The sequence below is a fragment of the Fulvivirga kasyanovii genome, from assembly GCF_009711405.1.
Classification (GTDB): Bacteria; Bacteroidota; Bacteroidia; order Cytophagales; family Cyclobacteriaceae; genus Fulvivirga; species Fulvivirga kasyanovii.
The window spans coordinates 1-47218 of sequence record NZ_SMLW01000669.1 but is presented as its reverse complement, the minus strand read 5'-3'; the positions used below and the strand labels follow the sequence as shown (position 1 = coordinate 47218).

Below are 47218 nucleotides of genomic sequence, written 5' to 3'. Positions count from 1 at the left end.
ATAACTAAATGAGAATAATACTTAAAATAGCACTTGTTATAGGATTGGCCATACTTTGCGGAAGCGCCGGCTTTGCACAAAAGAAGGTCAAAATGAAACAGGCGGATAAACTTTTTGGTGGCATCAATAAAGAAGGTGAGCGCTTCGACCGGTTCGTTGGGGATGTGATCTTCGAACAAAATGAGACTACCATATATAGTGATTCCGTGCACTTTTATAGTAAACGAAACTACATGGAAGCGTTTGGTCATGTGAAAATTACGGAGGGAGACTCTGTAGTGATCACGGCAAAAAAGCTGATCTACGAAGGGGATAAAAAAGAGGCCAAGCTGCGGGAAAATGTAGTTTTTGTAAAAAAAGGCCGGGTTACTTTATATACCGATTTCCTGGACTATTACAGAAACCAGCAGGAGGCACGGTACTATAACGGTGGAAAACTGGTAGACAGCACCAACGTACTCACCAGTAAAAAAGGGTACTACCAGGTCAATAACAACATGGCCTCTTTCAAATCGGATGTAGTAGGAAAAAACCCGGAATACACTTTAAGATCAGATACACTTCAATACAATACCAAGACCAACATTGTATATTTCCGGGCACCCACGGAGCTCACCGATGTAGAAGGCAACATATTTAACTATGAAGAAGGCCAGTATGATACCAAAATCAAAAAATCTGACCTGAATATCGGCCAAATTGAAACCCGGTCTTACATTCTCGAAGGGGACAACCTGTTCCTCGATGATCTTAAGAAATACTACAGGGCAATAGGCCATGTGGAGATGATCTCTAAAGAGCAGGACGTGATCATAACGGGTGACCGGAGCTTTTATCAAAAAGACAAAGGCATAGCCAAGGTTTTTGGGCGGGCACTTATGAAAAAGATCATGGAGCAGGACACTATGTATCTGACAGCAGACACACTGGTGGCTATTGAAAGTGATGACCCTGCCAAAAAGAGATTGCTGGCCTACAACAATGTAAAGATCTTTAAATCAGATCTTCAGGGTCGTGCTGATTCCCTGGCTTACGTTACTGCCGACTCCATTATCTACTTTTATGATGATCCGGTGCTTTGGTCAGCCGGAAACCAAATGACTGCTGACTCTATCAATGTCCAGATTGCCAATAATACCATCGACAAGCTCAATATGTCGGTAAATTCGTTCGTTATCTCCAAAGACAGCATCAGCAATTTTAACCAGATCAAGGGGCGGACCATGGTGGCCCATTTTAACAAGGGCAACATCCATAAGGTAGATGTCAATGGTAATGGGGAAAGCCTTTTTTATGCGCTCGACGAAACCGAGTCGTACCTTGTAGGACTCAATAAAATTATCTGCAGCTCCATGCTCATCAAGTTTAAAGAAAACAAGGCTGATAACATTTCATTCTACATTAAACCTGATGCATCCTTCATACCACCCCACGAAATAAAGGAGCCACAAAAAAAGCTTAAGGACTTTAACTGGCGTGAAGAGGAGAAGCCCGTAAAAAAAGAAATGTTGGAAAGCACCATACTCGCGCAGCAAAAAACGAAACAACAAACGATTGAAAAAGCTCCTATGCAAATATCCGGGAAACCCGGAGTTTTAAAGGTGTCCGAGAAAGAAAACGAATAAAGGCCGGAGGGGATAAAAAGGTTACCAAAAACGTAAAGTTTCGTATCTATTATAAATATTTTTACGTATCTTAAGTAATTACACGGCCACAACGAATTGCTATAAAAATTATTATGTGTTAATATGAAAATATTCCTACCAATGATATTAAGTTTTGTGCTCATGTGCTCTGCGCATGCACAGAATTTTGAGATCGTTGGTCAATCAGGCACATTAAAAGGCAGTATCGGAGATGTAATTAAAGCTCCCGTCAAAATAAAGAACAACACCGGCCGACCTATTCAAATTGTTGTAAAAAGGGTTGAGCAGGTTATCGGTACCAGCCAAACCAGCTACTTCTGCTGGGGTGGCGAATGTTATGATGCCGAAGTAAGCCAGATGCCTATCTCCCAAAAACTGGAACCCGGAGAAACTTCTACAAAATTTAAAACCGTATTGGAAACCGGTCTTGTGGCGGGCTTTAGTACGGTAAAATATTTAATTTATGACCGTGACAATCCCTCTGATGCCGTAGAGTACGAGGTGACCTACACTGTAGAAGACCTGAACAGTAAAAAAGCAATTTTCAGTACCGATGAAGTTCATATCAATGATGTTTACCCCAACCCGGTGGTAGATTTCGCCATCATTGATTATAACCTCCTGCATGAAGACACCCATGCCAAAATAGTTATCCATAATGTACTCGGAAGCATTATCGGGGAGTATGAACTGGCATACCTGGAAACCAAGCTAAAAATCAACACAGAAGACCTTAACCCGGGAGTATATTTTTACACCTTGTACATTGATAACGACGGGGTTATGACCCGAAAGCTTGTTATCAGAAAATAAACCTGCCGTATTAAAACTACCTTTAAAAATCTTACGTTATATACCCTGATTTCCCGGCAATATCATTTTATTGCTTATTAACAATTACTAACCTATATTTGCACCCTTATGTTGAAACGGGTATTTTTTAAGCATTTTTTGGCTGCTTTTCTTATCTTTTCTCTGGCGTCTTGCAGCAAGTTCAGAAAAATAGAAAAAAGTGAAGACTGGCGTGTAAAGTACGACGCAGCCTTAAACTATTATGAAAACAAGGACTATTACAGGGCTGGGGCACTTTTCGAGCAGATATTGCCCATCGTAAGAGGACTGCCCGAAGGTGAAAAAGTCCAGTTCTATTTTGCCTATACCCAGTATCACGAGAAGTTCTATTTGCTGGCTGCACATCATTTCAAAGTATTCTATCAGACTTATGCCCGAAGTGAATTTGCACAAGAGGCCCAGTTCATGCATGCTTACTCGCTCTATGCCAATTCACCGGCATACAACCTGGACCAGACCAGCAGCATAGAAGCGGTGATAGCCATGCAAAGCTTCCTGAACAAATACCCAAACAGCAAGTTCAGGGAAGACGCTTCGAAGGTAATTGATGAAATACAGGAAAAACTGGAACGAAAAGGTTACGAAAACGCTAAACAATATTATAAGTTAGAACGTCATAAAGCTGCAGTTGTAGCTTTTGAAACTTTTAAAAATGATTTCCCTGACTCAGAGTTCAATGAGGAGATAGCATTTTTGAAATTTATGGCGCAGTACGACCTTGCAACCAAGAGTATACTTTCCAAACAACTGGAAAGGTACCGTCAGGCCAACGAATACTATCTGGAATTTATAGACGCGTACCCGGATAGTGAATACCTTCGTGAGGCAGAAAAAAAATATAATGCCAGCCAGGAAAAAGTAACAGAGTTGGCTAAAAGATAAAATAACTTTAATAAATATAACTATGGCTATTCAAGCATCTATTGTTACAAGAGATATGGACAAGCTTTCGGCTCCAACCGGAAACGTGTATGAAAGTGTAGCAATCATTTCAAAAAGAGCAAGACAAATAGCAGTAAACGTTAAGGAAGAGTTAAACTCTAAATTAGCCGAGTTTGCGTCTACTGTAGACAACCTTGAAGAGATTTTTGAAAACAGAGAGCAGATAGAGATCTCTAAATTTTATGAGAGAATGCCAAAAGCGACCAATGTAGCTATTGAAGAGTTCGCTGAGGGTAAAGTTCTGTTCAGACGTAGAGAAGACGAAGAAGGCGGCTTGCAACTTTAATCTGCTTCGGCATGCTCCAGGGAAAGAAAATTATATTAGGAGTATGTGGTAGCATTGCTGCTTATAAATCCGCTCTTCTGGTAAGATTACTGGTAAAAGAAGGTGCAGAGGTAAAGGTCATCATGACTGCCTCTGCATCTGACTTTATAACCCCGCTTACATTATCCACTCTCTCAAGGAATCCGGTATATTCCAGATTTGTTAAAGATGATACCAGTCAATGGAACAACCATGTCGATCTGGGCCTTTGGGCTGACCTGATGGTAATAGCGCCCGCAAGCGCAAATACCTTAGCCAAAATGGCTAATGGCCTCTGCGACAATTTACTACTGGCCACCTATCTTTCAGCACGATGCCCGGTTTATATAGCCCCGGCTATGGACCTGGACATGTACATGCATCCGTCTACACAGCGGAACCTGTCACTGCTTAAAGATTATGGTAACAGCATAATAGACGCTACTCACGGCGAATTGGCCAGTGGCCTTGTTGGCCAGGGGCGTATGGCAGAACCGGAGGAAATACTTCAAGAGGTAAAAAGCTTCTTCGATAAAAAAAAAGCACTGACCGGTAAAAAAGTCCTCATTACAGCAGGCCCTACTTATGAAGCCATTGATCCTGTCAGGTTTATTGGCAACCACTCCAGTGGCAAAATGGGTTATGCTCTCGCTCATCATATGGCGCTAAATGGCGCTCAGGTGACCTTGGTCAGTGGCCCTTCCCAGCAGTCTGTTGACCATGAAAATATAGAATTGGTTAAAGTCACATCAGCCCTGGAAATGTACGATGCATGCATGCAATACTTCCCTGACGCCGACATTGCCATACTCTCTGCTGCAGTTGCCGACTACAAGCCTGCCCATACCGCCGATCAAAAGATCAAGAAAAAGACGAACTCCCTTACTTTGGAGTTGGTTAAGACGCAAGACATAGCTGCTTCGCTGGGAAAATTGAAAAAAAATGGGCAGTTTACCGTAGGTTTTGCTTTGGAAACGGAAAATGAGCTGGACAATGCCCAAAACAAGATAAAGTCAAAAAACTTTGACCTTATAGTGTTAAACTCACTCAATGATAAAGGTGCCGGGTTTGGGCATGATACCAACAAAATATCTATTATTGACAAACAAAATAATGTCCGCAATTTCGAGTTAAAAAGTAAGACAGATGTAGCTAAAGACATTATTAACACAATCATAGAGGTAATTCATGCGTAAGTTAACCTTTGCCGTACTATTCCTATTACCACTTCTTTCCGTGAAGGCCCAGGAGCTCAACTGCCGGGTAACCATCAATGCTGACCAGGTGCAATCTTCCGACAGGAGGGTATTTGAAGATATGGAAAATGCCTTCTCACAGTTCCTGAACAATCAACAATGGACTGATGACCAGTTTGAAAGTTTTGAAAGGATCAAATGCAACCTGATCATAACCCTGCAAGACCCGAAAAGCATTGGCAACTACGAAGCCACCGTGCAGGTACAGTCTGCAAGACCAGTGTATAACTCCAACTACGAGTCGATCATGATTAATTTCGCTGACCGTGATTGGCAGTTTGAATATGTGGAATCGCAGCCGTTGAATTTCAACATCAACACTTTTAATTCGAACCTGACTTCTATGCTGGCATTTTATGCTTACCTGATCCTGGGTATGGACTATGATTCATTCAGCGAAATGGGCGGGTCTCCTTATTTTCAGAAGGCCCTTACCATAGTAAACAATGCCCAGCAGGCCAACCGTCCGGGATGGAACGCTCTTGGAAGCACACGAAACCGCTACTGGCTGATCGAGAACCTGACTAACCAGCAGATGCACGATATACGCAAAGGGCTTTACAAATACCACAGGCTGGCTTTGGATACGTATGAACAGGATAGGGACAAGAGCCGTCAGCAAATACTGGAGGTATTGAAAAGCATTAAAAAGATCAGGGATATATACCCCAGCTCAATACTAATTATTAGTTTTCTGGATGCCAAATCGGACGAACTGATCAACATATTTTCCGAGGGCAACATCCAGGTAAGAAGGGAAGCTTTTGACATTCTTTCCACCATCGACCCTTCGAAAAGAAGTGATTACGAAAAAATAATTAAATAATCGTGGCTAAACGTCAGTTAAGGATTTCCACTCATAACATACCTCAAAAGTGGCCAGAAATTTCAGGTAAAAAAGCTAATATTGTGCTTGGAAACGGGAGTGTCCTCATGGCAACACTTCTCAACCTGCAGGGCGACAGTCTGGAAGTTAAAAACATGAGACTGACCAAACAGGTTGTAGCACTGAACGGAATTTCGGAAATCATCATAGATTATTAAATCAGGATGCTAAAACATCTTCTAATCAAGAATTATGCACTAATCCAACATCTGGAAATCACCCCATCAGCCAACCTGAACATCATTACAGGTGAAACGGGTGCGGGTAAATCTATTATGCTTGGAGCAGTCGGTCTGCTTTTGGGCAACCGGGCAGACACCAAAGCGCTGTTTGATGAAGAAAGCAAGTGTATCATAGAAGGTCAGTTTGATATTAAAAACTACAACTTACAGAAGGTCTTTGATGAAGAAGAGCTTGATTATGCAGAGGTATCTATTTTCAGGCGAGAGATAAGCCCTACCGGCAAGTCGCGTGCTTTTATAAATGATACACCTGTAACTTTAGATGTACTCAAAAGGCTTGGCACACGACTGATGGATGTGCATTCGCAACACGAGACGCTGAACCTTGGCAAACAAAACTACCAACTTGCTTTTGTAGATGCCTTCGCAGGTACTACCTCCCTAAGGCATGCTTACAAAAAGGATTATGATGCTTATAAAAAAGCCCAGAAACACCTGGAGAAGCTCAAAGCCGAAAATGCGGAGATAAGCAAGGAAGCTGATTACAATGCTTTCCTTCTGAATGAGCTGGTAAAGGCCGACCTGAAAGCAGATGAGCAGGCCGAACTTGAGGCTTCACTCGAAGTAATGGAGCATGCTGAGGAAATAAAAACAAAACTCAACGGCTCACTGGATGTACTCTCCAATAGTGAATTCTCAGCCATTGACAGTTTGCAACAGGCAAAGGTTTTCCTCGGCCAGTTGAGCAAGTACTCCAAAGGCTATTCATCACTTTTTGAACGCCTGGAAAGTTCTTTTATAGAGTTGCAGGACATCATCAGGGAGCTGGAAAAAGAGGAAGAACAGGTTGAGTTCAACCCTGAGCAAACCCAACTCATGCAGGAGCGGCTCAGCATGATCTATCAGCTCCAGCAGAAGCACCATGTAGGCTCTGTGGAAGAGCTGATCAGCATACGGGAAGATCTTACCCTCAAAACCGATCGCTTCAACAGTATGGATGAAGAGATACAAAAGGCTGAGGCAGATGTGGCGAAACTAAAAGATGTTGCTGAGAAAAAAGCCCTGGAGCTAAGCCAAAAGCGCAGTGCCGTATTCACTAAACTTGAAAAAGACCTTGGAGAACTTTTGGCCCAGGTAGGTATACCAGATGCCTCCGTAAAAATCACCAGCACTAAAAGCGAACTGACTGATAAAGGTATAGACCTGATCAACATCCTTTTCAGTGCCAATAAGGGTATAGCACCTCAGGAGCTTTCCAAGGTAGCTTCCGGTGGTGAGTTTTCGAGGTTTATGTTTTGTGTAAAATACATACTGGCTCAAAAAATATCCCTGCCTACCATCATTTTCGATGAAATAGATACCGGGGTTTCCGGAGAGATTGCTTTGAAGCTGGGCTCAATGATGAAGCGTATGGCTCAGAACCATCAGCTCATTACCATCAGCCACCTGCCGCAGGTTGCAGCCAAAGGAGACAAGCACTACTTTGTTTATAAAGACAGCTCATCTATAAAAGCTGAAAGTAAGATCAAGGCCCTGGAGGAGAAGGAGCGCATTGAGGAAATCGCCAAAATGATTGGTGGCGACAAACCTTCAAGCATTGCTTTTGAAAGTGCAAAGGAACTTATCAGCTCTAATTAATTTTTGTATATTTATTCCTTATGCAGGAAAAAGTCCCCGATATTATCGAAGGGTTCACCCATACGGAGTATCTCACGGTATTTAGTGCTATCATCTTTGGCTATGTAGGTGCAGAGTATTTTCAGGGTTGGGGTTCGATTATCAAGAACCGTAACCATATCCGCATTTACTGGCAGCATCTTCTCTGGACAATTTTTGCTTTTGTTATGTTCATTCAGAACTGGTGGGGTATCTGGCCCAGAACTTCTGCGATCAACGAAAGTATATTCTTCTTCATTTACTCGCTGATCCCCATTTTCCTTTTCTACCTTATCAGTGTTATTCTTTTCCCCGATTTTAAAAAGAATGAAGACGTTGACCTGAAAGATTACTTCTATAAAAATACCCGATGGCTGTTCTCACTGTTTGCGGTGTATTTTGTGCTTACTATCATCAGTTCCTTCGTGTACAATGATATAGGGAATGTATTCATCCAGAACGTTATCCGTTCCGGAGGTGTACTGCTGGCAGCTACTGCGGCATATTTCAATAAAAAAGTTTGGCTACATGCCATATTCCTGGTTCTTGGTTATTTTATGCTGATCCAGTTTTTCCTGGCTTTGCCAACTTAAAAAAAACAGAAGGCCGCCCTCAGGTTATACAACCCTCAGGCGACCAACTCCAGCTAATATCCAATTAATTTGAGAACCTGAACCTGCCCCGGTCAGCATAGAAGTATTGCCAGCTTCCTCCTGCCCCTGAGGTCCAATTGGTCAGCCACAGATAATTGCTTCCCGAGCTGTTACCTCGAACCCTGTAAACTTTTACAGCCTGACGACCGCGATACCAGTCCAGAGACCTGTTGGGCTCACACCTTTCAGGCCCTAAGCCGTTTTGCCTTAAAAAGAAAGCATAGCCATAACCAAACACACTGGCCTTGCCACTGGCATCAATACAAACTGCTGTTTCCTCGTCCACACCTATGCCTTTGGCGTTTACACCCCAGTCTTCATTCATACGGGCAAGAAAAGTGAGATGGCGCCCCCTTCTGTCGGGGTCGTTGTAGTGGGTATCGGTTATGGTGTTCTCCAGATAAGGAATATCCAGGAAATTGCCGGTCTGCAGGCTCATGTACTGGTTGTACGGATCGTCAAGGGCTTCATCCGAATACACGGTACCGTTGGCTGCATCGAAATATGCTTCCCCTTGTATGGCACATCCGGCACTAGTACCTCCAACAGGCACCTTTTTACTGTTTCGCAGGTAATTTATGGCGCCTTCCACTTTGGTATCCTTCCAATAGCTGACGTAATCATATTGATCACCTCCGGCAATAAACAAGGCTTCGGCATTTCGTATGGTAGCCTCCACACCCGCATCATTGGCCAGCACCCTGGAATCGATAAGCAAAGTTTCTACAGAATTCACGGAGCCAAGGCCATAGATGTAGCTGTTGTATGCATCCGTACCTGAAGCCCGGATCACCACAAAGTCACCGCCTCCGGAGCGATTGATCATCCACTGAATGGCCTCGTCTACATCAGGCCCTCCTCCCATCAGCACCGTACCTCCTGAGGTAGAGGTATTTACATCGGCACTACTGCCCACAATACCTATCGACGCACTTGACCGGGCACGTTTCGAGGATTTTTCAGGATTTTCCGTTATTGATGATTGGTTTTTATTTTCATTTTCCGGTGATATGCTATCAGTTTCACATGCACACAGCAAAAATATAGTGCAGGCAAAAGCATACCCGCTTTTCATAAAATTATTCATGGTAAATGGATTTTTAGGTTAAACAAAACAAATACGAAAACTCAGAAAATATGAGTTTCATAGATGGGTCGAAAATTTAATTGTTTAACTAACAGTCGAAGATAGGCTGCAGGTTGCGAAGGCTTACAGGCTTCGATCTAAAACCGCAATCCCGCAGGTGGGTTCGATATGTTTTAGGAGAATCCACATCCTATTCTAAAAATAAATTCCGAAAAATCAAAGTTTGCCAAATATTATTTCGAATAAAGTGAAAGTGTCCATCACTTTGGTCATAAGCATTTTTATAGTTAATTATGCTTTCCTAAACCTGTTAATAAATGAAAAGGCTTAATTGGTTATTAATTCTTCTCGGCCCCATTATTTTCATTATAGTCTTACGCTTTCAAGATTCTCAATACCTTACTCCTGAAATCTGGCGTGTTTTGGCGCTGACCGCCTGGATGGTCACCTGGTGGGTAACGGAAGCAATACCTATCCCCGTAACAGCCTTGCTTCCCATGATCATGCTACCGCTGCTCCAGATCTTCAAAATTGCTGAGGCTACCGCTCCATATGCCAGCCCGATCATATTCCTTTTTATGGGTGGCTTTATGATCGCCATAGCACTGGAGAAGCACAATCTGCATCTACGTATAGCACTCAACCTGATCAAAATAACCGGCACCAGTGGCAATGGCATCATCTTGGGGTTCATGCTCTCCACTGCCCTGCTCAGCATGTGGATAAGCAATACTGCCACGGCGGTAATGATGCTGCCGGTAGCCACATCGGTGATCAGCCTTCTGCTTGAAAATACTGAGCCTGATAAAGCTTATAAGAATTTTGCCCTTAGCCTCATGCTTAGCATTGCGTATGCTGCCAATATCGGCGGTACAATAACCCTGATCGGCACGCCTCCGAATATCGTTATGGCAGGATACCTGAGACAAATGCTCGGCTACGAAATGCAATTCAGCCAATGGCTGCTTATGGGCATACCTACAGGTCTTTTACTGTTGTTTACCTGTTATTTTCTGCTTACCAGGGTACTGTTTCCCAACCGAATGAAAAATATTGAGGGTTCCGAGCAGGTGATTATGAATAAGCTGCATCAACTCGGTGCTGTTTCCAGGGAGGAGACGTTGGTGATGATCATATTTGCCATCACCGCGCTTTGTTGGATCTTCAAATCGCAACTGAACCAGGTAATAGGTATTGACCTGCTTTCTGACACTACCATTGCCATGGCCGGTGGGGCGCTTATGTTCATCGTACCGGTCAATTTCAGTGGGTCGACTTCCCTGCTCCAGTGGGAGGATACCACAAAACTTCCATGGGGAATACTGATCCTGTTCGGAGGAGGCATGTGCCTGGCCAAAAGCCTTGAGGAAGTAGGGATTATCCAGCTTATTGGTGATGCGGTAAGTAATTACCATGGAACAAGCCTCCTGGTACTTACCCTTGTAGTAACGGCGATTGTATTGCTGATGACGGAGCTGATGAGCAACGTAGCTCTGGTGGCTATCTTTATCCCGGTGGTGATTGGTGTAGCCAATGGCTTGGATGTCAACCCGCTGATATTGGTTATACCCGCTACACTGGCCTCAAGCTGTGCTTTTATGATGCCTATTTCCACACCTCCCAATGCCATCGTTTTTGCCAGTGGCCACATCCGGATGCGGGATATGATGAAAGCAGGGATCTTGCTAAATATTGTGGCCATCATCATACTGACAATGGCCACAAGTTGGCTGGTAGGCCTGATCTTTATCTAGTAAGGCTCTCTTCACGGGACTTTTTCTCTTCAATGATGTATGATAAGCCCAGGCCTATACCTCCAAATATAAAGAGCATGGAGAAATAGCTAAGTTCATTCATATTGGTATTGGCATCTATAAAATAACCTACAATGAACCCCAGGCCTATTCCGATCAATAACAGGGAAAACCTGAGTGGACCGCTGGTATTAGCCCTGGATTTAGGCAGATCCCCCGGAGACATTCCTTTTTCAATCATTGCCAAACGCTCTACGTTGGTATATCTTCTTAAGTAAATGATCATAATTACCACACCTATGATGGCTATGATCGGAATAAAGATTGCAATAAATTCGATTTCCATTTTTTTGACCTTTTGTTAAACATTTGCCCCTTTGACGCACTTGTCTGGATGCAGGTTACAACGATCAAAAATTTTTTTTACTATTAGCTCAACCCCACTCTATGACAGATTAAAATATCGCGGGGTCTTTTCAAGACTATTCACTGGAAAGTAATGACGGGTGCGAGACAAAGTTCGTGACCGCCTAACATCTACTAAATGAAGAGCTGGAGAGATTAGGGGTTTGATAGAGTGTGTGGCAGAAATTTCGGCATTGCCACGATCAGGGGATCCTGAATATTTTCCATAAAGTTTGCCGTATATTTTGGTGCACAAGATGGAAAATTTCAGGATGACGGTCTAAGTGCTACAGAACAGTTTAGAAATTAGAAGCTTCGGCTGAAGCAAAGATTTATCAAAAAGTTAAAAAACCACCGGCCAACTGTCCCATCGAGGGGGCTACAATGCTATTACGTTAAGGGCGGATTATATATTACTTCCCAGTAGAGTCTCTCGAAGAACTCTACGGCATTCGGAGGCACAATATTCAATTATGGCAGGAGACCATTTGCCGGGAGAGGCGATGCTCAGAAAGGTAGCAACCTCTGCTTTAAGGTTATTACCTTCAGCCGGTGTTACCGAACAAGTTAAGCTTTACCAAACTTTCAGAAGTTTAGTAAAGCTGCGATTTAGCTCTGTTAGCAGTCATTCCAAAACCACTTAACACATTTAGGGAAAAGTTTAATATATGCACAAAAGCCGGTTGGTTGGGATTACTTTAGCCGGTGTCCTTTTGGTTGGGTATTTCAAATATTTTCTCCGTTGCTTTCAGATAACGGTGGCGTGCGCCGGATATCCATTGAAAAAATTTAAAAATAGCTGTAACTTAAGTAGATTAACCTGCGTCAAAGCGGCGTGAAGAATTTGGATGATCTCATCATAATAGACAAGGTGCTGGAGGGCGAGCGTGAATTCTATAATCAGCTTATAGAAAAGCATAAAAATTATGCTTTCACCATAGCTCTGAACATCCTGAACAACAGGGAGGATGCCGAGGAGGTAGCTCATGATAGTTTTATCAAGGCTTATCAAAACCTCGCCAGCTTTAACCGGCAGTCAAAATTCTCCACCTGGCTCTACAGGATAGTCTTTAATACGGCTATTACCTGCAAGAGAAAACAAAAAATAAAGAAAGAAAGTCTGGACACGGTGAAGTACACCTACTATGAAAGCTCCACTCCGGAGATGGAGCTTCAGGATCAAAAAAGGTTTATTAAACAGGCTCTGGGAAAACTGCCGGAGATAGACCGGAACATACTTACGTTATTTTACTTAAAAGATTTTTCGCTTGACGAAATCTCAGAAATAACCAATATGAGTTTTAATACGGCGAAGGTAAGGCTACACAGGGCCAGAAAAAAATTAGCCGATGAAATGAAAACAATATTAAAGGAAGAGGCATTAAATTTATAGTTATGGAAAAGCCATTAAAAATAACAGACGAGCTGCTGCTTGATTATATAGATGGATTATTGAGCAAAGAGGAAGCTGCCAGGGTCGAAAAGGCATGTGATCAACCTCAGGTTGCTTTCCGGTTGGAGGAGCTTAAAAAGACCGACCAGCTACTGCTAATGACCGCAACACTGCAAACACCTTCGAAAAATTTCAGCAGTAAAGTAATGGCCAACCTGGACAAGCCTATAGTTAAAAGTATAAATTATTCCAGGAAAAACGGATTGATCATCCTTATTCTTGCCCTGTTAACCGTAATTGCCGGCTCATTGTATATGACCGAAAGCATGCTGACCCTGGATATGTTTGACACTGTCGAGCTGCCTCAGGTGGGCAATGTAATGGAAATGCCGGATGTTCAGCTTCCTGATAGTGTTAACCTAAAGATCATTACAGATGGGCTGTTGTTTGCAGTATTAATACTTGCCCTGCTTTTGCTGGACAAGGTAGTACTCAGACCATTTTTCAAAAGCAGAAGAACTGAAATGCAGTATTGATTGTAATTCTGTACAGTAACTAAAAAGGCTGCCCTTCCATAAGGCAGCCTTTATTTATATCATCAGGAAAGTTCCCTAATTAATACCTGTAGTAATCAGGTTTGTAAGGACCTTCAACAGTTACTCCAATATACTTGGCCTGGTCTTCGCTAAGCTCTTCAAGCTCAACACCAATTTTTTGCAGGTGCAGTCTTGCTACTTTCTCATCCAGGTGCTTAGGCAGCGTATAAACTTTGTTTTCGTAATTATCAGCATTAGTCCAAAGTTCTATCTGAGCCAAAGTCTGGTTAGTAAATGAGTTAGACATTACAAATGAAGGGTGGCCGGTGGCACATCCAAGATTTACCAGTCTTCCTTCTGCCAAAAGGATTATATCATTGCCACTAGATAGTCTGTATTTGTCAACCTGAGGCTTGATCTCATCTTTTTCAGCATTTTTGTTCAACCACGCAACATCAATCTCGTTATCGAAGTGACCGATGTTACAAACAATGGTTTTGTCCTTCATGCTCTCGAAGTGACGGCCCACAATGATGTCCTTATTACCTGTGGCTGTAACTACGATGTCAGCTTCTTTTACTGCGTCATCCATTTTCTTCACTTCAAAGCCATCCATGGCAGCCTGAAGTGCACATATAGGGTCAATTTCAGTTACGATCACTCTGGCTCCGGCTCCTCTTAATGAAGCAGCAGAACCTTTACCAACATCACCGTAACCACCTACAACAGCTACTTTTCCTGCCATCATCACATCGGTTGCTCTTCTGATAGCATCTACGAGTGATTCTTTACAACCATATTTGTTATCAAATTTAGACTTGGTAACAGAGTCGTTTACGTTAATGGCAGGCATAACCAAAGTACCATTCTTCTCTCTTTCGATCAGTCTGTGAACTCCGGTAGTTGTTTCTTCTGAAAGTCCTTTAATACCCTGAACGTACTGAGGGTATTTGTCAAATACCATATTGGTAAGGTCACCACCATCATCCAGGATCATGTTGAGGGGCTGACCATCAGGGAAGATAAGAGTCTGTTCAATACACCAGTCAAATTCTTCGGCGTTCATTCCTTTCCAGGCATAAACGGGGATACCTGCAGCAGCAATAGCAGCAGCGGCATGGTCCTGGGTAGAGAATATATTACAAGAAGACCAGGTAACTTCGGCACCAAGCTCTACCAAAGTCTCGATCAATACTGCAGTCTGAATAGTCATGTGAAGACAACCTGCAATTCTGGCACCCTTAAGGGGCTTCTCTTTTCCATACTCTTCGCGAAGTGCCATCAAACCTGGCATTTCCGCTTCCGCAAGTTCAATCTCCTTACGGCCCCACGCTGCCAAAGAAATATCTTTGACCTTGTATTTTACTTTTTCCTCGATCATTATATTAGGTGTTTTTATTTCTGTTTTACCAAACGCAAAGTTACAATAAAGGTTCGAGAAGGGCAATTTCATGGCCCTTTATGAGGGCAAATCCACTTTATTTCACAAATGTATAAACAGTAAGATTCTCATTATCTTGGCATTAAGCAGCAAAGCCTGAATCTCATTTTAATATATGATTAACATCATAACACTTAGATAATGCTGACTGTTAGATTTACGGCCTGAATTCATCCGAAATTTCTGTGGTATGGTTACCTATTACCTTATATAAACAGTCGCAGCCATGTACGATAACGAATCCATCCTCCTCATTATCATTTTTATCATTGGTTTTGCAGCCATTGCCTTCGAGCACAACCTCCAGGTAAACAAAAGCTGGATAGCCCTTTTCACCGGCTCTATCATGTGGATAGTGGTAGCCATAGGTGAAGATGAAGAGCTGCTGCGGGAGGCCATGCTGCACGAATCTGCCGAAATATTTGCATTGATTGTATTTTTAATGGGTGCCATGACCATCGTTGAAATGATGGCGCACTTCCGGTTTTTCACCTGGGTAGAATCCAAGCTGCTGATACTCAAAATATCTGACCGGCAGCTCTTCTGGCTCATGGGCCTCACCACTTTTATCGCTTCGGCCCTTCTGGACAACCTCACCAGCACGCTGATCATGATCCAGATCGGGCGGCATTTGTATATCAGGAAAAGAAACTTCGTGATATACGTAATCAATATAGTCATTGCAGCCAATGCCGGCGGTGCCATGTCACCCGTGGGAGATGTGACTACCATTATGCTGTGGCTTGCCGGTAAGTTTACCGCCTGGCAGGTCCTTTTTTACGGATTTATCCCCTCAGTAATAGCATGGGCAGTCCCCCAGGCCATACTTACTCTTAAAATAAGAAATGAAGACCGAAAAAGACGTGAAACCAAAGAGGTGCTGCCTTTGCAGTGGAGCATTATATTTATCGGCCTTTTCACTTTCGGGTTTGCAGTGATCGTCAACCTCTTCCACCTCCCTCCTTTTATTGGCATCCTGCTGGGGCTTGGGGCCTGCGCCATTGTAATTGACTACCGATTGAAAAAGGGCACCTTGAAAAAAAAGGCAGGACACATCGTAAACATCATCAAAACCATAGATATGGCCACCCTCAATTTCTTCATTGGCATACTGCTGGCAGTAGGGGCACTCAACTATCAGGGTGTACTGCGTGATGTTGCCTTATTGATATTCGGGGACAATCCTGCCGCCAATCCCATAGCCATCATCATGGGGCATACTTCACTGGGCATATTATCTGCTGTTGTGGATAACGTACCGCTGACGGCAGCGGTTATTAAGATGCTTCCGGAAGGCATCGCATTTACCTATTGGGTTTTACTGGCCATCACTGCCGGTACAGGGGGCAGTATTCTTGTGATCGGTTCGGCGGCAGGTGTGGCAGCCATGGGTCAGGTCAAGGAGCTGACCATCATCAGGTATATCAAACTGGGCACATTGCCAGCATTTATCGGTTATATTACCGCGGTAGCCTCGTGGTATTTATTGTTTGGAATACATCTTTAAACATAAAAAATACTCAAATATTGCCCTTGTAATTGAAGATATTACACATCTTTTTCAAAAAAATTTTATATTGGTCTAAGATAAATTGGAATTATACGCAAAAAATGATTCCTGATTTAAAATTTACACGAAACTTAAACCAATGAACACATCTCCATCTTTTTATCATTCGGCACTTGGCACAACGGCTAATAAAATGAATGTCGGCTATTGGCCCAAAGTGTTGGAAGCCTATGACAACGGGAATTTTAAAGAATCAATTACGGGAATACTGAAATATATAGATCCTGACCTGGCTGCCAAAACAGGGAATGCGGATCAGACGGAATTCAATATTCCTCATGGCTCTGTTGTAGTAAGTATCAAAATACAGAATGACCAGCTCCATGTTGAAGCGCCCTTTGTAAAACTTCAAGACGGCCCGTTGGTACCTTTGCTTCGTCAGGTAACGGAGTTAAATTTCCACCCGCTGATGATGACCAAGATCATCCTGCACAACGAGGACCAGCTTACTTTTCACTTTAGTTCGCCGCTTGGCATGTGTGAGCCATACAAAGTCTATGATGCACTTCGTGAGATCTGCGTGAATGCCGACAAGTATGACGACTTGTTCATAGAAAAATTTAAAGCGGTAAGAATGCGCGAGCCTCAAATACAAAGGTTCACTCCGGATCAACTGGAAAAAACCTGGCAGACCATTCAGGAGTACATTACCGAGGCGGAAGATTATGTTGCTTACTTTGAAGGCAAGCGATGGGACGCTTTTCTTTATGATGTATTCCAGATACTGCTTATGAAGATAGACTTTTATGTCTCGCCGCAGGGCTACCTGAGGACTGAACTGGAAAATGCCATTGCCGACTTAATGGGCCGTGACCCTTATCAGGACCGTATCCACAGAGCCAAGACATTCCTGCAGAAGCTCAAGAATTACAACAAGGAGGAATTCCTGAGTGACATCTATATTATAGATACATTTGTGCCTTACAAGTATAGTTTCAACCTGCAAAACACCAGAAACAACTTTAAGAACGGGTATGAAACGGCTCAGAATGAGATTAAAAAGGCCGACTACCTTGGCGCCACACTTACACTTCTCAAGGATTTTTATAGCCTTTTCTACTATAACATGGTAGATGAAACACCCAGAAACCTCATCACTTCAGCTTTGGAAAAGGCCGGTGGCACCGAGTGGAAAGATGCTGCGGAAATTTTGATGGAGGCTATGGAAACCATCATGAATGAACAGAAGTACAACGCCCTCGCCGGGTCGGATTCAGTGGCAACGGCCAGTTAATTATCAACCTATTATTTTAGATAAAAATGAGCATAGAAAATATAAAATCAAGCGTATATAAAGTTATCACCTCAAAAGGAAGCGGAACGGGGTTCATCCTGAAGGACAGAAATATATGGGTAACCAACTATCACGTAATTGCCGGGAACAGGCAGGTAACTTTGGAAGACCACAAAATGAACCGCTACCTGGCTGATGTGATCTTCATTAACCCTGATGTGGATATTGCATTTCTGGCTTCAGGGCATGAGGCTCCTGAAGCGCAGCCCATGGCTTACCAGGCCGACAGAGGGGTTAGCCACAGTGAGTCTGTTTACGTACTTGGCTTCCCTTATGGCATGCCTTATACCATTACCGAAGGAATAGTGTCCGCCCCAAGGCAACTGATGTCTGGCAAACACTATATTCAAACCGATGCTGCGGTTAACCCCGGAAACAGCGGTGGCCCGGTAGTAGCTGCCGATGGCACATTGATAGGTATAGCCACATCGAAGTTTCAGAATGCTGACAATATGGGGTTCGCTATTCCCGTAGAGACACTGCATGAAGAGTTGGATTCGGTCAGTTCACATACTGAGTCTTCAATGGCCTTGAAATGCAGCTCATGCGCAGAGCTGATCACCACTCCCACCGAGTATTGCGCAAGCTGCGGTGTGAATATCGACCTGAAATATTTCGATGAAATACCACTTACAGACCTTGCTCAATTTGTAGAAGGTGCTATCTCCGGCCTGGGTATTAATCCCGTGCTGGCAAGGTCAGGAGTAGAGGCCTGGGAGTTCCATCAGGGAAGTTCGCAGATCAGGATATTTACATATAACAAGAACTACCTGTATGCTACATCTCCATTAAACAAACTGCCTAAAGGCAACCTGGAAGCACTGCTGAAATACCTGTTGAGCAACCCTGTGGAGCCTTATCAGCTCGGTATTTACCAAAACCAGATCTTTATCTCCTACAGGGTAGCCATTTCAGACCTGTACACTCCTTTCAGGGAAGAGATTAAAAAGAACCTGACCGAACTATCGCTCAAAGCCGATGAAATGGATGATTTCTTTATCAAGAATTACAATTGCGAGATGACGAATTTCTCTAAGGTAGACTAACAGAAAGTGAAAGAGCAGGAAGTGGAGCCTGCTCTTTTTTTGTTTATTGTGTAGCTTTCAAATATTGGAAGAATTATCCGGTGTATCCTGCAATTAAGCTTATCGTTTTGTTTCCTACAAAGCTTCATATCCCTATAATAACAGGAGCATTCCCACCTCTTACAATAGTTTACGTGACATCATACAGCCAAGTAACAATTAAACACTATACCACCGGCGAGCTTCGACAAAAGGGTGTTGAAAAGGCATTCTGCAGGACCTGCAGAATGCCTGATAAGCCAACAATATATCAAGAAAATTACTAGTGCAAAGTGTGCGGTAAACAAGTAACATCATCCGGGGGATATGTGTGTGCATACCCCCCATGATGACTTCAACCTAAACCCACTTTAGGGTTGCCTTTTTCTATATTAAAGAAGTGCTTTCATCTGCAGTTAGCAGACTCTTACGGAACTGAAGGTTGATCTTCTCACGCTTCAACAGCCTGTTTTCGTTCTCCAGTTCCTCTAATAAATCTTTGAACCTTCTGTCGTAGTACGACAGTCGTGCATCTTCGGATAGGTCTTCTCTCAGCCGGGCATCTCCCAGCTTACTTATAAAATCTACATTGGCTTCAAAGTACTCCTGAGCTATAGCATCCATTTTTGATGTCAACTCTTCCATACTGTCAATAATCTTTTGGTAGTGCTCTGATTTGTCCTGCTTCTTCACGTTGTTGGTATTTTGTAAGTTTACGGTTTAAGTTAAAATGCTGATCATTTACACGTCAGAAACCGGATATAAAAACTCTTGATCTTTTGTGTTTTTTTTTAATCTTGTAAGGTCTCTAATGACCTGATTTTTAAGTTCTTTTTTTATATCTTTGACACTTCTTAAATGTGTAAAAAATCATAAACTTGATTTTTTTATCAAGTTGATATGCTAAAATAATCATATATTGACAAAAAAGTCAACTTTTGCAAGAAATTTTCGATACTTCAGGGAAAAAGCGCAACTCGGGCAGGAAGCACTCGCGGAAAAGATCGGCGTAAACGTGAGGACTATATCGGTATATGAGACCGGAAAGGGCTACCCAAAAGTTGACCTGCTTATAAAAATAAGCAGTATCCTGGAAGTTCCGGTGGAACACTTCTTTGCTGACAACCCGGAAAATGCAGGCCGCGCTGCCAAATCTTCAACTACAGGTTTATCATTATCAGAGGGAAGTGATGCCTTTGAAACCGTACAACGGTATAGAAATGCCATTAAAGCCTGCCAACACTTGATTGAAAACGGGAATACTGAGGCCTGCCAGAGCCTGATCAGCTCTTTCATATCGGCAGTTGACGAGCTGGAAACCACGTATATGAGAAACAAAGAAATAGAAGCCAAGCTACGGTACGCTACAGAATTGATCAGCTCAATAGCCAATGGCGGCAAGCCGTTTAATAAGTAGAAGACTTCAGTTTTAAAGTATATTAATCAGTATTCGCAAGATTTGTATTTACTTTCTTCGGCACAGCTTATTCGCCCGGCAATTCCACCTCCACAGTCATGTTGACCGATAGGAGTATCTACCTAAGTAAGTAACTACTCACCGTTCAGCTCATGCAAGGAACCAAATTAGATACTCCGCAGGCTCAGTATGACCTGGGGAGGAGAGTCAATGCTATTCTACTTTGATCTTACTTTATCCTACCCCTACTTTCTGAATGCTACATGGCTGCAAACGAATTGAACCTGCATTTAATAAGCTAAAGTGTTAGCAGAGTCAAAACTCCCTCTTCCGGCACGGAGAGGGCATTCTAGCCAATATTGGCCTACAGACCTTACCGAGTGAGGTGATACATAGAAAGGGTGGAAACCTCCGCTTTAAGGCTATTACCCTCAGCCTGTAATACAGAACAGTAAAGCTTTACCAAACTTTTGGAAGTTTAGCAAAGCCGCTATTTAGCTCTGTAAACTGCTATCTAGGAATAAATTTACCCGCCAAAAAGTAGATGTGTGCATGAAGTCTGGCGCCTTAATGTAATAGCCTCGGGAGGAGAGTAGTATTAGTGTTGCCCTCACTCACTTCTATGTGAGCATTTTCAGGACAAGCGTAATGAATTCTGTGATGTTTTGCTTAGAACCACTAATTAGGAATGCTTTCAAGAACGTCCCTTACCTCAAGGCACACGTCCTTCCACTCATCCCTGTTCTTTTTGGTCCTTCTGTAGTTGATGGTATAAACAAACCCAAGGATAGCGGCTATAATAAGCAGAATACCCAAAGACAAGGCTACATTGCTGATAAACTCTCTTTGTTCTACTTCGGCTTTCTTTTCCCTGATCTGATTATCCAGTTCAAGTGAAAGGCCAAGAGCAGCTTGTAAAGATTTGAAATTAGCTTTTTCCAATAACTCCTCTTCAAGCGAATCCTGCATGCCGTCAACACTCAAAGCCGTCTCGTACCGGGCTACGCTTACAGGTTTACCTGAATTTTGCAGAAATTTATAGGACACCCTCACCAGATCGATAGTCTCCTGAAGTGACTCGTTGATTACATCCTTATCAGCTATTTCAATGGCTTTTTCCAGATACTTAACCGCCTCTGCATGCATGCCCTGCACCTGATAAAGCTTTGCTGTCATGTTATGAATATCTACTTTAACCAGGTTGTCTGTAACATAAGAAGATAACTCCAACGACTTTTCTAACCATCTCTCAGCTTCTGCGTGATTACCCTGATCCATATAGGCTTCACCAATATTAGCATAGGCTATGGCCTGCTTCTCCTCTATGCCCTCACCAGTGCCCATATACTCTAAGGAAAGTTGATAATTGTGTATAGCAGCACCGTAATCTGCCTGCTTATACTTATTTACCCCAATTTGATTATGAATTCTATTAAAATAATAATCTTGTTTTTCATTTAATTCCCCAGCTCTTTCCAACGCCCTTTGGAAGTATTTATTCGCACCTTCAAAATCAGGATCTTGCTTAGAAAAACTACTAATACCCAAGTTAATATCAACCATAACCAGAAAGCGAGTATTTTTGGCCATCAAATAATTTTCTCTCGCCTTAGTTAAAAACTTAATTGCATATTCATAATTACCCGTCTCCATAAAAACAACACCAATATTGTTCAAAGCATCTGCCCTGTATATGGGGTCATCAAGACTTGCAAAAAAATCAATAGCCTCTAAATAATGAGCTACTGCATCCACATAATCACCGTCTCTATATGAGATAAGACCATTAGCATGAGAAACTCTACCTTGAAATAGATTATTGCCCGTTTGATTCGCTAAAATTGAAATTTCATCTAAATAAAGTTTAGCCTGATCAAAATTGCTTTGCCTGTCTATTTTATACAGTTCCCAATATGCCGCTAACTTTTGATCATCGTCATTGTCGGAATTAATAATTTGCTCCAGACCTGCTTTATCAGTGGGTAACTCTGCATTGTCTGGTTTTACATTTTCTTTTTCAGAACAGGCCAGTAAAACAAGACTGAGTATTAAGGTATAGGTTAATTTCATTGCATTGGTTTTACGAAATTTAAAGGTCGCAATTTATGAGCATTAAGGCGCAGTCTATTCGTCTCAATATCTTACATCCAAAAGTTTACTCACTTAATTATAGATTAGTTTCCTTGACTGTTTTCTCCACTACTCCCCGTTGTGGCCTGACTCTCACTTCCGTTTAAATCCTGAGGAACTATATCTTCTGATTCATCCGTGCATGAGGAAAACGCTAAGCCAGTGAAAGTTATGGCGCATATGATTAGTAAGTTTCTAAGTCTCATAGTGTTTGTGTTTTTTAATTAAAGCAAAAATAACCCTAAAATTGTTTAAATAATAAATGTTTATGGTCTCCAAAGCACTTCTGTAAAGTCTTATCAGCAGATTATACGGTTTAGTGAAATAAAGCCATTAAGCATAAAATCAATCAGGAAAATAAATCACAATATGAGGAAAAAATGTCGTAAGAAGAAGCGGAGTAGCGTAAAAAACAGGTGAAAATTTACATTTTAGCCAAAAACCTTACATCAAAATGACGAAAGTGTAAAATTAAAATGTTGAATTTATTAAGAAACCGTGATCATTCTGAAGGAAAAATACCGTTGCGGGTGGCATTTTCAACGACAGTCAAATAACGTAAAATTATTCCTTAAAAACCAGTAGCAAATAGCGGAAGTTGCTGCTTTATTTTTCAAAACCCTTCCCCTGGCTTTCCTTTTTCTCAGTTCGGTATAACAAAACACCCTACCTGCTCCTTTAATAACTATAGACAGTAGTAGCCGGGCAATATTAAATTATCTGCCCCTTCATTTGATAACTCAACCTTTTTCGTATTTTCAATTATGATACACCCGCATACTGAACTGAAATTTATCAGCAAAGAGATTGGCTACGGGGTTGTAGCCACTTCTTTTATCCCGGCCGGCACCATTACCTGGGTGCTGGACAGGCTGGATCGTGAATTTACCCCTTCGGAAGTTGCCGATATGGATGAATTCTACAAAAACATCCTGGATGTTTATGCTTATCGCAATGGCGATGGCAATTTTATTTTGTGTTGGGACAACGGGCGGTTTGTCAACCACAGCTTCAATTCCAACTGCTTTACCACTCCCTATGATTTTGAAATTGCCATTCGGGATATCCACCCGGGAGAGCAACTGACAGATGACTATGGTTACCTCAATCTTTCAGAACCTTTTCGCCCTTTTCCGGAGGGCACTCAAAGAAAAATCGTTTATCCTGATGACCTGCCCAGGTACGCCAAAGTCTGGGACAAAAAGCTCATCAAGCCTTTCCGGCTTATACCCAAACTGGAGCAGCCTCTCCGTCAGCTTATAAACAACGACCTCTGGAGCAAAATCAACAACATCGCCAGCGGTAAGGAGCAAATGGAGTCGCTGCTAAGCATTTACTACGCAGGTGAAGAAAAAATGAATGGAGTCCAAAATGTAGGCTAACAACCGAACCCAAAACACTTGTGGAGAAAATTTCATTTTACCGGAGTTTTCTCCACAAACCCACCAGCTTCAGCGGCTTCTTTTAACCATAATCAACTGAAAATCAAAATCTTATTTTTTCCTGCCTGTAGCCAGACGATGGCAACCTGTTTGTGTTAATCAGGGTGAGTTTAAATAAAATTTCACCTAAAAGCAGAGATATGAAAACGATAAGCAAAATAACTACCGCATTACTTATATTTCTTTTGATCAGCACAGCAGGGTTCTCCCAAAACAGGGACAATGATTATTCTACCTGGGACAACAACGGGGACAATAAAGTGGATAACAACGAGTTTTCCTCAACCCTGAATGACAATGGTTATTATGACGATTGGGATACCAATAGTGATCAAAGAATAGACGAAAATGAATGGAATAATGGTGCCGTAACCTATTACGACGGTTATGATTACGAAGAAGACGGGACTTTTAATGACTGGGATACTAATGACGACAGCTACCTCGACGAAGATGAGTACTTCGAAGGCACATTTGAACTATGGGATGACGATGACAACGGGTATGTAGATAATAATGAATATGATACCTGGTATGACGATGATAGCTGGAACGACAATGACTATTAATTGATCCCGAATCAAACGAAAATAGAAAAGAGGTTGTATTAAAGTGCATTTATACAACCTCTTTTTATTTCTATCGAGTCAGAGCCTGAGCTACACTTTTGAATCAAGCTAAAAGCACATGCAAACCAATTGGAAAGTAAAGCCTGTAACGTGAAGCCTGCCACTGCAATTAGTAACCTGCGCCTATCTCTTTTCTCCACAGTTTGCCAACTGCCTTTGCCGATTGCTATTTACAGGAGCCTGTCAAACAAAGAGACGAGTGTTAGTACCCCCAGGAAATTCGGCTTCTACTTATACCTTGGCTATAACTTTTTCATTGTTAACGGCCGCAGTTCGTACTGCCTCCACTTCTTCTGATGACCTCACCAGTGGCTTACCCAAAAGGCTGCTTCCTGCATCGGTGATCACGTAATCATCTTCAACGCGGATACCACCAAAATCTCTATAGCTCTCAAGTTCCTGGTAGTTGATAAATTCAGCGAACTTATTATCTGCTTTGTACATATCTATGAGCTCCGGAATAATATAAATACCCGGCTCAATGGTGACCACATAACCTTTCTCAACAGCTTTACCCAGTCTCAGCGATTTCAAGCCAAACTCTTTGCTCTTTACCAGGGTGTCCGTGTAGCCAATATATTGCTCACCATAATTTTCCATATCATGTACATCGAGGCCCATCATATGGCCAAGTCCGCACTGGAAGAACATGGTGTGTGCACCGGCATTCACTGCCGCGTCTGCATCACCTTTCATAATACCAACTTCTGCGAGGCCTTCGACCAGCTTTTTAGCAGCCAGCAAGTGAATATCTTTGAAAACAGCTCCAGGCTTCAACGCCTCCACGGCAGCCGAGTGCGCACTATGCACTATGTCGTAAAGTGCTTTTTGCCTGGCATCAAAGCGGCCACCTACAGGGAAAGTCCTGGTCATGTCCCCGGCATAATTTCTTGGTGATTCGGTTCCGCCATCAAACAGGAGCATCTGCCCCTCTTCAAGTTTATTGCCATAATAATGGTTGTGAAGGATGCTTCCATTGATAGTCATAATTGGCGGGAACGAAAGGCTGACATTATGCTCCGCCGCAGTTCTCATGGCTACGCCTACCAGTTCGTGTTCCTTCATGCCAGGCCTTGCAGCTTTCATTACGGCCAGGTGCATTTCACTGGTTATAGTTACGGCCTTATTGATCTCTTCAAGCTCTTCCTGAGACTTAACAGACCTTTGCTCAGCCATAGCCTTGATCAACTCAACCGAGTATGCACCTGCAGCTTCTGCAACTCCTTTTCCTGTCCAACTGCTTAGTTTTATGGAGTGTTCCGGTCTGTAAGGAGGAAGGTATAACGTAGCAGCATTTACATGGTCAGCAATGCGGGAAGTGGGAAGTACCTCGGTAACGGCTACCTTTTCTGCCAGCTCTGCGAGCGACGGCTGAGGTCCTGTCCAGACGATATCGTCTATGCTTAGTTCATTACCAAAAATAATGTCCCGGTCATTGTCTATATCGATCATTGCAGTAAGCCCGGGCAGGTTAAGCCCGAAGTAGTACAGGAATGTACTATCCTGACGGAACGGATACCAGTTATCCTTAAAGTTAATGCTGCTCTCATCATTCCCTAATATCAACACCACGCCTTTGCCCAGCTTTTTCTTCAGGGCATTACGGCGATCCTTATAAGTTTGTGAAGCAAATAGATTTATTTCCATAATTAGAACACTTTTATTTATCAGTAATCAATTTCCCAATTCTTCCACCTGATCCGGCGGCCCAGACCACGCCATTCTTCGTAACATCTAAGGTATGAAATCCCTGACCATTTATCTTCATCCAAGTACGGCCTTTGTCAGGGGAATATTCAGAGCCTGACGGGCCGGTGATCAGTACCATGTCGTTTACAAACCGTATGGCCGACCGGAAAGGCATCTGTTGCCCGGTATACATACTCCATGTCTTACCATTATCCTGCGAATATATAATATTTTTGTTACCGGCGGTGGTTTCATCGGTGTAGTCGCCACCTACTGCCAGCCCTGCTCCCTCTGCAGAAACAGCCAGCGAGAAAATACCTTGAGAGGGCTCGCCTTGAAGTATTGGGGTATCAATAACTTCCCAGGATATTCCTTTATCAGCAGAATGAAATATACGCGCAACTGAACCTCCCGTACCAATCCACACGTGGTCGCCCTGAACGGTAATGTGGCTACCACTGGCGGCAAACCCGTACTCACCCTGCACCACCTCCGGCAAGTCTGTAACCCGCTGCCAGGACTCTCCCCCATCCCGGGTAGTCATGATAAACAACTTCCCGTCTACCGGATCACCGGTTAAAATACCTTCACGATCATTCCAAAAGGCAATACCGTTGAAAAATCCTTTGGGAAATTTGTTTTCCAACACGGTCCTCCACGTGGCCCCTCCGTCTGTTGTTTTAAAAATTTTAGATCTGTCTCCTTCACCGGCAGCCATCACAATAACTGTGTCGGCACCAAAAGTCTCAATGTCGCGAAATTCGCCATCAGCAATATCCACCAGGTCGTAGTATTGCCATGTATTACCGCCATCCATGGTTTTGGCCAGCATACTATTGCTTCCGCCTACCCAGCATATATTTTCATCCACAGCGGCTATGCCTCTTAGCGAAGCTTCCTTGTCAAGCTTGTAGAGCTGCCAGGACAGTCCCGGATCGGCACTTAATAGCAGGCTCAATATGAGTTGAAAATAGCTCATGTTACTTAGGGCCTGCCGGTAAGTGGGTTGTTAAGTAATGGGTCAGCGTCTCCCGCAAATGCCTTGAAGTATTTTCCCCTTCGTATATGCCGTGAGAGCGATTGGGGTAGGACATCAGGGAAAACAATTTGTTGTACTTCACCAGCTCATTAATCAACATCTCAGTATGCTGATAATGCACGTTATCATCACCTGTACCATGCACCAGCAGCAGGTCTCCTTTCAGGTTCTTAGCAAAGTTAATAGGTGACCCTTTTTCGTATCCTTCCGGGTTCACTGATGGTATGCCTGAGTAGCGCTCCTGGTAAATATTATCGTACAACAACTGATTGGTTACGGGGGCAACAGACATACCTACTTTATAAATGTCGGGATATCTGAACATGGCATTCAGGGTCATGGCTCCACCACCGCTCCAGCCCCAGATACCGATGCGGTCAGGGTCTACGAAGCTGTAGTTGTTAATGATCTTTTTAACAGCCGCCGCCTGGTCTGCCGATGACAACACTCCTATCTGGCCATATACACACTTCCTGAAATCCCGTCCTTTTGGACCCGGGGTTCCCCGGTTATCGACACTCATAACAATGTAACCCTGCTGTGTAAGCATCAGGTGCCACAAATAAGTCGAGCCTCCCCAGCTATCCAGCACAGTCTGGTTCCAGGGTTCTCCATAAACATAAAAGAGTACCGGGTATTTTTTGGCAGGGTCAAAATCAACAGGTTTGATCATATAGGCATCCAGGGAAACCCCTTCCTCCACATCAATCGTGAAAAACTCCATAGGTTGCTTATCGAGTGCATCTATTTTAGCCTTTAGCTTTTCATTGGAAATCAGGTTTCGGATAACCTTATGATCGGGCAGGGAAATGAGGTTGGTTACGGGTGGTACGCCTGCTTTTGAAAAAGTGTGAACGGCATATTTACCATTAGGGGTGATATCATACTCATGCGTGCCTGCCTGGGCATCAGGGGAAATCTTTTGTTGCTTTGATTTGCCTGAAAGTTTAGCTCTGTACAAGTAGCGTTGGGTAGCATTGTCAGGAGATGCCATATAGTAGAGCCAACCACCCTTTTCATCGATTAGCTTGATCTCTATCATATCCTGCCCTTCGGGAGTAATACGCTGTTCTGATTTTCCATCTGCCGATACGGTGTAGGCTGCTTTCCAGCCACTCTTCTCACTGACCCATGTAAAATTCTGCCCTTTGTTCAGGTATTGAAAGTCGTTTACTACATCTAGCCATGCGGTTTCCTTATCTTCAAAAATAACTTTCACATTACCCATTTTCACATCTCCCCGGGTCACCCTGTTATGGTTTTGTGCTCTGTTCAAATGCTGCATAAGTACAGACTTTGAGTCCGGAGTCCAGATCATTCGGGGGATATAGTTTTGCCGTGGGTCTCCGGACATGTGCATCCAGGTAGTAGGCCCGCCTGCAGCGTTCACCACGCCTACTTTGCATTCGGAAGGTGTTTCCCCGGCTTTCGGGTATTGCACCGGTATGATCTGCGAATAGGCGGAGTCGGTATTATTGATCATGTAAAAGTTACGGATGGAGGTGGCATCTATGCGCCAGTAGGCTATAGATTTGCTATCAGGGCTCCATTTGAAACCATCACGGCAGTCAAACTCCTCCTCGTAGGCCCAGTCGAAAGTACCATTGATAATTCTTTCACTGCCATCGGAGGTTAGCTGCACTATTTCATCCGAAGCTAATGGCTCCACATAGATGTTGTGTTCCCTTACATAGGCCACTTTCTGTCCATCAGGGGAAAACTTGGCAAACATGAGGGTAGAAGGCTTTGCATCGCTGCCCCCAAGCTGTTTAAGGGTTTTCTTCTGCGTATCGTACACCCAATAATCTCCGCGGGTATTATAGCGCCATACCCTTTGAGAGTTGGTAAAGATCAAAAGCTTCGATTTATCGGGTGACCAGTAATAGTTTTCAATGGAGAGAGGCTCCTGTTTTCCTTCCGGGATCAATGAAGAGGCAGGTATCAGCACTACTTTGTCTCCGCTGACTGTATTGTATTTCACCAGGTCACGCGCCGAAGGGTGCGAGGCAGATTTTTCCAGCCGAATGTAGCTCTCGCCTTCATCAAACCAGCGGATTGGCCCCAGCCACTCAGGGCTAAATTCATATTTGGTAAATATCCTGTCCAGATTAAGTTCGGACTGCGACTGAACGGATAAAGGCAAGCTAATGGCCATGAGAATAGCCATACTAACTATGTTTCTGAAACGTAACATTAAATGTAAAATTGGTTGTTATAAAGACTCAAACTGTTCCTGGGTCAGCACATTACTGTACTGATCGATATTGGCATCCCGGGTAATGACGCTTACATAGCGTACTTCTCCGTGGGCATCCCTGATCGGGCTCATAAAATAGAACCTGTAATTTTCGCTATCCTTGAGCTGGCTCTTGATTGTAAATTGAAGCTGTTCGCCACCCAGGACTTTCTCGTAATGTTTTTGCCACATTTCCCTATGACTGCCCAGCTTCTCCAGAAGGTTGTCACCAACTCCCATTTCAAACTGGGTGCCTTTATAGCGGGCTTTCAACACATCGTTGATCAGTACAATATTATAGCGGTTATCGAAAACCAAGACAGAATCCCCGGCCTGATTGAGAAGCACCTCCATAAGCATCTGGTTTTGCTCTACCAGTTTTTGGGTGCGCTTCATCTCCTCCTGAGTAGCCTCCATTTCTTCCATGTTTTGGCGCATCTCTTCTTCCTGGGCCCGCAACTCTTCTGACTGTTGCTGAGACTGCTCCAGCAGCACTCTTGTCCGCTGGTTTGTTTTTAGCGTGGAAATAGTAGATGCCAGGCTTTCCGCCAGTTTTTCGACAAACTCTATTTTATACTCGGGCACCACTTCAAAGGAGGCAAACTCCATAACGCCAAGCACTTCTTCCTCCAGCTTGACGGGCACAAGAAATACATGTGTAGGAGGAGCAATGCCCAGACCTGACGTGATATGTATGTAATCTTCAGGCAGTTCTTTAAGGGAAATACGCTGTTTCTCTTTGTAACATTGCCCTACCAGTCCTTCATCCAGCCCCACCTTCTTTTCAAGGTATTTCCTTCTTTCATAGGCGTATGCGGCTACCAATTCCAGGTAGGTATTGTCCTCTTCATCATTGTTAATGACGAAAAGTCCGGCCTGATTGACACCGATATATTTGACCATTTCGCTCACTACCTTGATGTAGAAGCCTTCCATTTCTCCATCATTAAGCCTCAGTATCTCCGTAAACTTAGCGAGGCCACGATTGATCCAGCTTCTTCGTTCATCCTCTATTTTAGATTCTTTCAGACTGTCCCTCATAGCGATGAGGGAATTTCCTAAAGTATCCTGCTCACCGGCTGTTTGATGCTCCAGGTCCAGGTTACCTGAGCCTATACTTTTAGCAAACTCCACCTTATTATTAAGGTCATCTATCAGCGCATTGGCTGACAGACTTATCTCTCCCACCTCATCGTCAGTAGGGTTAGATACTTTTTTTGAGAGATCGATATCCCCCTGAGCTATTTCTTTAATCAGGGCATTGACCTTATTCAGCGGTTTGGTGATGTTATTGGAGATCCTCCAAAGGACAAGGGCAATAATGGCAATGCCTAAGATAGCAATCAGCAAAGACCTGAACATACTATTGTTAACTTCTGTAAGGATCACATCCCTGGGCACCACTATACCAATGGACCATGGATAGTAGGAATTGCCCAACTCAATCGGAGCAAGGGCCAACAGGTACATCTCGCCATTATCAGATATTTGAGTATCTACCAGGTAGGACTCCCCCTGACTTACTTTAGTATCCAGTTCGTGTTGATCAACTATTTCCGGAGAAATCATTTCCTCAAGCTTCTTACCAATAAATTCTTTGTTTGGATGCGATACGAAGACACCATTATTCGCAATCAGGAATATCTGAGATTGATCAAACGGTTTAAAATCAGAAACATACTGAAAATGCTCCAGCGAAATGTCGACACCTCCTACACCTGCAAATTCTCCATTGATCAGAACAGGGGCGCAGATAGAGGTTCCGAAGACATCGTTACGTTCATCTCCGGCATCACTGTATTTTGTATAATAATAAGGGTTATTTACTTCTTCCCGCTTCTCCTCTTTCAACCTTAAATAGCTACTCCCTCTTAAATCACCTTGCAGGTTGGCAGAATCTATGGCTGGTGGCCCCTGATGATAAAAGGTATAGCGTTTCCTTCCGTAGGGCAGGTTCCAGGCTGGCTCAAAATGATTGAGCTCTATACTAAGCCATGCACTATGATAGCTTTCCTCCCCTTCTACAATACCTGAAAGCATGCCTTTAATAAAATTCTCCCTTGTCGTTCCTGAAGAATCCTTATAAACAGCCGCAGCATTGGCAATGGCCCGCGATAGCCCGATATCTTCATTCATCCTTGCCTTCACCTCATTAGCTACTTCTTCCACATAGCTAAATGCCAACTTCTCATTGTCTTCTATGGCTTGTTGCCGCAGACTAAAAATGATATATCCGATACATGCAAGAAAAATTACCGTCACTACCGGCATAATTTGCAGCAGTAGCTTGTACTTCAATCCTCGTAGTTTCACTTAATATATTCTTTAATCAGAAAATATGTTAATATAACTCTCAACAACATACATTCAAAACTATTTGCATTTTTCATAATGTAGTTTATTTGCGTTGTAAATAAAGAATGAAAATAAAAGTCTTCTCAACTAATTTCATAGCCCGCCAGACTGGAATATGGATTATATTTTATAAAGGGACGGCTGGCTTTGTAAAAGGTAGAAAATAAAGTACCAGAATAAAAAAAGTTATTTTATCTTCAAAACATGGAACATGCCGGACGTACCGTAAAGTATTCAAAAACAACTATTACTGAATTAATGATCCCCTCCTATGCCAATTTCGGAGGGAAAATCCATGGAGGCATTTTATTGTCCCTTATTGATAAAGTTGCTTATGCCTGTGCTTCAAAGCATGCGGGGAACTATTGTGTAACCGTATCGGTAGATGATGTTGTATTCTTGCAGCCTGTGGAGGTCGGTGATCTGGTATCGTTGCATGCATCGGTAAATTATGCCGGCAGCACATCCATGGTAATCGGCATCAAGGTGATTGCTGAAAATGTAAAACTCGGCAGCGTAAAGCATACCAACACCTCTTATGTAACCATGGTGGCGAAGGATGATGACAATAAACCTACAAAAGTACCTCCGCTCATTCTGGAAAATAAAGAAGAGGTGAGAAGGTTTGTAGAGGCGCTTAAACGAAAAGAGTTGAAGTTTTCGTTTAATGAAAAAATGGATGAAACCAAGTCTTCTCTGAACCTTGGCCAGGCGCTCGATCTGTTAAAAGACCAGCGTTGTATAGTTAAGCTTGATGATTAAATCCGGATGACATACCTTCTGAAATAACATTAAACACACGTTATATTTGCATATTCTTATTCTCCCTTCATGTTTTTAGCCAAACGAATTATTGAAAAACGGAATCATCTTAGTTTAATGAAAATCATCAGAGGCTTCCATGCCACCTATGCTGTAATTGTATTTGCCATAACTTTTATATTTTTCTTCCCTTTGCTAATGATCCCGGTACTGCTCCCCAGGCAGTTTCACCTTGTTGGGGTATTTAACCGTTGGTGGGCCAGAGTATTCCTGACTTTTATATTTATTCCCTATGAAAATGAGTACCGGACAAAGCTGGACAAAAACAAAAATTACATCTTTTGCCCAAATCACTTCTCTTACCTGGATATACCAGCAATGGGGTTAAATGAAATCAATAGCATTTTTGTAGGAAAAAGCGATATGGAGAAGGTTCCTCTTTTCGGATATATGTATAAAAAGCTGCACATCACAGTGAATCGTGACAGCCTGAAAAGCAGATATGGCACCTTCCTTAGAAGCTGTCTGGCAATAGATGAAGGTAAGAACCTGATGATTTTTCCGGAAGGAGGCATCCTTACCACCAGTCCTCCGGAAATGACCCGGTTTAAAGATGGTGCTTTTAGAACAGCCATTGAAAAACAAATTGCCATCATCCCTGTCACTATTCCCTATAATTGGATAATTTTGCCGGATTCGAGTTTTTTGCCCCGAAGGCACAAAATGAAAATCATCTATCACGAACCGATAGAAACTCAGGGCTTGACACTGGCTGATATGCCTGCATTAAAGCAAAAAACTTATGAAGTCATTAACTCAGAACTTAAAAAGCACCTGAATGAATATTGATAAAGAACTTTTGAACAAAATTGCCCACCTGGCAAGATTGGAGTTTGACGAAAATACTGCGGAGGAGATGATGTCGGATATGAGTAAAATCATCACTTGGGTGGAAAAACTTAATGAAGTGGATACCGAAGGTGTTGAACCCCTCACTACCATGTCACATGAAGTAAATGCGCTGAGGGAAGATGAACCAAAGCCTCACCTTAGTCACGACAAAGCTTTAAAAAACGCTCCCAAAAAAGACTCCGATTATTTCAGGGTGCCTAAGGTCTTGGAGTAATAACTATGCAATCAAAATTTTTCTGGAAACACTGGTCAGCCCCGTATAAACAACTATACATCGGGCTAATAATACTTTCACTTCTTTGCCTGGGCTGGTTTGCCTACAACTATCTGGCAGGGCCTGACGCCATAATCGGTTGGGATGTAATGGCTAAAACAGAGCATGTGAATGTACTGATCGATTCGTTTAAAGTAGGCCCTTTCAGCCTGAGTACCTCAGCAGATAACACTCTTTTTACTCAACAGTATCACGGAAGCATCCCCAATGTTAATACCCTTTCATACTATGCTTTTCTGGCTATTTCCACTGTTTGTATTGTCATTTTACTTACAGTAGTTACTACGCTCCCAAGGTTCTGGTATTTTGTAGGTATTGCTTTATTTGCGGTTGTGCTGGTCAACTATAAGCTTGAACTGCTGTTAATTTTCGGTAGTGAAAAAAAGCTGGGTCTGATCCTGGCTTTGGTTTTGTTCCTTCCCGCATCTTATTTCTTCAATAGCATAAAACCGGCCACAAGCTTTTTAATCAGATTGGCCACTTTTTCCGCCCTCACCATTATCCTGGCACTGATTATAGCACTGTTTTCAGAGGTTGATACTCCCTTTTTGTACCTGGCTACCTATGGCATAGCCAACCCATTGATCATAAGCCTTATCTTTATTCTGATTGTAGCCCATGAGATTATCGCCGCCTTTATCTATCTGCTTACCAGCTCAGGAACTACGGGTACAGGTTCAAACAAGAACGCTATCGCCCATTTTTACATCATCACTACTATATATCTTGCTAACCTAGTGTTGGCTTACCTTCACGAAACCCGCGTGATAGACTGGGACTTCATTTACGTAAATCTCTTTTTACTACTATTGGTTTCTGCCATTCTTGGTATTTGGGGATTCCGCCAGCGCGAAGAGCAATATAAATATTTGTTTAACTTCTACCCTTTTGGCGCCATAGCATTTATAGCCATGGCTATTTGCTGTTTTATGACTTTAGGGCATTTTATGGCCACGTTCAACGATCCGGCCATTGAAGTATTCAGGGATTTCATTATTTATTCCCACCTGGGTTACGGAGCCATCTTCGTTATTTACATCACCAGTAACTTTCTTGACCCTCTCAAAAGAAACTTACAGGTGTACAAGGTGCTGTACCGCCCTACCAGCATGCCTTACTTCACTTTCAGGCTGGCCGGCCTTATTGCCTTTATAGCCTTTGTAGTAAAATCTAACTGGGAAGTACCCGTAAACCAAAGCATTGCAGCCTACTACAATGGCATAGCCGACCTGCACATGCACAACGGTGAAAACAGCCTTGCTGAAACGTACTTTGAAGAAGCCGCAATTTTTGGTTACAACAATCACAAGTCGCACTATATGCTCGGTCACCTGACGCTAAAAAAGAAAGATGATGTGAAGGCAGCGGTTCACTATAAAGCAGCCATTGCCAAAAACCCAACGCCGCAGAGCTTTGTGAACCTGAGCAACATTTATATGGAGCAGTCCAGGTTCTTTGATGCACTGTTTGCCCTTAACCAGGGGTTGGAATTATCACCTGATAATGGGGCCATACTTAATAATATCGGGCTGGCGTATGCAAAAACCAATATTATAGACACGGCTGCTTATTACCTCAACGAGGCTTATGAGCAGAACGATACCCGCCAGGCAGCAGGCAGCAATCTTTTGGCTCTTATCGCCCAAAACGACATAAACATAAACCCGGACTCTGTACTTAATGGCTTTGACATTTCGGATGATAAAATTTCTGTAAACAACAGCTTTGTGCTTAACAGTAAAGCCCGGCAACATTATGATAGGAGTTACCTGCCTGAAGATTCTTCCTTATCGTTTCTGGATGCTTCTATAGTCTATAATACCGCTTTTAACCAGCTTTTCGGAGAAGACTCCCTGCAAACCAACTTACTAAGCAAATACATTAATCATACTGGCAACCTGAGTTTCAGCGAAAAGCTTAAGGCTGCACAATACCTTAATTTTTACAAGAACAAGCGAGTGGCAGAAGCTTTCAGGGAATTGAACTGGCTGGCCAATACCAGCACTTTCAATGCAGGCGAATATTTCAACCTGATTGGCTTATGGGCACTTGAACAGGAGGTACCGTATGTAGCCGTGGATTATTTCAAATGGGCAGCGGACCGCAATTATACCAATGCCAAATTCAATCTCGCCATCGCTCTGACGGAAGACCAGCGTATTGAAGAAGCTAAAGCCGTGTGGCTGGAACTGCTCCGGATTGGAGACAATAAGGCAAAAGACATTGCCAAAAACATGCTGACCGTACTCACCACTACCGAAGAGGCCTATGCCAATGCTACCGATCAGCAAAAGTACCTTTACTTAAGATACCTGATCAACTATACGGATACCACAAGGTTTAACCAGCTTATAGATGAGGTAGAGAGCCCCAACTATAAAGGTCAGGCCATACTTGACATGTCTAAAAAGCTTTGGAAAAAAGATCTTGACTCAGAGGCGGTAAACTATTACAGCAGGCTTGCAGGTATGGAGATCTCTGACCCGGTACTGTTTGACAGGATTCAATGGTATGAACTAAAAATGCTTGCTGCTCAGGGGAATGTGAGAGGCTTGTCCACAAAGATCAATCAGGGAATAGAATTCGACAGAGAGCATTTGCTCGAGAAGCTGTATTTTACTGCGCTGATCAATGAAGCCAGCGGTGACACTACCAAAGCAAGGCAAAATTATGAGCAAATCGCTTACAAAAACCCTTTTATGGAGGAGATGACGATTGCTGCAGCAAATTATCTTGGGATCAAAGACAAATTTGAGGCCTATAACATCTTGCTGAATGGCATAGAAATTAACCCTAAATCGGTAAAGCTCCTTAAAGCTTATATTTTGCAATGCGCGAGGGTACAACTTAACAATTACGCGGAACTGAGCCTGGAGGACCTTAAGCCTTTAATACCGGCCGAAGCATACCGTATATTTGTCAATGATTACCAAACATTGGTTAAGAAAGTAGAAGAAGCGGAGCAAAATTTTTAGAAATTTGCAGCCGGTTTAATCAGTAGTTACATAATTACTACCTTTGACACTCTAAAACACTACAATAAACTTATGGAACTAAAGAAAATCCAGCTTAACGATCTTCATGCAAGCCTTGGAGCTAAAATGGTGCCTTTTGCAGGGTACAATATGCCTGTACGATATTCATCTGACATCGAAGAGCACATGACCGTGCGCAATGGAGTGGGCATATTTGATGTCTCTCACATGGGTGAGTTTATGCTCAAAGGCCCGAAAGCACTGGATCTGATCCAGAAGGTTACCAGCAATGACGCTTCAAAACTTGAAGATGGAAAAGCTCAGTATTCCTGCCTGCCCAACGACAAAGGAGGAATAGTGGATGACCTGTTAGTTTATAAGCTGAAAGATGAAGAGTACATGTTGGTAGTCAATGCTTCCAACATTGAAAAAGACTGGAACTGGATCGCACAGCACAACACGGAAGGTGCAGAGATGGAAAATATTTCTGATAACATTTCATTGTTTGCAGTACAGGGTCCAAAAGCTACTGAAGTACTTCAGAAGTTAACGGACACCAATCTTTCTGAGGTTAAGTTTTATACATTCACCCACGGTGAGTTTGCCGGAGTTAAGGACGTGATCATGTCGGCAACAGGTTATACCGGTGCCGGTGGTTTTGAGCTGTATGTGAAAAATGAAGATGCAGAAGAGGTGTGGAACAAGATCATGGAAGCAGGCAAGGAAGAAGGCATCAAGCCTATTGGTCTGGGAGCCCGTGATACCCTGAGACTGGAAATGGGTTACTGCCTCTATGGCAACGACATCGATGACACCACCTCTCCTCTTGAGGCAGGCCTTGGCTGGATCACCAAATTCACTAAGGATTTCATCAACGCTGAAAACCTGAAAAAGCAGAAAGAAGAAGGTGTAAACAAAAAACTCGTTGGATTTAAAATGATTGACAAGGGTATTCCCCGTCATGACTATATTATTGAAGATGCCGAAGGGAATGAAATAGGTAAAGTAACTTCTGGCACCATGTCTCCGGTACTCAATCAGGGTATTGGTCTTGGCTATGTGAAAAAAGAATTTTCAACTCCCGGCAGCGAGGTTTATATTGCTGTAAGGAACAGAAAACTTAAAGCGGAAGTCAGTAAACTTCCCTTGATTTAATATATAATATCCTTTCAACAAGTTAACCATGATAAAACGGCATCCCCTATCGTTTTGTCATGGTTTAAATAAAATATGCCCATATGAAAACCATTGATGTTTGTCTTAGCCCCGACCTCATTCATCTGTTCGATGTTAAAAATAAAGTAGTGGTTGTAGTAGATATTTTGAGAGCTACTTCCTGCATGACCACGGGCATGGCTTATGGAGTAAAGAGCATAAAGCCATTTTCTTCTCTTGAAGAATGCCGGCAGATGAAAAGCCACGGTTACTACATAGCCGGCGAACGAAACGGAGAGAAGGTTGAGGACTTTGATCTTGGCAATTCTCCTTTTGATTATATGAACCCTGACTTAAAGGGTAAAAGTGTTGCAGTTACTACCACCAATGGTACGGTCGCTATTGAAAAATCACAGGAGGCTGACGAGATTGTCATTGGTGCTTTCCTGAACATTTCGGCGGTAGCTCAATACCTTAGGGAGCAGGAGAAGGATGTGCTTATTTTTTGTGCGGGCTGGAAGGGCAAGGTCAATATGGAAGATTCCCTTTTCGCAGGGGCATTGATTGAAAAGCTTCAAAATGACTTCGCCAATGAATGTGATGCTCCTCTGATAGTGCAGGCTGCTTACCAGGATATGAGCCACAATTTACTGGCATTGGTACAAAGCTCATCACACGCCAAAAGGTTGCAAAGACTCAACATTTATGAAGACATTGAATACTGCTTAAAGCTGGATGAGTATGATGTTGTACCGGTGATCAGGAACGGTGAAATAGTACTTCTAAAAGAGCCCAGCGTATCTTAAAAACTGCCGGGCCATCTTTGCTATTTTAATTTCTCGTTGTTTATATGGCGGTCTTTGTCCCGGATATTCTTCTTCTCAAGGTTCTTATTAAAAGCCTCAGTAAGATCTATCCCGGTTTGGTTGGCAAGGCAGATCAGTACCCATAGCACATCGGCCATTTCATCGCCTAGGTCCTTGTGCTTATCAGACTCTTTCTCTGACTGCTCCCCGTAGCGCCGTGCCATAATCCTGGCTACTTCTCCGACCTCTTCGGTCAGAATCGCCATATTCGTAAGCTCATTAAAATACCTTACCCCCGTGGTATTGATCCAACGGTCAACAATCTCCTGTGCTTCCTTTATTGTCATCAGTAATTCTTTTGAGTTATTTGCGCCTTACTTCTTGTCTTTAGTGTCCACTATAATAGTCACCGGCCCGTCATTGACCAGGCTAACTTTCATGTCTGCTCCAAATTCACCGGTAGCTATGGGCTTACCTGCTTCCTGTTCCATTTGTTGAATGAACTTTTCATAAAGAGGTATGGCAATATCCGGCTTAGCCGCTTTAATATACGAGGGCCTGTTCCCCTTTTTGGTACTGGCATGCAGGGTAAACTGGCTGATCAGCAATAAATCACCATCTTCATCCAGCAAGCTTCGGTTCATCACCTCATTTTCATCCTCAAAAATCCTCATATTGACTATCTTACGGGTGAGCCACTGAATATCCTCCTCTCCATCTTCATCCTCAATACCTAAAAGTACCAATAAGCCTTTTCCTATTTCACCTTTTATTTCACCATTAATTTTTACTGAGGATTCCGATACCCTTTGTATAACTGCAATCATAAAACGTTTGTGTTAATATTTTTGAAGTTCCCTTGATTCGTGAACAAACTTGCCAATTTTATTTTGCCTGGCAATGGCAAACATCGCTTTTGCAACCTTGGCGGAGTCAATGGCTTTATATTTTTTAAGTGGCCCGGCAAAAAGAAAACCAAACACCTTGAAGAAAGCTTTGCCAAGCCCTTCTCCCAACCTCTTTTCCTGCCGAGGCCCCATCAATAGGGACGGCCTGAAAATATGGTAGCTCCGGAAACCCATTGAAGTTATGGCCTCCTCCACGTCACCTTTTACACGGTTATAAAAAATTGAAGAGTTAGAATCTGCGCCTAAAGCAGAAATAAGCAGAAACTGCTGAGCGCCATTAGTATGGAAAAGTCTGGCGATCTCATAAGGATACGCGAAGTCAACTTGCCTGAACTTATCTTTACTCCCCGCCTTCTTCATGGTGGTCCCCAGGCAGCAATACACATCGTCTGCTTTGAGTTGCTCAGCGTGGGCATCAAGGTTTTCAAAGGCTATTAGCAAATTTACAAGCTTATCACTTTTCTTACTGACAAGCCTGCGCGTAAGCACAATCACCTTTTCATAATATGGATCATTGAGAAGTAAGTCTAAAAGCTGGCTGCCTACCAGGCCGGTTGCACCAGCTATTAATGCTGTCCTGCTCATATAAGTATTCTGATTTTGGTTAGCTGCCAAATACTTAACACCATTACGGCCTAATAGCCTGCTCTTCTTCCCAGAGCATAAACCTGTCTATTTCCTCCTTGAGGTTGCTATATACCCACACTACCACTGAGAAGTCGTCTACTAAACCTGTAATCGGAATAAAGTCGGGAATGAGATCAATGGGTGTAACAAAATATACCAAAGCAGCTACCAGAAGCAGTACACTTTGCCAACGGATGTCGCGATACTCACCACTTTTATAAGCTTTTACCATTCTGATGATCACTTTCAGCCTGTCTACAAACTTATTGTCCTTGAGTCTGCTTACGTCAATATCCTTCAATTTTGCTCCTGAGGCTTTCATCAGGTTTAGTAGTCGCTCCTGGTTCTTTAGAATGTTGGCCGCCCGCTGTTTGGCACTATCAAAAAATTTATTACCATTTACATTTTCCATAAATCAATCGCATGTGTTAGGTCATCAACGTGGGCATCCTCCTAAAAAGTTTGCCTGATCTCATTTTTTACCTGTGTAAGTGCATGCTGTATAGGATCAAAATCCTTTTCAACCGCCATCTCAAAAATCTGTTTGGCCAGATCAATGCTGGTGGCTTTTTCGGGCAATCTGTTTGTAGCTTCATTAACCATCATGATCAGGTCTTCCTTTGCCGACTTCACAAGTTCCCACGCCTCTTCACTCATATAAAGCTGCTGCGATACGTTATGGTTATACTCCTCACGTATTTCATTGAGCAGTATTTGCTGAAACTCACGGGCTGTATATTGTCCGTTGTTAAGTCTTATAACAAGGTTATTAGGTGTAATCCGCTCAAGGAAAAGACAAACCCTTTCGTAGGCATGCAGGCGGTTTGGCAAAACTGTTTCAATACTCCTGTTCCTGATCTCCATGCGCTGTTTTTCCAACTCTTTATCCAGAAAAGACTTCACTACAAGGTACATGGCATAAAGCACCACAGCAGCAGGAATTAAAAGCTTTCCAAATTCTATTACTACTTCCATATATTCGTGTTCATTATTTGACTCTAAATTAATAAATTTAAGCGCTGTTAAAACAATAATGAGCAAATGTCCCTTGACAGCCCACAATTTTTTAATGTATTTGATGTTTACCTTTTTAAACTGCTTGCACTAATAAGTGATCCATCTTGACAATGACAGTATAGTTTTAAGACTTAAACAAGGCGATCAGTCTTGTCTTGAGGATTTGGTGGTTGCCTACAAAGGCTATTGTGTAAACGGATTAAAAAAGAAAACCAGATGCCAGAACGAAGAGGCCGAAGACCTTTTTATAGATGCCTTGCTGGAGTTGAGGGATAAAGTTCTCTCAGGTAAGCTGGATCATTTGATCAATGCCAAAAGCTATATCTTTGGTATTTGCTATAACAAATGGTTATCTGCACAACGAGTAAAAAACAAAATGAACTCAATTGATGCAGAAAACTACTACCAGCAGTACCTCAAAGATGATATGCTCTTTGAAAGTGATGATGTGGACTATAAAATGCAGCTCCTTAACATCACTAATAAGGCATTGGAGACCATAGGTGAGAAGTGTTACAAGATTATAAAATATTTCTATCTTGAAAAAAAGAGCATGGAAGACATAGCTGAAATAATGGGATTTGCAAGCTCTGATGTAGCCAAGACTTCTAAATCAAGATGTTTTAAAAAGCTTGTTGAAAAAACAAAAGAGCTCGAAAAACAATAGCATGCAAGAAGAAACCCATAGAGCACTGATAGATAAATATCTGACCGACTCACTTACCGAAAGTGAAAAGGACAGCTTTGACCTCCTCTTAAAAGACCCTGAATTCAAAGAAGCTGTACTGTATGAAAAACGAGTAGTAGCTGCAATTAAAGCAAGCGCAAATGCAAAATTAAAAGCCCACTTAAAAGGCATTTCTTCTAATACTCCTATAACTGAGAATTCGAACACAAACTATATTAAAAAATTATGGCTGTCTGCTGCGTCTGTACTGATAATAGCCTCCATCGGATACTTTTTTTACACTTCCAATCAACCCATCAGTAATCAGTTTGAGGAATTTTACGAGCTTTACCCGGCGGTAACTATCCAGCGCGGTGAAGGAGACGAAGTAAATAAGGCCCTTCAACTCTACAGTGAAGAAAAATATCAGGAAGCAGCAAATGAACTGACTAGTTTGGCAAGTGCGGACCAACCTACCTACTACCTTTACCTTGGTAACTGCTACCTCCAGCTTGGGCAATCCCAAAATGCCATTGCAGCTTTTGAAACCCTGATAGAAGTCAGCAATGATTCTATTTTAACACAACATAGCCAGTGGTACCTGGCGTTGGCATACCTCCAAAGTAATGAGCCTGAGTCACTAAAAGCATTGCTGCATAAGATCATTGACCAACAGGGTATGTATACCGAACTCGCCAGTAAACTTTTAAATAAAATCGATTAGAAAAAATACTTTTAACCGTTTACCTTTCTTTATTCAACGCACTACTGTTAAAAACAAAGCTCTATAAACAGTATGGCTATTAAATTCGAACAATACCTCTACAACATAGAAAGGCTCGACCAATTGATCAGGCTAAAATGTACCGGCTCGCCTGAGACATTATCCTCAAAATTAAGCATATCCAGAAGCACACTATACCGCCACCTCGAAATCATGCGGTTGATAGGCGCCCCCATAACTTACTGTACAAAGCATGAAAGTTTTGTATATGAATACCCGGTAGAATTCAACCTCGGTTTCTCTCCCAAATACCGGCCTCCGGTCAGACGCACTTGCTACTCTTCTACATGAATAAATATTCCTGTGAGAGTCTCACATTTTGAGACTCTCAGGCATTATTCTTGCTCAAGAGCAACTCAAAAACTACATCAAGGAGCATGTTTACTTTTTGAAATCTTAGACACTACATTACAAATAACAGTAAGGCAATAAAATGGTTAATCAGTCAATAGTGGAGGCAATGACAAGAAATATTAGGTTGAGGGACAGTGCCCCATCCATCTGCGGGCTAAGCAGGAACAAAGTATATCAGGTTGAACACATACCTCACCAGCACACCCTAAACAACACATACCTCACTTTATCTGATGAAAAGGCCATAAACAGTCCACATATCATTCGATACTATAAAATAAAACCCTTGCCAGAGCAGGGTCTTGTGTATAGCGTCCAGGAAAAAGTAAAAGGCACTACTATGGATCAGCTCATGAGGCACGGCTGCCCGTCATATGAAGTTGTAAAAGAGATGATCTTCAAAATATTGAAGGGGTTTGAGATCATTCATAGTGCCGGGGTGCTGCATAGGGATATCTGCATGAAGAACATCTTCGTTGAATTCACCTTCCCCTTTTTCACGCCAAAAATCACCAATTTCAACCTATACCAACCTGTTTACAGCAAAAGTCCCATGTTGGCCTCCAACCCCAGGTACCTGGCACCGGAGGTTAAAAGCTATGAGGATTACGACGTGCGTTCGGAAATATGGTCAATCGGCGCACTTATTTATGATGTGTTATGTGCAAAGTTCCAACCCGGCTTCAGCACAGGCCTTAACCCTATATTTTCTGATCATTCACCAGAAATCGATCTGGAGGCCATTCCCTATTGTTTTAAAAATTTTATACAAGTTGCCATGAATAGCACCCCCAGTGACAGACCTGACTCCCTCACCGACCTCATTAAGGTTTTGCACCAATGTCTGGACGCCAGGGGGAAAACGATGTATAAAGTGATAGAATAATTTTCAACTCTTGAAACCTTACATCATAAACTAATATTAAGGGCATTCGTTAAATTTGCTGTTATAATATTTTTACAGCTCTTTTGACAGATTGAGTTCATTGGTACTCCTCTAGCATGCTAAAGCACTGAAATTAATTTTAAGTTTTTTAAGTTTACAGAGTGGAAGTCAGAATAGAGTTTTCTTACCGAAAGAGATATGATAGATAGCATTCAGCCTGTTACCCTTACAGACAAAGCCATAGAGGAGGTTCGTAATATAATGGCGAACAAAAACATACCTGAAGGTTATTCCCTGCGCATTGGCATAAAAGGCAGCGGAGGATGCTCCGGCTTTAATTATCTGTTGGGCTTTGATAAAAAGAAGGAAACCGATCTGGAATATGAGGTTAACGGCATACCTGTAATTGTCGAAAAAAAACACACCATGTACCTGTTGGGACTGGAAGTGGATTTTTATGAAGGTTCTGATGCCCGGGGTTTCACTTTTGTAAAACCTGAAGAAAACCAGGAAGGATAATTTTACCTTTTCTTTTTTACCGTTATTGTTGCAGCTCTGCACTGTCCACCAATGGGCGGATCAAACTTTGAGAGGCTTACCTTCACTTTTTTAACCGCAGGAATTTCACTCAGCACCCTGTTTATCATCCTGTTTACCACATGTTCAAGCAGCTTGGAGGGTTGCTCCATTTCATCCTTTACTATGGCATATAGATGCTCGTAATCAACTGTACCTTCCAGTTCGTCCTTTTTAGAGGCGTGGTTAAAGTCAGTTTTTACAGATATATTAACTTCGAATTTATTTCCTTTTTGCCTCTCTTCATCATAGTAGCCATGGTAGGCTTTGAAAAGCAAACCTTCGAGGGAGATCTTACCCATTACTCAATGTCATCAAAAAATGAAGTGCTTTCTTTGTTTTCCTTTGACTCCCTGGGCTTTTTGGGTTCTTCAACGGTATTGGTTACCACAGACTCCTCCTGCTCCTGTTCATGTTGCTCTTGCTCGTATGGCTCTTCTTCTACTTTCTGTTCAACCTCAGGGGCCTTTTCGGGTGCTATGGCTTTATAGCTGTTTTGGAGCTTAACAGAAGTCTTGGCTGCTTTGTCCACCGCTTCCCTTTTCACCCTTAATAACTCAGCCTCTACGTCAAATTTCTTGATCTGGGATTTCACCCGGTCAACCTTCTGAAGCGCATCATTGGCAAAACTCTTGATATCTGAGATCAGGTCATCCTTTACATTCTCAAGTAATCTATACACCTGAGCCATGCTTCGGATCTGGTCCTCCATTTCATCAATGGTATTCTTTGACTTGATCTCTGCCTCCTCTATCATATCCTTGGCCTTGCTTTTGGCATCATTCAGGACGGCTTCGGCCTTCATCTGAGTCTCACGCATGTGCAACTCTGCCGTTTTTGTGGCCTGATCTATCATGCTGGCTCCGGTATCTTCGGCTGTCTTTAAAGTTTTAAACAGTGAGTTTTCAACTTCCCGCAGTTTCTCAACCTCTTTTTCAGAGGCCTGTAGTTTTATCTTAAGCTCTTTATTTTCATCGATCAACTTCTCCCACTCCTGAGACATTGTGACCAAAAACGCACTGACCTCATCTTTATCCAACCCGCGAAAAGCCTTTTCAAATGTTTTTTGGCGTATTTCTAATGGTGTAATCTTCATAATGTCATAATATTAACCAACTTTTCAACTATTAAACTCAATATCCCAGACCGATATTGCCCTGTCATCACTGGCGCTTACCAATAAATCGTTGTACGACGACCAGAGCAGTTTGTTTACAGAAGTTCCATGTCCGGCATGCCTGGCTTTATCTATCACCTTTAACAACTTAAAAGCATGAGTATCCCAGATTTTTATGGACTTATCCATGCTACAAGTTACAAAATGTTTACCGTCCGGACTAAAATCAAGGTTATTAATCGTATACATATGCGCCACAATATCTTCCAGCTCAATGTAACCGGCTTTGGTATCCCATATCTTTAGATGGGCATCACGGCCGGCGGTTACTAATAGTTGACCATCCGGGGAATACTTAACCGTAAAAACTGAGTTCTTATGTCCCTCAAGTTCTTTGACAAGCTGATAATCTTCCAGATTAAAAATCCTGATTTTATTGTCACTATACCCAACGGCCATCTCACCGCTTTGTTCATTGATGGCAATAGCGCGGGCACTTTTTGATGAGCTTTTAATCTTATAGATTATGTTCAAACTCCTTAAGTCCACCACTGTTACGGTACCGGAAGCATCACCCACATACAAGTGGTCTCCAAAGGATTTTATATCAAATATGGCCTGATCAGTCATCTTCAATGATCCTGCTTCCTTTTTATTCTCCCAGTCTAACAGGTGAATTCCATCATAGTTATGCCCCACTACCAGCAGGTTAGCCTTATTTAGATAATGAAGGGCGTATACCGAATTAGGCAACTTGGCAATAAGTTGGCCGTTCTCTGATTCTTTCAGGTTCCAAAACACCACCATGCCGTCACCTGCTCCTGAAAAAAACAAATGATCATGCTGGGTTCTTTCCAGGGTATAAACACAATCATTATGACCAGTGAAGGTTTTGAGTTTGGAAACGTTAACTTTGCCCATCAATCGTTGTTTGCAAGTTAAAATCTGATTTTAAAGCAAAGAAGCAAGTTTTCCAGTCAGTTATCAAATGCCAATACATAAAATAGAAGAAATAAATACAACGCGGTACCTCGCCATATGGCACATTGAAGAGAGCATCGAGGAACTAACCACACTGCTGGACCCGGCAGATACTGACAAAACGATTGTTGACAGCTTCAGAAGTGATAAAAAAAAGTATGAGTGGCTGGCTGGCAGGGTCTGTATCAAAAGCCTTTGCAAAGTAATGGGTATCTACTACAAAGGCCTGACTAAAAATGATAATGGCAAGCCTTTTCTCATAGAAAGCACCGCAGAGGTATCGATGTCACACTCATACCCTTATGTGGCTGCCATAATTGACAGTACGGAAGATGTAGGCGTTGACCTGGAGCAACCGAAGGAAAAGCTTCGAAAAGTAGCCCACAAGTTTCTTTCTGATCACGAAATGGTGGCATCAAAAAACGATATCAATGCCCTTTGTGTTTATTGGTGCGCCAAAGAAACCTTGTATAAAATCTGTGACCAGCACATCAGTTTCAAAGAACAAATGGCCGTGGAAGACTTCGAACTAATCCCCCAGGGGCATACTATTGGCAAA

Annotated in this window: 46 protein-coding genes; 29 read left to right on the top strand and 17 right to left on the bottom strand. The window is 42.6% G+C overall.

The window, feature by feature from the left end; genetic code table 11:
• Positions 1-8 precede the first annotated feature (8 nt).
• The 8 genes from E1163_RS27280 to E1163_RS27245 all read left to right on the top strand — a co-directional run bounded on the left by E1163_RS27280 (position 9) and on the right by E1163_RS27245 (position 8317).
• Complete coding sequence (locus E1163_RS27280) at positions 9-1625, top strand: OstA-like protein (protein ID WP_155176421.1); 1617 nt, start codon at positions 9-11, stop codon at positions 1623-1625.
• Between the two features lie 123 nt (positions 1626-1748).
• Positions 1749-2459 (top strand): T9SS type A sorting domain-containing protein, encoded by a 711-nt coding sequence (locus tag E1163_RS27275; RefSeq protein WP_155176419.1) that lies wholly within the window; start codon positions 1749-1751, stop codon positions 2457-2459.
• A 108-nt stretch (positions 2460-2567) separates the two neighbouring features.
• On the top strand, positions 2568-3380 hold the full coding sequence (locus E1163_RS27270; RefSeq protein WP_155176416.1) for an outer membrane protein assembly factor BamD: 813 nt from the start codon (positions 2568-2570) through the stop codon (positions 3378-3380).
• 22 nt (positions 3381-3402) lie between these two features.
• Positions 3403-3726 carry a DNA-directed RNA polymerase subunit omega gene (locus E1163_RS27265; protein WP_155176414.1) on the top strand — a complete coding sequence of 108 codons (324 nt, stop codon included), beginning with the start codon at positions 3403-3405 and terminating at the stop codon, positions 3724-3726.
• 11 nt (positions 3727-3737) lie between these two features.
• On the top strand, positions 3738-4940 hold the full coding sequence (gene coaBC / locus E1163_RS27260) for a bifunctional phosphopantothenoylcysteine decarboxylase/phosphopantothenate--cysteine ligase CoaBC (RefSeq protein ID WP_155176412.1): 1203 nt from the start codon (positions 3738-3740) through the stop codon (positions 4938-4940).
• Entirely contained in the window at positions 4933-5826 is an 894-nt protein-coding gene (gene porD / locus E1163_RS27255; RefSeq protein ID WP_155176410.1) for a type IX secretion system protein PorD, read from the top strand. Before coaBC ends, porD begins: the two co-directional genes overlap by 8 nt.
• Before the next feature lie 224 nt (positions 5827-6050).
• A complete protein-coding gene (gene recN / locus E1163_RS27250; RefSeq protein ID WP_155176408.1) occupies positions 6051-7706 on the top strand; it encodes a DNA repair protein RecN in 1656 nt (551 codons plus the stop codon).
• Positions 7707-7726: 20 nt separating this feature from the next.
• Positions 7727-8317: a hypothetical protein gene (locus tag E1163_RS27245; RefSeq protein ID WP_155176406.1), complete on the top strand. Its 591-nt coding sequence runs from the start codon at positions 7727-7729 to the stop codon at positions 8315-8317.
• 64 nt (positions 8318-8381) lie between these two features.
• On the opposite strand, the gene E1163_RS27240 is transcribed toward E1163_RS27245, so the two are convergent.
• The gene (locus E1163_RS27240) at positions 8382-9464 is read right to left on the bottom strand and encodes a cyanophycinase (protein ID WP_246223932.1); all 1083 of its coding nucleotides are present in this window, start codon (positions 9462-9464) and stop codon (positions 8382-8384) included.
• Between the two features lie 317 nt (positions 9465-9781).
• On the opposite strand from E1163_RS27240, the gene E1163_RS27235 reads away from it, so the two are divergent.
• On the top strand, positions 9782-11218 hold the full coding sequence (locus tag E1163_RS27235; RefSeq protein ID WP_155176404.1) for an SLC13 family permease: 1437 nt from the start codon (positions 9782-9784) through the stop codon (positions 11216-11218).
• On the opposite strand, the gene E1163_RS27230 is transcribed toward E1163_RS27235, so the two are convergent.
• Positions 11211-11564: a DUF6249 domain-containing protein gene (locus tag E1163_RS27230; protein ID WP_155176402.1), complete on the bottom strand. Its 354-nt coding sequence runs from the start codon at positions 11562-11564 to the stop codon at positions 11211-11213. The two genes, E1163_RS27235 and E1163_RS27230, sit on opposite strands and share 8 nt — an antisense overlap.
• A gap of 894 nt (positions 11565-12458) precedes the next feature.
• Between E1163_RS27230 and E1163_RS27225 the strand changes: the two genes are divergently transcribed.
• Both E1163_RS27225 and E1163_RS27220 read left to right on the top strand, forming a co-directional pair.
• Positions 12459-13016 carry a sigma-70 family RNA polymerase sigma factor gene (locus E1163_RS27225; RefSeq protein WP_185156231.1) on the top strand — a complete coding sequence of 186 codons (558 nt, stop codon included), beginning with the start codon at positions 12459-12461 and terminating at the stop codon, positions 13014-13016.
• Positions 13017-13018: 2 nt separating this feature from the next.
• Positions 13019-13552, top strand: a complete 534-nt coding sequence (locus E1163_RS27220) for an anti-sigma factor family protein (RefSeq protein ID WP_155176397.1) — start codon at positions 13019-13021, stop codon at positions 13550-13552.
• Positions 13553-13631: 79 nt separating this feature from the next.
• On the opposite strand, the gene ahcY is transcribed toward E1163_RS27220, so the two are convergent.
• Entirely contained in the window at positions 13632-14933 is a 1302-nt protein-coding gene (gene ahcY, locus E1163_RS27215; protein WP_155176395.1) for an adenosylhomocysteinase, read from the bottom strand.
• Positions 14934-15219: 286 nt separating this feature from the next.
• On the opposite strand from ahcY, the gene nhaD reads away from it, so the two are divergent.
• The 3 genes from nhaD to E1163_RS27200 all read left to right on the top strand — a co-directional run bounded on the left by nhaD (position 15220) and on the right by E1163_RS27200 (position 18903).
• Positions 15220-16500 (top strand): sodium:proton antiporter NhaD, encoded by a 1281-nt coding sequence (gene nhaD, locus E1163_RS27210; protein ID WP_155176391.1) that lies wholly within the window; start codon positions 15220-15222, stop codon positions 16498-16500.
• 142 nt (positions 16501-16642) lie between these two features.
• The gene (locus E1163_RS27205; RefSeq protein WP_155176389.1) at positions 16643-17797 is read left to right on the top strand and encodes a hypothetical protein; all 1155 of its coding nucleotides are present in this window, start codon (positions 16643-16645) and stop codon (positions 17795-17797) included.
• A 26-nt stretch (positions 17798-17823) separates the two neighbouring features.
• Positions 17824-18903 (top strand): trypsin-like peptidase domain-containing protein, encoded by a 1080-nt coding sequence (locus tag E1163_RS27200; RefSeq protein WP_155176387.1) that lies wholly within the window; start codon positions 17824-17826, stop codon positions 18901-18903.
• Positions 18904-19308: 405 nt separating this feature from the next.
• On the opposite strand, the gene E1163_RS27195 is transcribed toward E1163_RS27200, so the two are convergent.
• The gene (locus E1163_RS27195) at positions 19309-19614 is read right to left on the bottom strand and encodes a hypothetical protein (RefSeq protein ID WP_155176386.1); all 306 of its coding nucleotides are present in this window, start codon (positions 19612-19614) and stop codon (positions 19309-19311) included.
• Between the two features lie 226 nt (positions 19615-19840).
• On the opposite strand from E1163_RS27195, the gene E1163_RS27190 reads away from it, so the two are divergent.
• A complete protein-coding gene (locus E1163_RS27190; protein ID WP_155176384.1) occupies positions 19841-20338 on the top strand; it encodes a helix-turn-helix transcriptional regulator in 498 nt (165 codons plus the stop codon).
• 678 nt (positions 20339-21016) lie between these two features.
• Here E1163_RS27190 and E1163_RS27185 read toward each other — a convergent pair.
• Positions 21017-22408, bottom strand: a complete 1392-nt coding sequence (locus E1163_RS27185; RefSeq protein ID WP_155176382.1) for a tetratricopeptide repeat protein — start codon at positions 22406-22408, stop codon at positions 21017-21019.
• An 824-nt stretch (positions 22409-23232) separates the two neighbouring features.
• Between E1163_RS27185 and E1163_RS27180 the strand changes: the two genes are divergently transcribed.
• Positions 23233-23850 (top strand): SET domain-containing protein, encoded by a 618-nt coding sequence (locus E1163_RS27180; protein ID WP_155176380.1) that lies wholly within the window; start codon positions 23233-23235, stop codon positions 23848-23850.
• Positions 23851-24050: 200 nt separating this feature from the next.
• On the top strand, positions 24051-24479 hold the full coding sequence (locus E1163_RS27175) for a hypothetical protein (RefSeq protein WP_155176378.1): 429 nt from the start codon (positions 24051-24053) through the stop codon (positions 24477-24479).
• Positions 24480-24770: 291 nt separating this feature from the next.
• On the opposite strand, the gene E1163_RS27170 is transcribed toward E1163_RS27175, so the two are convergent.
• The 4 genes from E1163_RS27170 to E1163_RS27155 are packed head-to-tail and all read right to left on the bottom strand — an operon-like array spanning position 24771 to position 31816.
• On the bottom strand, positions 24771-26186 hold the full coding sequence (locus tag E1163_RS27170; RefSeq protein WP_155176376.1) for an aminopeptidase P family protein: 1416 nt from the start codon (positions 26184-26186) through the stop codon (positions 24771-24773).
• A 13-nt stretch (positions 26187-26199) separates the two neighbouring features.
• Positions 26200-27207 carry a WD40/YVTN/BNR-like repeat-containing protein gene (locus tag E1163_RS27165; protein WP_155176374.1) on the bottom strand — a complete coding sequence of 336 codons (1008 nt, stop codon included), beginning with the start codon at positions 27205-27207 and terminating at the stop codon, positions 26200-26202.
• A gap of 1 nt (position 27208) precedes the next feature.
• The gene (locus tag E1163_RS27160) at positions 27209-29461 is read right to left on the bottom strand and encodes a S9 family peptidase (RefSeq protein ID WP_246223930.1); all 2253 of its coding nucleotides are present in this window, start codon (positions 29459-29461) and stop codon (positions 27209-27211) included.
• Positions 29462-29479: 18 nt separating this feature from the next.
• The gene (locus E1163_RS27155; protein WP_155176370.1) at positions 29480-31816 is read right to left on the bottom strand and encodes a cache domain-containing protein; all 2337 of its coding nucleotides are present in this window, start codon (positions 31814-31816) and stop codon (positions 29480-29482) included.
• Between the two features lie 246 nt (positions 31817-32062).
• On the opposite strand from E1163_RS27155, the gene E1163_RS27150 reads away from it, so the two are divergent.
• From E1163_RS27150 to E1163_RS27125, 6 genes are all read left to right on the top strand, one after another.
• The gene (locus E1163_RS27150) at positions 32063-32620 is read left to right on the top strand and encodes an acyl-CoA thioesterase (RefSeq protein ID WP_155176368.1); all 558 of its coding nucleotides are present in this window, start codon (positions 32063-32065) and stop codon (positions 32618-32620) included.
• A 117-nt stretch (positions 32621-32737) separates the two neighbouring features.
• A complete protein-coding gene (locus E1163_RS27145) occupies positions 32738-33469 on the top strand; it encodes a lysophospholipid acyltransferase family protein (RefSeq protein ID WP_185156230.1) in 732 nt (243 codons plus the stop codon).
• Entirely contained in the window at positions 33459-33746 is a 288-nt protein-coding gene (gatC, locus tag E1163_RS27140; RefSeq protein ID WP_155176363.1) for an Asp-tRNA(Asn)/Glu-tRNA(Gln) amidotransferase subunit GatC, read from the top strand. The genes E1163_RS27145 and gatC overlap by 11 nt, the downstream gene beginning before the upstream one ends.
• 5 nt (positions 33747-33751) lie before the next feature.
• Positions 33752-36781: a tetratricopeptide repeat protein gene (locus E1163_RS27135; RefSeq protein ID WP_155176361.1), complete on the top strand. Its 3030-nt coding sequence runs from the start codon at positions 33752-33754 to the stop codon at positions 36779-36781.
• A 72-nt stretch (positions 36782-36853) separates the two neighbouring features.
• Positions 36854-37936: a glycine cleavage system aminomethyltransferase GcvT gene (gcvT, locus tag E1163_RS27130; RefSeq protein WP_155176359.1), complete on the top strand. Its 1083-nt coding sequence runs from the start codon at positions 36854-36856 to the stop codon at positions 37934-37936.
• 83 nt (positions 37937-38019) lie between these two features.
• On the top strand, positions 38020-38742 hold the full coding sequence (locus tag E1163_RS27125; RefSeq protein WP_155176357.1) for a 2-phosphosulfolactate phosphatase: 723 nt from the start codon (positions 38020-38022) through the stop codon (positions 38740-38742).
• A 20-nt stretch (positions 38743-38762) separates the two neighbouring features.
• Here E1163_RS27125 and E1163_RS27120 read toward each other — a convergent pair whose 3' ends face one another.
• From E1163_RS27120 to E1163_RS27100, 5 genes are read right to left on the bottom strand one after another with little or no spacing between them, the layout of a single operon-like run.
• Complete coding sequence (locus E1163_RS27120; protein WP_155176355.1) at positions 38763-39089, bottom strand: nucleotide pyrophosphohydrolase; 327 nt, start codon at positions 39087-39089, stop codon at positions 38763-38765.
• A gap of 27 nt (positions 39090-39116) precedes the next feature.
• A complete protein-coding gene (gene dtd / locus E1163_RS27115; protein ID WP_155176353.1) occupies positions 39117-39569 on the bottom strand; it encodes a D-aminoacyl-tRNA deacylase in 453 nt (150 codons plus the stop codon).
• A gap of 12 nt (positions 39570-39581) precedes the next feature.
• A complete protein-coding gene (locus E1163_RS27110; RefSeq protein ID WP_155176351.1) occupies positions 39582-40235 on the bottom strand; it encodes an NAD-dependent epimerase/dehydratase family protein in 654 nt (217 codons plus the stop codon).
• Between the two features lie 43 nt (positions 40236-40278).
• The gene (locus E1163_RS27105) at positions 40279-40689 is read right to left on the bottom strand and encodes a YkvA family protein (RefSeq protein ID WP_155176349.1); all 411 of its coding nucleotides are present in this window, start codon (positions 40687-40689) and stop codon (positions 40279-40281) included.
• A 41-nt stretch (positions 40690-40730) separates the two neighbouring features.
• Entirely contained in the window at positions 40731-41252 is a 522-nt protein-coding gene (locus E1163_RS27100) for a DUF7935 family protein (protein ID WP_155176347.1), read from the bottom strand.
• 136 nt (positions 41253-41388) lie between these two features.
• On the opposite strand from E1163_RS27100, the gene E1163_RS27095 reads away from it, so the two are divergent.
• The 5 genes from E1163_RS27095 (at position 41389) to E1163_RS27075 (ending at position 44504) form a co-directional block, all read left to right on the top strand.
• Entirely contained in the window at positions 41389-41961 is a 573-nt protein-coding gene (locus tag E1163_RS27095; RefSeq protein WP_155176345.1) for a sigma-70 family RNA polymerase sigma factor, read from the top strand.
• Between the two features lies 1 nt (position 41962).
• Positions 41963-42685, top strand: coding sequence for a tetratricopeptide repeat protein (locus E1163_RS27090; protein WP_155176343.1), 723 nt, complete (start codon positions 41963-41965; stop codon positions 42683-42685).
• A gap of 72 nt (positions 42686-42757) precedes the next feature.
• Positions 42758-43036 (top strand): HTH domain-containing protein, encoded by a 279-nt coding sequence (locus E1163_RS27085; RefSeq protein WP_155176341.1) that lies wholly within the window; start codon positions 42758-42760, stop codon positions 43034-43036.
• 169 nt (positions 43037-43205) lie between these two features.
• On the top strand, positions 43206-43985 hold the full coding sequence (locus tag E1163_RS27080) for a protein kinase domain-containing protein (RefSeq protein ID WP_185156229.1): 780 nt from the start codon (positions 43206-43208) through the stop codon (positions 43983-43985).
• 198 nt (positions 43986-44183) lie between these two features.
• A complete protein-coding gene (locus E1163_RS27075) occupies positions 44184-44504 on the top strand; it encodes a HesB/IscA family protein (protein ID WP_155176336.1) in 321 nt (106 codons plus the stop codon).
• 2 nt (positions 44505-44506) lie between these two features.
• Here the strand turns inward: E1163_RS27075 and folB are convergent, their stop codons facing one another.
• From folB to E1163_RS27060, 3 genes are read right to left on the bottom strand one after another with little or no spacing between them, the layout of a single operon-like run.
• On the bottom strand, positions 44507-44863 hold the full coding sequence (folB, locus tag E1163_RS27070; RefSeq protein WP_155176334.1) for a dihydroneopterin aldolase: 357 nt from the start codon (positions 44861-44863) through the stop codon (positions 44507-44509).
• Positions 44863-45657 carry a DivIVA domain-containing protein gene (locus E1163_RS27065; protein WP_155176331.1) on the bottom strand — a complete coding sequence of 265 codons (795 nt, stop codon included), beginning with the start codon at positions 45655-45657 and terminating at the stop codon, positions 44863-44865. The genes folB and E1163_RS27065 overlap by 1 nt, the downstream gene beginning before the upstream one ends.
• A gap of 24 nt (positions 45658-45681) precedes the next feature.
• Positions 45682-46599, bottom strand: coding sequence for a WD40 repeat domain-containing protein (locus E1163_RS27060; protein ID WP_155176329.1), 918 nt, complete (start codon positions 46597-46599; stop codon positions 45682-45684).
• A 67-nt stretch (positions 46600-46666) separates the two neighbouring features.
• Here E1163_RS27060 and E1163_RS27055 point away from each other — a divergent pair.
• Positions 46667-47218: 4'-phosphopantetheinyl transferase family protein (locus E1163_RS27055; RefSeq protein ID WP_155176327.1), on the top strand; the 552-nt coding region annotated here is incomplete at its 3' end.

What these genes read in the sequence shown, in the direction of transcription:
- E1163_RS27245 (WP_155176406.1), top strand. Translation starts at nt 7,727, where the DNA reads ATGCAGGAAAAAGTCCCCGATATTATCGAAGGGTTCACCCATACGGAG.
- E1163_RS27240 (WP_246223932.1), bottom strand. Translation starts at nt 9,464, where the DNA reads ATGAATAATTTTATGAAAAGCGGGTATGCTTTTGCCTGCACTATATTT.
- E1163_RS27265 (WP_155176414.1), top strand. Translation starts at nt 3,403, where the DNA reads ATGGCTATTCAAGCATCTATTGTTACAAGAGATATGGACAAGCTTTCG.
- E1163_RS27075 (WP_155176336.1), top strand. Translation starts at nt 44,184, where the DNA reads ATGATAGATAGCATTCAGCCTGTTACCCTTACAGACAAAGCCATAGAG.
- gcvT (WP_155176359.1), top strand. Translation starts at nt 36,854, where the DNA reads ATGGAACTAAAGAAAATCCAGCTTAACGATCTTCATGCAAGCCTTGGA.
- E1163_RS27060 (WP_155176329.1), bottom strand. Translation starts at nt 46,599, where the DNA reads ATGGGCAAAGTTAACGTTTCCAAACTCAAAACCTTCACTGGTCATAAT.
- E1163_RS27205 (WP_155176389.1), top strand. Translation starts at nt 16,643, where the DNA reads ATGAACACATCTCCATCTTTTTATCATTCGGCACTTGGCACAACGGCT.
- E1163_RS27165 (WP_155176374.1), bottom strand. Translation starts at nt 27,207, where the DNA reads ATGAGCTATTTTCAACTCATATTGAGCCTGCTATTAAGTGCCGATCCG.
- folB (WP_155176334.1), bottom strand. Translation starts at nt 44,863, where the DNA reads ATGGGTAAGATCTCCCTCGAAGGTTTGCTTTTCAAAGCCTACCATGGC.
- E1163_RS27160 (WP_246223930.1), bottom strand. Translation starts at nt 29,461, where the DNA reads ATGTTACGTTTCAGAAACATAGTTAGTATGGCTATTCTCATGGCCATT.
- E1163_RS27235 (WP_155176404.1), top strand. Translation starts at nt 9,782, where the DNA reads ATGAAAAGGCTTAATTGGTTATTAATTCTTCTCGGCCCCATTATTTTC.
- E1163_RS27125 (WP_155176357.1), top strand. Translation starts at nt 38,020, where the DNA reads ATGAAAACCATTGATGTTTGTCTTAGCCCCGACCTCATTCATCTGTTC.
- E1163_RS27270 (WP_155176416.1), top strand. Translation starts at nt 2,568, where the DNA reads ATGTTGAAACGGGTATTTTTTAAGCATTTTTTGGCTGCTTTTCTTATC.
- E1163_RS27145 (WP_185156230.1), top strand. Translation starts at nt 32,738, where the DNA reads ATGAAAATCATCAGAGGCTTCCATGCCACCTATGCTGTAATTGTATTT.
- E1163_RS27185 (WP_155176382.1), bottom strand. Translation starts at nt 22,408, where the DNA reads ATGAAATTAACCTATACCTTAATACTCAGTCTTGTTTTACTGGCCTGT.
- recN (WP_155176408.1), top strand. Translation starts at nt 6,051, where the DNA reads ATGCTAAAACATCTTCTAATCAAGAATTATGCACTAATCCAACATCTG.
- E1163_RS27150 (WP_155176368.1), top strand. Translation starts at nt 32,063, where the DNA reads ATGGAACATGCCGGACGTACCGTAAAGTATTCAAAAACAACTATTACT.
- coaBC (WP_155176412.1), top strand. Translation starts at nt 3,738, where the DNA reads ATGCTCCAGGGAAAGAAAATTATATTAGGAGTATGTGGTAGCATTGCT.
- ahcY (WP_155176395.1), bottom strand. Translation starts at nt 14,933, where the DNA reads ATGATCGAGGAAAAAGTAAAATACAAGGTCAAAGATATTTCTTTGGCA.
- E1163_RS27100 (WP_155176347.1), bottom strand. Translation starts at nt 41,252, where the DNA reads ATGGAAGTAGTAATAGAATTTGGAAAGCTTTTAATTCCTGCTGCTGTG.
- gatC (WP_155176363.1), top strand. Translation starts at nt 33,459, where the DNA reads ATGAATATTGATAAAGAACTTTTGAACAAAATTGCCCACCTGGCAAGA.
- E1163_RS27275 (WP_155176419.1), top strand. Translation starts at nt 1,749, where the DNA reads ATGAAAATATTCCTACCAATGATATTAAGTTTTGTGCTCATGTGCTCT.
- E1163_RS27170 (WP_155176376.1), bottom strand. Translation starts at nt 26,186, where the DNA reads ATGGAAATAAATCTATTTGCTTCACAAACTTATAAGGATCGCCGTAAT.
- E1163_RS27065 (WP_155176331.1), bottom strand. Translation starts at nt 45,657, where the DNA reads ATGAAGATTACACCATTAGAAATACGCCAAAAAACATTTGAAAAGGCT.
- E1163_RS27080 (WP_185156229.1), top strand. Translation starts at nt 43,206, where the DNA reads ATGACAAGAAATATTAGGTTGAGGGACAGTGCCCCATCCATCTGCGGG.
- E1163_RS27105 (WP_155176349.1), bottom strand. Translation starts at nt 40,689, where the DNA reads ATGGAAAATGTAAATGGTAATAAATTTTTTGATAGTGCCAAACAGCGG.
- E1163_RS27175 (WP_155176378.1), top strand. Translation starts at nt 24,051, where the DNA reads ATGAAAACGATAAGCAAAATAACTACCGCATTACTTATATTTCTTTTG.
- E1163_RS27180 (WP_155176380.1), top strand. Translation starts at nt 23,233, where the DNA reads ATGATACACCCGCATACTGAACTGAAATTTATCAGCAAAGAGATTGGC.
- porD (WP_155176410.1), top strand. Translation starts at nt 4,933, where the DNA reads ATGCGTAAGTTAACCTTTGCCGTACTATTCCTATTACCACTTCTTTCC.
- E1163_RS27280 (WP_155176421.1), top strand. Translation starts at nt 9, where the DNA reads ATGAGAATAATACTTAAAATAGCACTTGTTATAGGATTGGCCATACTT.
- E1163_RS27110 (WP_155176351.1), bottom strand. Translation starts at nt 40,235, where the DNA reads ATGAGCAGGACAGCATTAATAGCTGGTGCAACCGGCCTGGTAGGCAGC.
- nhaD (WP_155176391.1), top strand. Translation starts at nt 15,220, where the DNA reads ATGTACGATAACGAATCCATCCTCCTCATTATCATTTTTATCATTGGT.
- E1163_RS27200 (WP_155176387.1), top strand. Translation starts at nt 17,824, where the DNA reads ATGAGCATAGAAAATATAAAATCAAGCGTATATAAAGTTATCACCTCA.
- E1163_RS27120 (WP_155176355.1), bottom strand. Translation starts at nt 39,089, where the DNA reads ATGACAATAAAGGAAGCACAGGAGATTGTTGACCGTTGGATCAATACC.
- E1163_RS27220 (WP_155176397.1), top strand. Translation starts at nt 13,019, where the DNA reads ATGGAAAAGCCATTAAAAATAACAGACGAGCTGCTGCTTGATTATATA.
- dtd (WP_155176353.1), bottom strand. Translation starts at nt 39,569, where the DNA reads ATGATTGCAGTTATACAAAGGGTATCGGAATCCTCAGTAAAAATTAAT.
- E1163_RS27230 (WP_155176402.1), bottom strand. Translation starts at nt 11,564, where the DNA reads ATGGAAATCGAATTTATTGCAATCTTTATTCCGATCATAGCCATCATA.
- E1163_RS27135 (WP_155176361.1), top strand. Translation starts at nt 33,752, where the DNA reads ATGCAATCAAAATTTTTCTGGAAACACTGGTCAGCCCCGTATAAACAA.
- E1163_RS27090 (WP_155176343.1), top strand. Translation starts at nt 41,963, where the DNA reads ATGCAAGAAGAAACCCATAGAGCACTGATAGATAAATATCTGACCGAC.
- E1163_RS27085 (WP_155176341.1), top strand. Translation starts at nt 42,758, where the DNA reads ATGGCTATTAAATTCGAACAATACCTCTACAACATAGAAAGGCTCGAC.